The following is a 42,394-nucleotide window of genomic DNA, read 5'->3' as shown; positions in this document are numbered from 1 at the left end:
GCGAGATCAGAGCCTCAAGCCCCGCCGCATCGCGCACACTGGTTTCCCGCCCTGCCATAGCCCTGACCTTTTTTCTGTATACGTCACGAAATAGTCACCGTTGGACCGCTTGTCAGCATGTCATAGTGATTTAGAGTCGTTTCAACATGTCATAGTGACTTGGAGTGATTTAAGAAAGACTCTGTAATTATACCAGCGGCGAGGTGAATCGATGACGATGATTAAACCAGAGGTACCGTCCGATCCAAAGGCAATGGTCGCCGAGGCCGAGAAAGCCTTGGCCGATATTGCCAGGATCAGGGACGGCATCGGCACCGTCATCTTCGGCCAGGAGAGCGTCGTCGAGCGCACGCTTGTCGCGCTTCTAGCGGGCGGACACGCCTTGCTCGTCGGTGTCCCCGGACTTGCCAAGACGAAGTTGGTTGAGACGCTCGGAACTGTGCTTGGACTGGATGATCGCCGCATCCAGTTCACCCCGGACCTCATGCCCTCCGATATTCTCGGTTCCGAGATCATGGAACAGGACGACAACGGCAAGCGCTACTTCCGCTATGTGAAGGGTCCGATCTTCGCCCAGCTGTTGATGGCCGACGAAATCAACCGCGCCTCGCCGCGCACTCAGTCTGCCCTTCTCCAGGCGATGCAGGAATATCACGTGACCGTCGCCGGCGAACGCCACGACCTGCCACGCCCGTTCCATGTGCTCGCGACACAAAATCCGCTGGAACAGGAAGGCACCTATCCATTGCCGGAAGCGCAGCTCGACCGGTTTCTCATGCAGATAGATATTCTCTATCCGGAACTTGAGGCTGAGCGCCGGGTGCTCCTTGAAACGACGGGCACCTCCGAAGCTGCAGCAGACCGGGTGATCGATGCGACGCGTCTCCTCGAAATGCAGCAATTGATCCGCCGCATGCCGGTTCCGGAAGGGGTGGTCGATGCCATTTTGAAACTTGTTCGCTCGGCAAGGCCCGGCGCCGACAATGACATCGCCAAGAAGTTCATCTCCTGGGGTCCCGGACCCCGTGCCAGCCAGGCTCTAATGCTCTGCGCCCGCGCCCGCGCTCTGTACGATGGACGCCTCGCGCCTTCGGTCGACGATGTCAAGGCGCTCGCCGAACCCGTCCTGCAACACCGCATGGCCCTGACCTTCGCTGCCCGCGCCGATGGCATGAACGTGCGCGATGTGATCGCAAATGTGACCAAGGTTGCCCTCTGATGGCAGCAATAGGCACGCAAGTCCGGCGAACCGAGACAGGCGATGCGCTCGCGCGCGCCCGTCAACGCGCCGCGTTGCTGCCTGACCTCCTCGTCGAGGTTCACCGCATCCTGAATACGGTCAATACCGGCTGGCACGGTCGCCGCAAGAGCGGCGTTGGCGAGAGCTTCTGGCAATTTCGACCCTATACGGAAGGTGAGGCCGTCTCGCGCATCGATTGGCGCAGGTCCGCCCGCGACGATCGCACCTACATTCGTGATCAGGAATGGGAAGCGGCCCATACCGTTTGGCTCTGGGCCGATCCCTCCCAATCGATGCTCTTCAAGTCCGAGCAAGCGCAGGTTTCAAAGGAATCACGTGCGCTCGTCATGGTGCTTGCCTTGGCGGAACTTCTCTCACGCAGCGGCGAACGGATCGGCTATCCCGACATCGCCGATCCGTCCTCGGCCCGAAATGGCGCGGAACGTCTCGCAACCTTGCTCTCCCACGCGGCAAATCTGCCGGCCAAGCCCGATCTCGACAGGGTGCGCCGGTTCTCGGACGTGGTGCTCGTCAGCGACTTCCTGGAGCCGGTCGAGGAGACGCTCGATACGTTGCAGAAACTCGCCCATGTCGGCGCGCGCGCCCACCTGATCGAGATCTACGATCCCGCCGAGGAAGATTTTCCCTATAGGCGGCGTACGGAATTTGTCGATCCCGAGACCGGCGCCTCCATGACCTTCGGCCGCGCTCAGGACTATGCGGATGATTACCGCAATCTGTTCTATGCACGCCGCGAGACCTTGAGCACCTATTGTAAGCGCATCGGCTGGAGCTACACCGTCAATCGTACGGATCGGCTGGCTTCCGAAGCCCTCGTGACCGTTCACATGAACATGACCGCCAAAATCGGCTACCAGGGCGGGGGTGCCTCGTGAACGCGCTTCCCCTTGCATTCGGCGCGCCCGCCATTCTGGCGGGATTGATTGCCCTTCCGGTTATCTGGTGGTTGCTTCGGGTTACACCGCCACGACCGGTGCGCGAAATCTTTCCGCCTTTGCGGATTCTGGCGCAGCTCCTGAAGAAAGAGGAAACGCCGAACAAAAGCCCATGGTGGCTGACGCTAATGCGGCTGCTTCTGGCAACATTTGTAATCCTCGCCCTGTCGGAGCCGGTGTGGAACCCCCGTCCCGAAACACTGACCGGCAAGGATCCGATCGCCATCGTCCTCGACAATGGCTGGTCTGCAAACGAGGAGTGGTCCGCGCGCAAGGAGACGGCAGAACGCCTTATCGCCGATGCCGCGAACTCCGGCGCGCTGATCTACATTCTCGGGACGGCCGAGAAAGCGAACACGGATATTGGCCCGTTCGACGCGACGACGGCCCTGGAGCGCGTGCGGGCACTGAACGTGAGGCCGATCCCGGTCGATCGAGCAGGCGCCTTCGCCCGGCTGAAAGCGACGCTTGCAGATGTTGCTGGAACCCGCCTCGCCTACCTCAATGATGGGATTGATACACCCTCGGCGGATGCGGCATTGAAATCGCTGCAAGATACTAAGATTGCATCGATGATCTGGTACCAGCCCTCGATCAGTGCGCTCGCGGCCATCCGCCAGGCCGAAAACAGCGCGAATGGTCTCACCGTCCATGCCGTTCGCCCGAGCAACGACCGGGGACCAGGCGCAATCACGATCGGCGCGTTTGATGAAAAGGGTCGCCGTATCGCCGAAACTGGCCTGGTGTTTTCCGCTGGAGAGGCAACGGGGCAGGCGGTTATCAATGCGCCTTATGAACTGCGCAACGACTTTCATACGCTGCGCATAGACGGTACCGCACAAGCCGGTGCGACGTTTCTCATCGACGACAACAATAAGCGGCGGCGCGTTGCCCTACTTTCTGGATCGGATGCGGACCTTTCCCAGCCGCTGCTCTCGCCACTTTATTACATCTCAAGAGCACTTGAACCGTTCGCCGATCTTCTTCGTCCACGTAACGCCGAACTCGTGCGCGCAGTGCCGGAGTTGCTCGAGCAAAAGCCGTCCGTGGTCATCATGGCGGATATCGGCAAGTTGCCTGCCGATACCGAGCGCCTTCTCTCCGATTGGGTCAACAATGGCGGCACGCTGATCCGCTTCGCCGGACCGCGGCTTGCCGGCAGCGACGATGATCCGCTCCTGCCCGTCATATTGCGCAAAGGCGAGCGCTCGCTCGGCGGCGCACTTTCATGGAAAGAGTCGCAGCCGGTCGCGGCATTTCCCGACAATGGTCCCTTCGCCGGTCTTCCCACACCGCAGGACGTGACCGTTACGCGCCAGGTTCTCGCCGAACCATCCTCGGACCTTTATGACAAGAGCTGGGCCAATCTCGCGGACGGAACGCCGCTCGTAACAGGCGAAACGCGCAAACGCGGACAATTGGTTCTCTTTCACGTTACTCCCGAGGCGACGTGGTCGAACCTGCCGATCAGCGGCAGCTTCGTCGATATGCTGCATCGTCTTGTTGTCCTTTCGCGTAGTGCAGGACCTGCAACGAACTCGAATGGCGCCAGCGCCTCGCGGGCTTTGCCACCCTACCTGATATTGAATGCCGACGGCGCGCTCATGCCACCGTCCGGCGACGCCAAGCCGTTGATCACCAAGGCTGGTGAGACGCCGCAAGTGAGTTTCGACAATCCGCCCGGCTTTTATGGCGTCGAGGACGCGATGTCGGCGCTCAATCTTTTCCGACCCGATGGGGAAATCAGGCCGTTGGCAAGACCCGACATGACATTCCCGGTGACAACTGCGCGCTATGCGGTCGACGAGTCGCTGCCCCTGCGCGGTCCACTGTTTGGGCTTGCAGCCTTGTTGCTGATTGCGGATGCCCTTGCCGTCCTCTGGTTTGGCGGCCATCTGCGCCGGCGCTACCGCACCGCTGCGGCCGCCTCCCTCGTCCTATTGCTGCTGCCTGTCCTCTTTGCGGTCTCCCCCTCTCCTGCCCACGCCCAGCAAAATGACAGCAAGCCTGGTGACCAGACCATTCTCGATGCGGTCAACGCCACCCATCTTGCCTATGTGATCACCGGAGACGGCGCGGTCGACGATATCAGCAAGGCGGGGCTTGCGGGCCTCTCGCGGGCGCTCTCCGATAGCACGGCGCTGGAGCCGGGTGAGCCAATCGGCGTCAATCCCGCCACGGATGAACTCGCTTTCTTCCCGTTGATCTACTGGCCGATCGATGCGGCCGCGAAAATGCCCTCGTCCGAGGCCATCGCCAAGATCGACGCCTACATGCAGCAAGGCGGAACAGTGCTCTTCGACACGCGCGACCAGGATGCTGCGGCGGTGAGCTTTGAGAACGCATCAACCCCGTCGAACCAACGCCTGCGCGACATATTGGCCGGCCTCAATATTCCCCCGCTAGAGCCGGTGCCAAGCGATCACGTCCTGACCAAGTCCTTCTATATTCTGCAGGATTTCCCAGGCCGCTATCGCGGCAGTCCCCTTTGGGTGCAAGCGTCGCTTTCCACCGAGGCAAGGGCCGACCGGCCTGTCCGCGCTGGCGATGGCGTCACGCCCATCATGATCACCGGCAATGATCTGGCCGGAGCCTGGGCCATCGACGCGAGTGGCTCTCCCATGTTTCCCACCGTCCCCAACGATCCCATGCAGCGCACCTATGCTTTCCGCACCGGGATCAATATCGTCATGTACATGCTGACCGGCAACTACAAGTCCGACCAGGTGCATGTGCCGGACCTGCTTGAGCGTTTGGGGAACTAGTCATGTACCTTTCGCTCGATTTCCAGCCACTTCTTTCGACCACGTTGCTGGCTTTGCTGCTCGTGCCGCTGCTGGCGCTCACCGTGGCGGGCCTCTATTTTCGCCAGCGTGGCAGCGTGCTGCGCCTTGTTGCTCTCGCAGCGTTTGCCATGGCGCTCCTAAATCCGATTGTCGTCAACGAAGAGCGGGAACCGCTGAAGAGCGTGGTCGCGGTGATTGCCGACCGCAGCCAAAGTCAGGACCTTGGCAGCCGCGCGGCGGATACGAGCGCAGCACTCAAGGAGGTGCAGACTGCCCTCGCGCGCTTGCCGCAATTCGAAGTCCGGACGGTCGAGACCGGCCGTCCCAGCGAAAACGATGATGCAACGTCAACGCGCCTTTTCGGCGCCTTGAACGGCGCTCTGCGCGATGTTCCGCCGTCACGCGTCGGCGGCGCGATTATGATCACGGACGGCCAGATCCATGATATTCCCCCCAATCCGGCGGGTCTCGGCTTCAATGCACCCGTTCATGGCCTGATCACCGGCGTCCCCAACGAGATCGACCGCCGCATCCAGTTCGTGCGCGCCCCGCGTTTCGGACTGACCGGAAAACCGCAGGAGATGGCCTACAAGGTTACGGCTTCCGGCGAAGCGCAGGGCGGACGAGCGCGTGTTCACGTACGCGTCAATGGCGAGGAAACCGCCAGCGAGGACGCGATCATCGGCGAGGAAATGCCGCTCGAGGTGACCCTCTCCCGCGCAGGCATCAACATTGTCGAGATCACCGTCGATTCCGTTCCGGGCGAACTCACGGGCGTCAACAATCGTGCCGTCGCCATGGTGGACGGCATCCGGGAAAACCTGCGGGTACTCCTGATTTCTGGCGAACCCCACAATGGCGAGCGGACCTGGCGTAACCTCTTGAAGTCGGACGCTTCCGTCGATCTCGTTCACTTCACAATTTTGCGTCCGCCTGAAAAGCAGGATTCGACACCGCTACCCGAACTGGCGCTGATCGCCTTTCCGACGCGCGAACTCTTCGTCGACAAGATCGATCAGTTCGACCTGATCATCTTCGATCGTTATCAGCATCGCGATGTGATGTCGTTGCTCTACTACGACTACATTAACGACTATGTGCAAAAGGGCGGAGCCCTGCTCATTGCCGCGGGGCCCGAATTTGCCGGCCAGATGTCTATCGCGAATACACCGCTTCTTTCGGTGCTTCCCGCCACGCCAACCGGCAATATTGAGGAAAAGGCCTTCTATCCGCGTTTGAGCGACCAGGGCAAGCGCCATCCGGTTACCCGTGGCCTTGAAGGCAGTACCCAGGAACCGCCCGCCTGGAGTCGGTGGTTCCGCGTGATCGACGTCAATCCGCCGGAAGGTTCGGTTATCATGAATGCCGGCGACAGGCCGCTGCTTGTTTTAAACCGTATCGGCGAAGGCCGCGTCGGCATGTTCCTTTCCGATCAGGGCTGGCTCTGGGCGCGCGGCTTTGAGGGCGGTGGTCCGCACGCCGCCCTCTATCGCCGGATTGCCCATTGGCTGATGAAGGAGCCCGACCTCGAGGAGGAAGCGCTGACGGCGGCCGGCAACGGCCGCAACCTTGAAATTCATCGTCAGACGATGAAGAAGACGGCTGAACCCGCCAACATCATCACGCCGTCCGGCAAGACCAGATCGGTGCCTCTTACCGAGACCGAGCCCGGTATCTTCACGGCGTCTTTGCCGACGGACGAGATCGGGCTGTATCAGGTTGCCAATGGTGACCTTACGACGCTCGCCCATGTCGGCCCCGTCGACGCACCGGAATTTACCGACAACGTCTCGACGCAAGCCAAGCTTGATCCGCTTGCTCGCGAAACCGGCGGTAGCACTCGTCGCCTTCGCGCGGCCCCCGATCAGAGCAGCATAGAGGTGCCCAACATCGTTGCTTCGCGCGGCACGGCAAGCGCCAGCGGCGACAATTGGATCGGCTTGCGCCAGACGAATGAGACGGTGCTGAAAAGCGTGACCCGCCTGCCGCTTTTCTCGGGGTTCCTCGGCCTTGCCGCGATGATGCTGGTCCTCGGCGGGATGTGGTACCGCGAAGGCCGATAGAAATTATTCCGCTGCACCTGCCATCGCTGCATGGAAGACCTTGCCTTCGACATTCTGCAGAGCCCGCGGCGAGAGCTCGCACGCAAGGAACCGCGCCGGATCAACCGACGCTGGCATTTCTATCTGGTGTCCCGAAATGGGGCGGAAGCCGAAGGGTGCATAGTAGGGCTCGTCGCCGACAAGGATCACGAGTTTGTGCCCGGCAACGCGAGCTGCTTCCATGCTTGTGCGCATGAGTGCGGCCCCGATGCCTTGTTTCTTCCATGCCGGCCGAACCGCGAGCGGGCCGAGAAGCATTGCCGGCGTCGTACCGATGAGGATCGGCGTCAGCCGAACCGAGGCAACCACGTGTTCGCCATTCATGGCAACGAAGGAAAGATTGCGATCATGCGGCCCGCCTTCCCGAATCCTGTAGGCCGCGCGGGTGAAACGGCCCGGCCCGAAAGCTTCCTTGTTGATGTCTTCGATTGCATCATCATGCACCGGTTCTTCCGGCGCGTAGGTCACGACATGGTTCAGCATGTTGGATTTCTTTGAAGAGAGTGATTGTTTGCCTCGGCTAGCATCGCCATTGGCCAGTACAGGAACGTCCGCCGCTTGAAGCGCCGGTTCAGGTTTCATCGTCGGATGACCAAAAGTCCTGTCACAAATCTCTCCTTTTTCGTTCGCCTAACATCAATCGGCCCCGACGTAAACCAAAATTTCGAGGGCGAAGGTCGAAAGAGTTACGCTCTGTTCACCAGGTGGGGGCTGGATTATGGACCAGGCCAAGCCAGTTATGAGAAACAAGGCCCGACGATAAAGTCGGGTCGCCGCGGCGTTTCGTCCGGCCAATGGAGATTCGAGACTATGGGTTTGTTAATCGACGGTGTATGGCAGGACCAGTGGTATAGCACCAAGGAGAGCGGCGGACGCTTCGTCCGCAGTGAATCGCAATTTCGCAATTGGGTAACCGCCGACGGAAGCGCTGGCCCATCGGGCAGCGGCGGCTTCAAGGCGGAGCCGGGGCGCTATCACCTCTACGTATCCTACGCTTGCCCATGGGCCCACCGCACGCTGATCTTTCGCGCTTTGAAGAAGCTCGAGGACGTTATCTCGGTCTCGGTCGTGGATCATTTCATGGGCGCCGACGGCTGGACTTTTCTTGAACGGGACGGCGCCACGGGCGATCATCTCTTCGGCTCCGATTATCTGCATCAGATCTACACGCGCGCCGATCCGAACTATTCAGGCAGGGTCACGGTTCCGGTCCTCTGGGACAAGCAGTTGAATACAATCGTTTCCAATGAATCGTCCGAGATCATTCGCATGCTCAATTCCGCATTCGACGCCTTTGGCGATTCCTCGCTGGATTTCTACCCTGAAGCAGCGCGCCCGGAAATCGATGCCGTCAATGCGCTGGTCTATCCAAACATCAACAATGGCGTCTATCGCGCTGGCTTCGCCACCACGCAGGAAGCCTATGAAGAAGCCTATAACCAGCTTTTCACCGCACTCGACCAGATCGAGGCGAAACTGTCCGCACAGCGCTATCTTGTTGGTGATCAAATCACCGAAGCTGACTGGCGCCTGTTCACAACGCTTCTGCGCTTTGATCCGGTCTATGTGGGGCATTTCAAATGCAACCGCCAGCGGATCGCCGATTATCCCAACCTTTCTAACTATACACGTGAGCTTTACCAGGTGCCGGGCGTCGCTCCGACAGTGAATCTCCTGCATATCAAGGCCCACTATTACGGTAGCCATTGGACGATCAACCCCACCGGCATTATTCCCGTCGGTCCAGCCATCGATTACACCACGCCGCACGATCGCGGCGGGCTGAATGCGACCGGCCTGGAATAGTCAAGCCCCTGCTACCAGGCAGTCGGAACCTCCGCACCGTCCAGTATCTCGGCAAGACGCAACCGGGTCGAAGGCGTCGTGTCCGTGGGCAGATCGTCGAGCCTGAAGAATTTTGCCTCGGCGATCTCCCGGTTGGGCTTGAACGGCGCGGTCTGGCGAAATGACCGGCAGACATAGAGCGCAACATGGTCGCGTTTGGAGGCGTGAGCGTTGTGATAGATCGCAAAGAGTTCGGGACGACCGGTCAGTTCGATGTTGCCCTCTTCCATGAGTTCCTTGGCGAGCGTCTCCTCCATCGTATGGCCTGTTTCGACGCCGCCGCCTGGAAACTGCCAGCCGTGAACATAGGTATGGCGGATAAGGAAGACGGTCCCCGCCTTTTCATCGATGACGACGCCCCGCGCCCCGAGCGTCATCGGGCGTCGCACCAGGAAATAGGCATGGAACAGGCGATGGCGCCAAATTGAACGCTTGTCGGTCATTCTTTCCTTCTTCGGGTGGAACGGTCCCACCTTGGGACTGTTCTATTAGCGAGCGACAGCGCTGGCGACAAACGTTCTAGCACTGGATTTAGCCTTCATACTCTCCTAAAGCTGAAAAATGTTCCGCATTGCCCACATCTCAGACATTCATTTGTCGCCACTTCCCGCACCCAACTTGCGGGAACTGATTTCCAAGCGCATCACCGGCTACATCAATTGGCGTTCAAACCGCAAGGGAACGATGACCGGCAGCACACTCGATGTGCTGGTTGCCGATATTATGGAACAGAAGCCCGATCACATTGCGGTTACCGGCGATCTCGTCAACCTGGCGCTTGACGAAGAATTGGAGACGGCACAACGCTGGCTCAAGTCCCTTGGCGATCCCGCCAATGTTTCGGTCGTTCCAGGCAATCACGATGCATACGTACCGGGCGCGCTAAAAAAAGCGCGGCGCCTCTGGGAACCGTGGATGCGCGGCGATATTGAGGCCGCCGAGAACAGGCCGGTCGAATTTCCCTATTTGCGGGTTCGCGGCGATGTGGCGCTGATCGGCGTTTCCTCCGCCCGGGCGACCGCCCCATTCATGGCGACGGGCGACATACGCGATCGCCAGGCGCGCAGGCTCGGCGAGATCCTGGATGAGACCGGCAAGCGCGGGCTCTTTCGCGTCATAATGATCCATCACCCCCCCGTACGCGGCGCGGCTCCAGCCCATAAGCGGCTGCTCGGCATCGGCCTCTTCCAGCGAACGGTGTCTCAATTTGGCGCGGAGCTTGTCCTACACGGCCATACGCATCTCGCAACCCGCCATGCGATCAATGGACCCGATTGGGAAATCCCGGTGGTGTGTGTCCCGGCGGCGAGCCAAGGCTTCGAAGTCGGTCAGCACAAGCCTCCGGCGGCGTTCAACCTGTTCTCAATTGCAAAAACCAATGCGGGCTGGGACTGCAACATGGTCGAACGCGGGATCGTCGACGCTCAAATGACGATCCGCACCATTCGCGAGCACAATCTCAGGGTCGGTAGGGTTTTCGCTACGAGTTAAGCTCAAAACAGCGGCGCGAGCTTCTCCCAGAAAAGGGCGAGCATCCCTCCCGCACCGATGAATGCACCGATCGCAAAACAGACGACCGTTGTCGCCATATCGTATAGCCCCGAACGGCTCTGCGCGTGGGTAGCTGAATTCGCGGCCGGTTGCAGGCTTGCAGCGTTTTGACTCTCTGCGGTACCTGTCGGGCGGAGCGCTATCCGCTCGCCCTCCATCAAGCGCTGTCTTTCGACGATACGTTCAGCAATATAGGTAGTCACTGCTTCCGAAACAGGTTTCACGTCGGGTGATTCCGCGAGCACGATGCGGCCAAGACGCGTGTCGCGAACAAAGCGATAGGTCCGCCGGTCGCGGCCCATCATCACGTGGGCGGTAGCGTCAATCCATAGCCTCGGCTGCAAACCCTTGGAAATCGCAAAATCCCACTGGGGGTCGTCCGCCGGCACTTCATCGAAGACCGGCTTCAGGTCCTGCGCCAGAATTTCGATCCGCGCGAGATCGGCCTCCTTCATGTCTATAATGACATCGCCACGATCCGCAGCAGCGACCTGGGCCCCGCGGATCGCCTCGGCAAGCGTTCGCTTGTCGTCGGCTGGCGTGATCTTCTCTCTCATTTCATTCATCGGCTTTTCCGGCAAGGAGGCGGTTTTACCAATCTTTAACGATAAGTCGCAGCCATTGCACCAAAAACGCGATTGGGCGCACCTTCGATACCCGCAATGTGTGAAGGGCCCTCAGGGCCCTTCAGTTCATTTTCCGATGATGCGGTTGGCCGCCGAAATGATCCCTTCGAGCGACGCAGTCACGATGTTCTTGTTGATGCCCGCCCCGAACAGCTTGCCACCGGGATGCTCGATTTCCATGTAGCTGATGGCGGCAGCATCCGAGCCATGCTGCAGCGAGTGTTCGGAATAGTTCACTACAGACAGCGTAATTCCGAGATAGTGGGAAAGCGCATCGATGAAGCCGTCCACCGGCCCCGTCCCGCGCCCTTCGATGCGCTTGGTCTCACCGCGATCGGTGATTTCGGCCGAGAGGATTCGCATGCCCTTACGCTCAGTGTCCGGATAGGTGTGGTGATCGACGAATTTCAGTCGCGCGTCGGGCTGTTCGACGTAGAGTTGCTGGAAGCGCTCGTAGATCCGCTTCGATGGCATCTCCTTGCCCTCCTCGTCGGTAATATGCTGGATATCCTCGCGGAACTCCACTTGCATTCCGCGCGGCAGGTTGAGGCCATAGTCGGCCTGCAGAATATAGGCGATACCGCCCTTTCCCGACTGGGAATTGATGCGAATGATGGCTTCGTAGCTGCGGCCAACGTCCTGCGGGTCGATCGGCAGATATGGTACTTCCCACAAGGTCTTGTTGGCCTGTTTGATGGCCTTCATGCCCTTGTTGATCGCATCCTGGTGCGACCCGGAGAACGCCGTGTAGACCAATTCGCCAACGTAGGGATGCCGCTCGGGAATCATCAATTGGTTGGAATACTCGTAGACTTCCTTCATGCGGTTGATGTCTGAGCAGTCGATCTCGGGATCGACGCCCTGCGTGAACATGTTCAAGGCAAGTGTGACGATATCGACGTTGCCCGTACGTTCGCCATTGCCGAACAGCGTCCCCTCGACGCGGTCAGCGCCAGCCATCAACCCAAGTTCCGTCGCGGCAATGCCAGTGCCCCGATCGTTGTGCGGATGCAGCGAGATGATCAGGTTCTCGCGGTTGTCGAGCTGGCGGCACATCCACTCGATCCGGTCGGCATAAATGTTCGGCGTCGACATTTCGACTGTCGAAGGCAGGTTGATGATCAGTTTATTGTCCGGCGTCGGCCTGACGATCTCGGTGACCGCATTGCAAATCTCGAGCGCTACTTCGAGCTCGGTTCCGGTAAAACTCTCGGGGGAATATTCGAAACGGTAGCCACCTCCGGCTCTCGCGGCCATGTCGGTGATCATTTTCGCTGCATCCGTCGCGATCGACTTGATGCCATCGACGTCCTTGTCGAACACGACGCGCCGCTGCAATTCGCTGGTCGAGTTATAGAAATGGACGATGGGCTTATGCGCGCCCTCCAGGGACTCGAACGTACGCGTGATAAGTTCGGGGCGGCACTGGACCAGTACCTGCAACGAGACATCGTCTGAGGCGTTTCCTTCCTCGACGCACCAACGGGCAAAATCGAAATCCGTCTGCGATGCGGAAGGAAAGCCGATCTCGATTTCCTTGAAGCCCATGTCGAGCAGCAGCGCGAACATGCGTACCTTGCGGTCATGGCCCATAGGGTCGACCAGCGCCTGGTTGCCGTCGCGCAGGTCGACAGAGCACCAGATCGGTGCCTTATCGATGCGCTTTGACGGCCACTGCCTGTCCTTCAGCTCGACGAATGGATAGGCTTCGTACTTTTTGCCGGCATTCGGCATGCCGGCGGTCTGTTTCCTCGGAGCGATCATATCGGTCATTGTGCTTCTCGTTTCCGGCCGGATACGCGGAGTTTTCAAGCGATCTCGGCACTTTCTTAAGCGTTGCGTCGGACTTGTAAAGGGTAAGGAGCAGAAGCCTGGCGGCAATTTCGACCGCCGGACGCTCCTCTCAACGAGCCCGGCGGTCGCCGATAAGGCCGAGAAGAAGCGGAAGGAGGAAGGCGCGATTCGTCAGGCCCGCAAAAGCGGACGAGGCAATGGACTCGTGGGTCGGGCGCGTTCTCATGGCCCAGACAAATAAACGACTGTCTGGGCGGATGCAAGGATGAGTTTAAGGCGGGTCAGTTCTTTTTGAGCTGGGCGGTCATGCCGGACAGCCATTCGCTGACGACCTTCACGTCTTCCTTGCCAAGGCCATGGTCCGACTTGATCGTACGGGCTTCGACCCGGGCGCCATGCGACCGCAACATGTCTTCAAGCGCTGGCGCGTAAGGCGCGTAAAGTTGATCGGTCACGCCTGAAACCGTCAATACGCGAGCATTGGCCAGATTTGCCTCCGTCGATTCGGTGAGAACAGGCATCGAGCGGAGCAATACTGCCTGCTTCACGAGGTCCGGGTAGAGCATCATCACGGCGTTAACGAGATTGGCGCCGTTGGAGTAGCCGAGGAACGTGGTGCGCTTGGGGTCGATCTTGTATTGCAGCGCTGCCTGCTTGAAAAAATCGGCAAATGCCTTCGCCTCGGAACGGATGTCCTTCTGGTCGAAGCTGATCGGGGTCAGCCGGCGATACCAGCGGTTCGAACCATCCTGCACCACGCGGCCGCGGACGGCGAGAAGCAGTGCATTCGGCGCTATCTTCGCTCCGAACGAAACGAGGCTCGTCTCGTCCTGGCCCGATCCGTGCAGAAGCACCAGCGTATCGCCATTCGGCGCGTCCGGGCGATAGAAGCGGTATTTGAATGCGAGATCGTTATGGAGCGCGCCGTCGCTTTGGGGAATTATCTCACCCTTGATCGCTTTGTTCAAAATACTGGCCCCACCTGTAGTGAGCGTGTTGACGGGCGTAGCCTTGAGCTGCATCTGCGGCGCGGCCTTACTTTTCTGGGAGCAGGCATCGACAGCAATATTTTTATCGATATCGGGGGTTGGATCAACCGTATTCGAACGAACCTCGGCCTTGCCTGTCTGCGGTTTGTCACAATCAGCGATGCCAATCGCGTGCGCCGATTGGGCCGCAGCGGCAAATGAGAGGCCTGCGATAAGTGCGAAGAGAAAAGGTTTACCCATAAGTTAATCCTAGAAGTTAAAGGTTAACTAAGATTGTAAACAGCCGCGGTCATCCGCTCGGCGCTGCCATGCCTATTGGCGCTCGATTCTCAGAAACTGGAATTGATGCGTGCCGCCAATTAATGTCCCCTGACGTACGCCCCCAGCGTCGCATCAAGATGAAGTTCGCATTGCTGGGCAAATCTCTCGCCCAAGCACCTGCTCTATGTCAACATAATTGTAACGAAATCATGACGAACTGAAACAGTTCGTTACATTTTGTTGCACACATACATCGAAATTTAGCCCTTTTGGGCCATCAGGCCCTTCAGCTTGACGTGCTGGAGCAACATCACGGTCTTCGCGTCGACGATCTCATGACGCTCGACGGAAGCCAGTGCGTCATCGAGGGTCATCTCCAGAATTTCGATGTCTTCACCTTCGCCTTCGTGCCCGCCGCCTTCGGAAATGCGATCTGAAGCATCGTAGACCGCGACGAAAAACACCAGCCGCTCGGTCACGCTCCCGGGGCTAATGAACACGTCAAAGACACGCTCGATGTCGCGCAGGCGATAGCCGAGCTCCTCTTCGGTTTCCTTGCGCGCCGTCGTTTCGGCATCATTGTCATCAAGGAGGCCCGCACAGGCTTCGATCAGCATCGGATCGTGCCCGGTCACATAGGCCGGCAGCCGAAATTGCCGGGTAAGTAGTACCGTTCCGCGCGACGGATCGTAGGGCAGCACGACTGCCCCGTTGCCCCGGTCGTAGACCTCGCGCTTGTGCTCTTCGAGCCTGCCATCACGTCGCACCATGTCATAGGTGTATTTTTTCAGCTTGCCCCAATTGTCCGAGAGCAGTTCTACCGACTTCATGCGCAAGGGGCCGTCACTCAATGGAAGCACTCCTTTAGTGGCTAGCGAGGTTAGGCAAATGGAACGGCGGCGGTGCCGATCGGCAACTTTGCTTCGTCCTCAGGTTCGACATGAATGACCACACTGGCCTCGGGGATTTGCGCCATCAACGCATTCTCGATCCGGTCACAAATCACATGGGCGTCGCCGACGCTCATCTTGGCGTCGACCACGAGATGGAACTCGATGAACGTTACCCGGCCTGCGACGCGTGTCTTCAAGTCATGAACTTCGAGAGCGCCGCCAGCATTCGCCGAAATTATGTCGCGGATGTGAATCGTCTCCTCGGTGGCGACGCCGACATCCATGAGGCCTTGCACCGAGTTGCCAATGACGTTCCAACCCTGGAAAAGTATGTTGACGGCGACGATGACGGCAAGGATAGGATCGAGGATGGTCCAGCCAGTGAGAATTGCACCGACAAGTCCGGTGAACACGCCCACCGATGTCACGACATCGGTCATCAGGTGCTTGCCATCGGCAAGAAGCGCCGGCGATTTTGCCAGGCGTCCGCGATTGATCAGGACGGTTGCCCATATGGCGTTGAGCACCGACGCGCCGCCGTTGATGGCGAGACCAAGCCAGGGCTGATCGAGCGTCCTTGGTGTCTGCCAGACGAACCAGACCTCACGGAGGATTAAAAGTGCGGCGACAATGATCAACGCGCCTTCGAGCACGGCCGAAAAGTACTCGGCCTTGTGATGCCCATAAGGATGATTCTGATCGGCCGGAATATGGCTGACACGGATCGCCCACCACGCGGCCACTGCGGCCACGACATTAACGATGGATTCGAGCGCATCCGAATAAAGGGCAACGGAGCCGGTGACGTAGTAGGCGCCGTACTTAAGCGCAAGAACCGTGCAACCGACGATGATCGACCAGAATGCCAGCCGCTGAACTGTAGTCTCTTGGCTCATTCTCAAGATGCTCGTTGCTTCGCTGCTCATGTCAGGCAGCGCGTTCCTTGGCACGTCGCGGCAAGTGAGCGACGACGTTTTCGATCATGCGCATACCAGCATTGTGTCCGAGTGTCATGATGGATTCCGGATGGAACTGCACCGCCGCGATCGGTTCGCTCTTATGTTCGAATGCCATGATGACGCCATCCTCCGTCTCCGCCGTAACGATGAATTCATCGGGGAGACGTACTGGATCGGCGAAGATCGAGTGATAGCGCCCAACCGTCACTTCCTTCGGCAGGCCGGAGAACACCTTGCCCTGCTTGGTGATGCGAATACGCGAAGGCTTGCCGTGCATTGGAACGTGGAGTTGCCGCAGCGACCCGCCATACGCCTCGGCAAGGGCCTGAAGGCCGAGACAGACGCCGAAAATCGGCAGATCGCGCTTGCGCGCCCTCTTGATCGTGGCCTTGCAGTCGAAATCCTCGGGTGTGCCCGGTCCCGGTGACAGGACGATCAAATCAGGCTTGATCCGGTCGAAGATTTCATCCGGCACTGGCGTGCGGACCGTGGTTACGGTAGCCCCGGTCTGGCGGAAATAATTCGCCAGCGTGTGGACGAAAGAATCCTCGTGATCGACGAGAAGTATCTGCAGGCCCTCGCCGACACGCGCGACGGCACGCTCCTCGGTGAGGACATTGCTCTTGTGAGCATCCCGCACGGCGGCGATCATCGCTGACGCCTTGAGTTCGGTCTCGGCCTCCTCCTCTTCCGGGATCGAATCGAAAAGCAGGGTTGCGCCGGCGCGAACCTGCGCAATGCCATCCTTGATGCGAATGGTACGCAGCGTCAGGCCCGTATTCATGTCACCATTGAAATTGACCATGCCGATGGCGCCGCCATACCAGGCGCGCGGGCTACGCTCATTTTCTTCGATGAAACGCATCGCCCAGAGTTTCGGCGCGCCGGTAACAGTGACGGCCCAAGCATGCGAGAGGAACCCGTCGAAGGCGTCCATGTCTTCGCGCAGACGCCCCTCGATGTGATCGACGGTGTGGATCAGTCGCGAGTACATCTCGATCTGGCGACGACCGATGACGCGGACCGACCCCGGCTCGCACACACGGCTCTTGTCGTTACGATCGACATCCGAACACATGGTCAACTCGGACTCATCCTTCTTCGAGTTGAGAAGCTTGATGATCTGTTCAGAGTCGGCGATTGCGTCCTCGCCTCGCTTGATCGTGCCCGATATCGGGCACGTCTCGATGCGACGGCCAACGACACGCACGAACATTTCCGGCGAAGCCCCAACGAGATACTCGTTGTCGCCGAGATTGATGTAGAATGAATAGGGCGATGGGTTAATGGCCTTCAGCCGGCGCGAAATTACAGACGGTGCCGTTTCGCAACGTTCGTAGAATGTCTGGCCCGGGACCACCTCGAAAAGGTCACCGCGTTTGAAGCTTTCCTTGGCTTTCTTCACCAACTGGGCATAGTCGCCCGGATTGTGATCGCCGCGGCCCGGAATCTTGTCGGTGGGCTTGAACGGCATTGCCTCCGTTTCGCGTGGCAGGCCTTCAGTCGACAAGCCGTTGAAAGCATACTCGTAACGGTCGAGCCACGCCTTGGCCGCATGATGATCGACAACCAGTATTTCATCCGGGAGGTAAAGCACGATATCGCGCTGGTCGTCGGGTCGTTTCAGCTTGAATTGTACGGGATCGAACTGGAAGGCAAGATCGTAGCCGAAGGCGCCGTAAAGCCCAAGGCTTGCATCGTCCTCGGTGAAGAACAGATGAACAATTGCGCGCAGCACGGTAAAGACCGATGGAACGCGGGAGCGCTCCTCTTCCGTAAATGGCCGGCTCGGCAGCGCGATCTCCAGGTCAATTTTCGTCGCACTCGTTGCAACGGTAGAGACTTCCTCCAGCGAGGCAACGGTTTGACGAATGGGAACGAGAAGGACTTCCCCGCGCTTGTTCAGTGCTTCGATGGTCATATGGCGCCCATTCGACGTGATGACCACCGGTGGATCGACAATAGCCGTATCCCAGCGCGTATAGCGCCCCGGATATTCATAGTTGGACGAGAAGACAGCACCGCGGCGCTCATCCAACGCATCCACGTAGCTGTCGATGGCGCTGGCATAGGCCGTTCCAATGCGCAAACGGGAAATCGTTATTCCGCCTTTGGTGTCGAAGATTTCGACGTCGCCCTCAATTCTATGCATCTTCTTCTCCGTCTCGTTGCATCTGGCCTTGGGGGCTTCTGGCGATAAATAAAAAGGCCGCCCGGAAAACCCGTTGCGGCCCTGTTCCCTTTACGCATGCAAAAGGCTGTGCGGCCGCTAGAAGCGGAGCCACCACCAACCAGTTTTGTTAACGCGCGTATTCATGTGCTGATTGTTAGCGGCAGCCGAGGCGGCTTGCAACAGCAAAAACGCGCCGTCTCTCGCCGATTGTCAGAAGAGCCCCTCGATCAGTCCGTCTTCGTTGAGATGAATCCGTTCGGCGGAAGGCGATTTCGGCAGTCCCGGCATGGTCATGATCTCACCGCAGATCGCCACGATGAAGCCGGCCCCGGCGGCCAGGCGTACTTCGCGCACATGCACGACATGATTGACGGGAGCACCACGCAGGTGCGGATTGGTCGAGAAGGAGTATTGGGTCTTGGCCATGCACACCGGCAGGTTGCCATATCCGGCCTCCTCCCATTGTTTGAGTTGCTCGCGCACGCTCGAATCCGCATCGGCCTCGGCGCCTCGGTAGATCCGTTTGACAATAGTTTCGATCTTTTCGAATAGCGGCAGTTCATCCTCATAGAGCGGGGAGAACTGCCCTGAGCCGCTCTCCGCGAGGGTAACGACCTTGTGCGCGAGTTCCTCGATGCCGGCCGAGCCCTCAGCCCAGTGCCTGCAAAGGATCGCTTCGGCGCCATGCGCAGCGACAAATGCCTTGAGCGCGTCAATCTCGCCTTGCGTATCGGCAGTGAAATGGTTGATGGCAACAACGACGGGAACGCCGAATTGTCTGACGTTTTCCATATGTCGCCCGAGATTGGCGCACCCAGCCTTGACCGCGGCAACATTTTCCCGGCCAAGATCTTCCTTGGCTATGCCCCCATGCATTTTCATTGCCCGAACGGTCGCGACAATAACGGCCGCTGCGGGTTTCAATCCGGCCTTGCGACACTTGATGTCGAAAAACTTCTCCGCACCGAGATCGGCGCCAAAACCTGCCTCGGTCACGACGTAATCGGCAAGTTTCAGCGCCGTCGTGGTCGCGACGACCGAGTTGCAGCCATGCGCGATGTTGGCAAACGGGCCGCCATGGACGAAGGCGGGGTTGTTCTCCAGGGTCTGCACCAGATTGGGCTGCATTGCGTCCTTGAGAAGCACCGCCATCGCCTTGTCGGCCTTGAGGTCCCGGGCATAGACGGGCGTCTTGTTGAAGCGGTAGCCAATGATGATCTCGCCAAACCGTTGCTCGAGATCAGCGAGGTCGGTGGCAAGGCAAAGGACGGCCATGACCTCCGAAGCGACTGTGATATCGAAGCCCGACTCGCGCGGAAAGCCGTTGGCGACCCCGCCGAGCGATGAGGTAATATCGCGCAAGGCTCGGTCATTCATGTCCATTACTCGCCGCCAGGTAATGCGGCGCGTATCGAGATTGAGCTCGTTGCCCCAGTAGACATGATTGTCGATCATCGCCGCGAGCAGATTATGTGCGGCAGTCACTGCGTGAAAATCACCGGTAAAATGCAGGTTTATGTCTTCCATAGGAATAACCTGCGCATAGCCGCCGCCGGCGGCACCGCCCTTGGTGCCAAAACAAGGGCCGAGCGAAGCCTCGCGAATGCAGACGATGGCCTTCTTGCCGACCCGGTTCAAACCGTCGCCGAGCCCGACCGTCGTCGTAGTCTTGCCTTCGCCGGCTGGCGTTGGGCTGACGGCGGTTACGAGGATGAGCTTGCCATTCTTGCCGTCGCGTTTTGAGTGGATGAACTCGGCCGAAAGCTTCGCCTTGTCATAGCCGTAAGGAGCGAGATGCTCGGGTGGAATGCCGACCTTCGCGCCGATCTCCAGGATGGGCTTTTTCGCCGCAGTTCGTGCAATCTCAATATCGGATTTGACGACCGTCATCGCATTCCCCCCATATTGCTACCAATCAAATAGCATTCCGGGACGAAAATGGGGATAGTCAGATAGGACTATCCCCTGTTGCGATGTCGTGGCCGTTTCCTATTCGCCCATTGCGATCAGGCTGGCATTACCACCAGCGGCAGCCGTATTGACCGAAACCACCTGTTCGAGGGCAAAGCGCGCAAGGTAAGCCGGACCGCCTGCCTTCGGGCCGGTACCGGAAAGTCCGGAGCCGCCGAAGGGCTGCGTGCCGACGACGGCGCCGATCGTGTTGCGGTTGACATAGACGTTGCCGATGTCGAGCCGGTCCACAACCTTGTTGACAGTCGCTTCGATACGGGTGTGCAAACCGAACGTGAGTCCGTAGCCGGTCGATGCGATCTGATCGATAACTTTATCGAGATCCTTAGCCTTCCAGCGAACCACGTGCAGGACGGGGCCGAAGACCTCGCGCTCCAGCGCTTCCGGGCGGTCGAGTTCGACAATATGCGGGGCGAAGAACAGACCTTCATTCGGTGCCTCGCCGGCATAGTGCACTTTCTGGCTCTTGCGCATCGCCGAGATATGATCGCGCAGCATGTCACGCTGGGCATCATCGATGATGGGCCCGATATCCGTGGAGGGCAATGAGGGATCGCCCACGGTGAGCTCCTTCGCAGCGCCTTCGATCATTTCAAGCATATTGTCGGCGATGTCCTCCTGGAGATAAAGGATTCGCAGCGCCGAGCACCGCTGGCCGGCCGAACGGAAGGCCGACATCACCACATCGTCGGTTACCTGCTCGGACAGCGCCGTCGCGTCGACGATCATGGCATTGAGGCCGCCCGTTTCGGCGATCAAAGGAACGATCGGCCCCTTCTTCGCAGCAAGGGCACGGTTGATGGCCCAGGCCGTATCGGTCGAGCCCGTAAACGCAACGCCTGCAATTTCGGCATGCGAAGTCAATGCCGCCCCGACCGAACCATCGCCGGGCACATAAAGCACCGCATCTTTCGGCACCCCGGCTTCGTGCAGAATCCGAACCGCCTCATAGGCAACGAGTGGGGTCTGCTCGGCTGGCTTGGCAACGACCGTATTGCCGGCAGCAAGCGCCGCCGTTACCTGTCCAAGGAAGATCGCCAAGGGGAAATTCCAGGGACTGATGCAAACGAATGCACCCCGACCGCGATGGCGGAGCTTGTTGTCTTCCCCGGTCGGCCCGGGCATGACCTTGTCAGCGCCGAATTGACGGCGCGCCTCGGCGGCATAGTAGCGGCAGAAATCGACCGCCTCTCTAATTTCGGCAATACCATCATCGACCGTCTTGCCCGCTTCGCGCGAGAGAAGATCGAGCAGGTGATCCCGATTGCCTTCAAGAAGGTCGGCAGCTTTTTCGAGCGTCTTCGCGCGCGCATCGACCGAAACCCGCGACCATGCTGAGAAGCCCTTGCGGGCAATCGCAACCGCTTTTCCGGCCTCATCTGCCGTAGCGAATACGACGGAGCCAACCTTGGATCCATTGACCGGCGAGATCACTTCCTGTGGTTTGCCCGAGGGCTTCACGGCATCGAGCAAAGGGACGGCGTTTACAGTCCGCGACGCCTTGGCTATGCCGCCGAGCAGCGCCGCCAGTTCCGTGCGCGCCCCAAGTTCGACGCCGGCGGAATTGGCGCGCTTGCCATAGATCTTCGATGGCAGCGGGATGTTTGGATGCCTGTAGCCCCGGCCGTCGTTCAGTTTCTCTGCGGGACGGACGAGCAGATCAGCAATCGGAATGTCATTGTCGCCCACAACCGAGACGAATGAGGAGTTCGCTCCGTTCTCCAAAAGGCGGCGCACCAGATAGGCGAGAAGATCGCGGTAGCCACCGACTGGAGCATAAATACGGCAGGCGATCTTGTCGCCCTTCTCCGTGATTTGCTTGTAGAGGCTTTCGCCCATGCCATGCAGGCGCTGGAATTCGAAACCGGTCTTGTCGTCACCGGCCATTTCCAGGATCATTGCTACTGTCAGTGCATTGTGGGTTGCAAATTGCGGAAAGAGCCGCGGCCGCGCCGCGAGCATACGCTTGGCGCAGGCGAGGTAAGACGCGTCCGTCGCAGGTTTGCGCGTAAACACCGGATAGTCGGCCAGCCCGCGCTCTTGTGCACGCTTGACCTCAGTGTCCCAGTAAGCGCCCTTCACCAGCCGCACCATCATCTTGCGGCCATGCCGGGCCGCGAGCCGATCGACATGCTCGATCACGTCGAGAGCCCGCTTCTGATAGGCCTGGATAGCGAGCCCAAAACCGTCCCAACCATCAAGTGAGGGATCGCCGAAAACCCGGTCGATGACGTCGAGCGAAAGCTCGAGCCGATCGGCTTCTTCGGCATCGACGGTGAAATTGAGATCATAGGATTTCGCCTTTTGCGCCAGCGCGAGCAGGTCTGGCACAAGTTCGGCCATGACTTGGTCGTGATGGGTGGCGAGATAGCGCGGATGCAAGGCGGAAAGCTTGACCGAAATGCCCATGCGGTCAGGGAGCTTCTTGTTGCCGGTCGCACGGCCGATGGCCTCAATCGCATCCGAATAGGACTTGAAATAGCCGCGGGCATCCTTGCGGGTGCGGGCACCCTCGCCCAGCATGTCGAAAGAATGACGATACCCCTTGGCCTCGTTCGTGCTGGCGCGCTTGAGGGCGTCCTTGATGGTTTCGCCGAGAACAAAATGATGACCGAGATAGCGCATGGCCTGCTTGGTGGCGGTGCGTACCGTCGGAAGGCCGATCCGCTTGACCAGTGACGAAATCACGCCTTCCGGCGTCTCGCCCGGCCTGATGACCTTGGCCGAGAGACCAAGCGCCCAGGCGGAGGCCGAGACGAACCACGTATCGCCACTCGGCTCATGCTCCGACCAATGGCCCTGCTTGAGCTTGTCTTCGATGAGCTTGTCCTGCGTAGCCGCATCGGGCACGCGCAGCAGCGCTTCGGCAAGCACCATCAGCGCCAAGCCCTCGCGCGTCGACAGGCCGTATTCGCGCAGGAAATCCTCAACGCCGCCAATCCCCTTCGCCTCCTTGCGGATCGTCGCGATATATTTGCTGGCGCGTGCATCGATACGGCGGTTCACGTCCTCAGGAAGCGCGATCGTCTTCAGAAGGTTGGCGACGAGTTCCTGATCGTCGACGGCGTAAGGCGCGGAAAAAACATTGGTCGCAGGCGTTTGAACGGTCATCAGGATCCCCTTATTGATTTTTCCCATATAATCTATTCTACTTGGTTATTCTCACCAATGAGCGTGAGTGATTTGATGAAAAAAACCAAGAATGGGGTATATTTTAGTGATGAAGAATCTGGATAGCCTGGATCGCAGGATCCTGCGCGAGCTGCAGAAGGACGGCCGCTTGTCCAACACCGAACTTTCCGAGCGCATCAGCCTCTCGCAAACCGCCACGACAGAGCGGGTCAAGCGCCTTACCCGCGACGGATATATCCTCGGCTACACGGCGAAATTGTCGCCCAAAAAGCTTGACCGCGCAATGCTGGTCTTTGTGGAAATCAAGCTCGACCGCACGACCCCGGACGTATTTGCCACCTTCGCTGCCGCGACGCGCAGGAATCCCGATGTGATGGAGTGCCACATGGTCGCCGGCGGCTTCGACTACTTGATCAAGGCGCGGGTCGCCGACATGGAGCACTACCGGCGTTTCCTCTCGGACGCCCTTCTCTCGCTCCCAGGGGTGCGCGAAACGCACACCTATGCCGTCATGGAAGAGGTGAAGGAATCGTCAGCCCTACCCGTCTGAGCCGTCAACGAGCTACGTCATGCTACTGCTGCAGCTACTGCTGCAGCTATTGCTGCAGCACCTGCTTGATGTCGATAAGGTTCGACCGCACGCGCAGGATATAAAAGCCCATCGTGGTCAGATGGTTCGGCAGAAGCCAACCGCCTTCACTGCCGTTGGCGATGATCCATGGCTTGATATTGAGCGCCGAGCGTAGCTGGCCATCCATACCATCCCAGAGCTGGGTCAGGTGCTTTTCCTGCAGCACCTGATTGAAATCGACCTGCGCCGCGTTCATCAGCCCGTAATAGGCATAGAGCTGGCCGTAGGCGAACCAGAAGCGGTCGTCGGCGCGGAAGTCGAACCAGCCGTAATTGTTGTTTTCCGACCTGTCCTTGAGAATGGCCGAGGTCCCGCCGATGTCATTGGCGATCCGGTCGATGAACTGGATGAGATTGTCGGCGCGCGCGTCGAAGATGGCGTTGCAGTTCTCAAGCTTGGCATTAAACGTGCGCAGGTCGCGGACGGCCGAGCGATAGTAGCTCGGCGTCGGGGTCTTGGGCCCGAACGGGTTCAGGCCGAAATACCATGAATCCTCGGCGAACTGCAGGTTGCCGCGCGCCTTCTGCAGGTCGGCATCGATCTGCGAGGTGCCACGCACGCGGCCGAGCGTATCGACTAGCTCGACGGCGGTGCGCCGCACCGCATTGTTGATGCCGCGCTGGAACGACGCCTTGTTGTCCATGAACGGTGTATCGTCCCAATCCTTGCCGAAGAGGCCGAGCTTGTAGAGCAGCATGGAGGATATCCAGCCATTCTGGTTGACGTTGAAATCGGCAAGATCCGCCGTGACCTCGACAATGGCCGAACGCGCGCAGGTCTTGGCTCCAGTCGCGGCAGCCTGCGCCACGGGCTCGCCCGCCGGTACGTTGCGGCTCTTGAAATCGTAGACGTTCACATAGTCGGGATTGAAATTGGTCCAAACCTGCGTGTTGTAGAAGAAGTATGCGTAGAGGCCGGCCCAGACCAGCACCAGAAGCCCGAGGACGGCTTTGAGGACGAGGCCACGCCGGCCATACCAGCTGCCGATCCACATGAACGGCCAGAGGATGATGCCGATCAGGAAACCGATCCCGCGCCCGATATAGTAAAACAAACGGCTGAAAAAATTGATCACGGGCTCGAGCATCCTGTTTCCTCGTTACTGTTCAAGTCCATAGAGCCGTTTGTGCAGCCCCTGCCTGCTTTCTCACATAAGCTGTTTCGAGAGTGTGGACAATGTCGCACTGCGAATAAGCCGAGGCGGCTAGCGCCGTCCACCGGATTACCCCAAACCGTACATCTTCTTCCGCAACCCTTCCTTGTCCTTGAGATACTTCGACTTGAGGATGTCGACGACATGCTCCTGATAGGCTGGTTTCCAGGTCTCGTAATCGGCATAGAAACCCGGCTTGTTGAACACGTAGCGCGAGAGGAAATCCCAAGGGACGAAATCACTGATCAGTTGGTTGACCAGCCACGCGTCGGGGTGGCGCGGTGCCGCGCGCACGACGAGAAAACGGCGCTTCGGCTCGATCTCGGCCAGGTTGAGCTGTCCGGTCTGCCCGATCTCGCGCTTGGCGGCATTGAGAAAGGGCCAGGTCCCCTCGTGATTGATCGAGGCGGCGTTGGCATGGATCCAGGTCTGCAGCCAGATATGATCGATATTACGCAGGTCTCGATCAGGCTCGAACGTCTGAATGAGGTGGCGGATGATCATTTCGCCACGATTTTCCAGATATCCGGATTGTTCGATCCAGGAGGCACGCGGCAGTTCAACGCGTGAGGTGGCTGCGAGAAACTGGAAAACCTGTTCGGCATCCTGAATGGAAATGTAGTTGACCTGCCAGGGGCGCGAGCGACGAAAGCCGGGCGCCGAAGGATCGCCAATCACGGTCGTCGTATTTTCATCGACGAAAACGTAGGTGCCGCCAAAGTGGCTGGTCCAATAGGCGCGATGGCGGAAGATTACCTTGTCGGGCACCAACGAATTCTCACGGATGTCGCCGGTGACCTTGGCAAGTTCCACCATGCGATTGATCAGCCCATCGTCCCGCCAGGCATCCGGTTCGCTTTGCAGGCGGTCGACAAGCAGCCGCAGTTCGGCCGCCTGCCCCATGACGTTCTGCGCCGAGAGCACGCGGAATTCGACCTGATTGATCGACAAGAGGTCCTCGATGTCATTGACGACGGACACAGAGTCTTCGATCTCGCCGTAGAGCACATCCTTGATCGTCAACGCATTGATGGCGCGGGCGTTGCTGGAAAAGAATTCGTACATCAGTTGCGATGTATTGGAAAACTGCGTGTGGACCACAGGCAGGTCCGCCTGCGCCGGGGTCAGAATGATGAAGCGGCGATTGACGCCGTTGGGATCGAGATAGGATAGGTCCTTCAATTCTTCGGCAATTTCCGGCGAGAAGCCGGTCCGATCGATATTGAACTGCTTGAGCTCCGTCCCGCTGTATCCGAACGCCGTGAGCGCCCGATTATAGCGCTCGATCAAATGCGGCTGGTCGATCGTCAGCAGGCGGCCGTAGATCAGTTCGTTTTCGTAGAGCAGTTCCATCAGACGTCCCACTGCCCGTTGGCCTTCAGCGATTCAACTTCTCGCACCGCCCGTTCCCGCAACCGCGCATCGCGAACCAATTTGTCGACAGCAGCATCGTCCGACTTGTCGGCGTAGCGGAATTCGGAATCCGCATATCGGTTCGTTTCCTGCAGCACCATTTCCATGGTGAAAGGCTTGCGCAATTCCTCGATCATGGCCTTCTTGTCGTCATAGCCCTTGTGCATGAAGGTCTCAGGCTTTTCGAACCATTCATCCGGCAATTCGACATCCATCGCCCGCATCTTGATGGCATCGGTCACGTTCTTGATGGCCCGGCCGGTAAACCGTGGCTCGCGTTCCTTGATCATATGGAGATAGGTGCCGACGTCTGCGAGCGTCTTCGGCTCGCCGTTCTCCGCGATGAAGCGATCATAGACCCCGCGCAGTCCGTCTTCCTGCGGTTTCGACAATTGATCGTAGGCGCTCTCGACCGCCCGCTCGATCTGTTGCGCTGCGAAAAGCTTATGGTCGCCCAACGGAATTTTGTGATTCTTGCCGGCGAGCAGCGCAAAAATGTCGATGTAGTCGTCGCGTGACTGCGGACCATCCACCAGCCATCGCGCCCCAGCGCGCTGGCGCAGCGCATCATCGACGTTCTCGGGATAGTTGGAGAACATACCGAACGCACAATTGCCGCGCACGACAGTCGAGGCTCCAGAGAAGGCTTCCATCAGGACGCCGGTGATCTCGTGCTGGCCGGAAGACGCCCGGTCGTCCGAACGCTTTGCGGCCACCTGATCGATGTCATCGATCGTACCGAAACCGATGACGCGCGGATTGAGCACATTCGTTACGAACTGCTTGCAGTTCTGACCGGACTTACCCTGGTAGGACGAGATCTGGTCGACGCCGAAATTCTCGTAGTGGAACGGGTAGCCGGCGACCTGGCAATAATCATTGACGAGGCCGGCGATCATTTGGATCAGTGTCGTCTTGCCAGTCCCGGGTGCGCCATCGCCGATGAAAGTGAAAAGAAATCCGCCAAGCTCGACAAAGGGGTTAAGCTGGCGATCGAAATCATAGGCCATCAACATCTTCGAGAGTTTCAGCGCCTGGAATTTGGCGATGTGATTGCCGACAACCTCATTCGGCTTCTTGAAGGTCATCACCAGGGGTGTACGCTTCTTTGACGGCGCCACATCGAAGCCGTCCAGCGTGAAATCGTCGCTGTCGAGCCGCAGATGCGTATCCTCGAAAGAGCCGAGGCCATCGAAGCGCGCTCTGCGGCGCAGCAGACCTTCTATTGAAAGGGCAGCCAGCGCCTTTGCCCGTCCCAGCATCGCCTGTTCGTCGCTGGCGCCGGCGATCGCCCGGTCCAGTCCTGCGACGACAGATTTCAACGCGTCCTGCGCCGTGTCGAAGTTGAAGTCGGGCTCGGCAACATCGTTGGCGGGTTCTGCATCCGATTCAATAAATTGTGCGAGATAGGCCGAAAGGGAGAAAGCGGCTACGTAAGCTGCAGCTGACAAAAGCCGCTTGAAATGCCCCGCGTCTTCGCCTTGGAGCGGCGCAAACGCATTGCGCGCCGCAAGGCTCTCAAGATCACTTTGACGCCCGAATATATCGGCAACCGCAAGTGCGACTGCCACACCGCGGCGTGCCCGAAACAACAGGTTATGCTGTGCTATCGATAGCATCTGGTCGTCCGGGCGCTCCAGATGGATGGTCTTTGCCAATTCCACTTCGCGCGTCTTGCGCAAGGCCCCGGTCGAAATCGTTGGAACGAAGCGCCGGCCGGTGCCGGCGATTTCGGTGCCGGATTTCGCATCGCCCGCTTCGAGCGAGACGAAACGCGTCACCATTGCCTGCGCCACCGCGAGATGTCGGGCAATATCCTGTTCGCCAATGGTCGTCAGTCCTATGTCCATCACCGTCTCCCTTCAGACGCCGCTTATTACCTGACCGTTGGACAGAATATGCGTCTGAAACCCCGTGAAGATACGCGATGCCTCGCCCGCAGCGTAAAGCGCCTGATAGGCCTCATGTGGCACCAGTGCATGCTGTTCGTAATGGCTTACGCCCTGACGTGTGGCTTCAAGATCATCCGTGTTGATGTGAAATTCCTCGCGCGCTGGCTCCGAAGACCATAGCCCGCGTTTGCCGGGCTTCTCGGCCACGGAAAACACCTCTTGCAATGTCCAGGTGAGGAGCCACGCATCCTCAGGCCTGCGTACGCTTCCGAGCACATCGGCGACCTTCTGATTGTGCTCCGTAATCCCCGCAGTGTAGAACGGGCCGAGTACAAACCGGCGTAGTTGTTTGGGGTGGAGTTCCGGAAAATCCTCGTCAAGGCTCGTTGCGATTGTCACCGGCGACAGCGAATAGGCCGAATTCTTTGCAGCAAAGTCGTCGAAGCGGCGCGCCAGGTTCGGATTGAGCAACCCGCCAACCGGCAGCGGTATCTTTACCGCTGTGCTCAGCTTGCCGTCCTTGCCTACCAGCGTTTCCACCATATCCTCCGAGGAATCTTCGATGACGGCCATATAGACGAGGGGGAGATTGGAAGCCCCGTCAAACACGCCCCAATGCACGACGTAGAACGGCCGGTTTGTCTTCGGATTGACCGAAACACGGATGGTCTCGGGTAAAAGGAACGGGGAGAAGACCTCGCCTCTTTCGACCGTCTCGAGATAGATGCGCTCCGCCATCGAGCGCTGCAGGTCATGGGGAAAGTCGCGATTGCGCAGTATGAAATCAGCCATCTCCCCGCGTAACGCCTCCGCTGGAGGAATGGCGGCGAGCCGGGCCTTTGCGTCCTTCTTGTCGTTCTCGAGCTCAAGAACATTCTGGAAAACCGGGAAGCCACTGTCGGCCCGCGATATGCGAAACCGTTCGGCAAATCCGACCCGGTTGCGCCAGCAGTCGAACGAGGCACCGAGCCGCTGCAGATACTGTGCCACGGTCTGGGCAACAAGATCATGCTTGTACAGCGGGGAGTCCTGTTGGTTTAAGAAGATGCCGAGCCCATCGAGCGCAGAGCGGATGGCGCCGAAATAGCGCTCAGCCGCCCCGATCTCCGCTTTGTCGTTCATCGACTAGCTCTTCACGTAGTCGGCGGTGTTGTGTTTCTTCAGAACCTCGGAAAACCGCCACGAGAACGCGTCGTCCGCCAATTTCTTGCGGCGCTGTATATCCTGCGAACTCACCATGTTCTTTTCATGCATTTCGAGTAGATCGCCAATATGTTTCTGGGCCGCAGCGCCGACCCCGGCCATCGTCTCTTCGGCCGCCGTGTCGACCTTGCTGCCGAGGGTGTTGATCTTGTGGGCGACATCCTGCTGCGCCGCCGTCTTCAGGGAGTCTTCGAGCGCCTTGTAAAGGACGATGCGCTGCTCGGTATCGATCGACAATTTGTTGATCAGCGTGCTCTGCGCAGCGATCTGATTGTTGAGCGAATCGACGAATGTCTGAAACATCGACGTATAGCGTTCGAGCGTCTGGCTTTCGGCCAGCAGCTCCTGCTCCTTGGCCTGGCGCTCATTATATTCGGTCGCAAGCTTCGAGCGTTCACCTTCAAGGGCGGCGCGTGCGCCCTGGTCGGTGGAAGCGGCAATGCGGTTTTCGATATCGAGCAGCTGCGGGTTCAATTCCTCGATACGCTTTTGGGTGGCTTCGAGATTGGCGATCGTCGTCTTGCGCCGTTCGATAACGGAGGCGAGGCTTGTCTCGGACGTCTTGTAGCGCTGGTCGAGTACACCTTTCTGTTCCTTCAGTATGCCGACGATGCGGTCGGATTTTGCCAGAAGTTCCTGTAGGTTGCCGGAGAGCGACATGTTGCGGACGCGATCGGAGCGCATGCGCTGCATCTTCTGCTTCGAGAAAACGCCAATGAATTTTTCCCAGCCGGAATAGCCTTTCATGCTTTCAAATTCGGACCCGAACACATTGGTGGCGTCTTCGAGGCCGATGATGAGTTCGGCGATATTGCCCTCCATCACCTTCTGCTGACGCAACACATCCTCGATGCAGGCATTTTCGATATCGAAATCGGACGCGCCGATCTTTTCATCTGCCTTGGCGAACTTGTCGAGAACGGCGCTGGACTGATCGATCTTGGTCCGCATATCGTTGACCATGGACCGCGTCTTTTCGATTTCGGCATCGAAGCTCTGCAAATTCGCCATCAGCATATTCCCCTTGTTTCCCAATAATAATTTCCGCCGCGCGAAGCGAATATAGACACGCCACCTTGCGAAAAAAAGCCTACCAAGGAATAACGGCCTCCCAAACACACCCTATCCCTCTGGTATTCTGGCCGCCAGCCTTGCTATAGAACGACGGGTAGAGCGGAATGGCGCGGTAACAACATGGGTTCGACTTCCAAGACCACTCTGAAAACGGTGTTTCGCATCGACTTTCCCAACCGGGAAAGGCTCGGTCGCGGCAAGGTGCAACTGCTTGAGCTTATCGCTACAACCGGTTCGATCTCGGCTGCCGGCCGGTCGATGGATATGTCCTACCGTCGAGCCTGGCTGTTGGTCAGCGAAATGAACAGCATGTTCGCAAGTCCGGTCGTCGACTCGCAACGCGGCGGCAAGCAGGGCGGCGGCGCGACGGTCACACCATTCGGCCAGGAACTCCTAAGACATTTTCATGCCATGGAGGCGAAGATCGCATCCGCCGTCGCGGACGACATCGATTGGCTCGAGGCCAACCGCAGCAAGACCCCAAACGCATTCGAGAATCAATAGGGTTCCAGCGCTACCGTCTTTATGACGGCGAAAACCGGGAGCCCCTGTTTCAGCCCGAGCCTTTCACACGACAGCCGGGTAATGCGCGCAAGAAGCGTCGTGCCATCGCATTCGATGTGGATGTCGGCCGCGCCGGCATCGTCGAGAGTGATGCCCTCGACCGTTCCTTCTATGATGTTGAGCGCGCTAAGGTTTTCAGGATGGGTGGTCGATACCATCACATCCTTGGCCAGGATATGAACGCGAACGGCCCGGCCCTCTGCAATCTCTGCGCCCGATACATAGAGGCGGTAAGTTTTGAAGCCGATAGTCGCAAGGCGGTGAACAGCGTCGTAATTCAGGACTTTGCCCTCGACAATTGCGCCGGCTTCGCGCTTTGAGGCTGCGATCGAGACGGACGTCGCGTTGAGAACCTCCGTCGCAGCGCCCGCCATCGCAACCTTGCCTTCGCTAAGCAGCACAACCCGGTCGGCCAGGCGGGCGACTTCCGCCACCGAATGGCTGACATAGATGATCGGAATATTCATCTCGTCGCGCAAGGCTTCGAGATAGGGCAGGATTTCCGCTTTGCGCGTGTCATCCAGCGCAGCGAGCGGCTCATCCATAAGCAGCAGGCGCGGTGACGACAAAAGCGCTCGACCAATTGCCACGCGCTGCTTTTCGCCCCCCGAGAGTTTGCCGGGCCTGCGGTCGAGAAGCGCGCCGATACCAAGAAGGTCGACTATTTTCGTCAGATTGTCGGCGCGATCCTGCTTAGGCGTAAACCAGCGGCCATAATTCAGGTTCTGCAACACCGACAGATGCGGAAAGAGCCGGCCCTCCTGAAACACCGTGGCGAAGCGGCGCTTGTGCTTCGGCACAAAGATACCTCGCTCGGTATCAATGAGAACATCGCCGTCAAACACGATCAGTCCCTGATCGGGACGCGAAAGTCCGGCAATGATGCGGATGACCGACGTCTTGCCCGAACCCGAGCGCCCGAACAAGGCGGTGACGCCACTCTCCGAGACGAAATGCGCATCAAGATCGAACGCGCCGAGCCGCTGTTTCGCCTGGAACTGCAGCATCATTCGAATTCCACGCGGCGCCCGACAAGGTAGGCCATGAACTCCGACGCCATCAAGGCGGCCATGGATATCACAACGGAGATCATCGTCAGGCGGAAAGCAGCGGCATCGCCGCCCGGCACCTGCGTGAACGTATAAATCGCCGCAGACAACGTTTGCGTTTCGCCGGGGATATTGGAAACGAATGTAATCGTGGCGCCGAATTCACCCATGGCCTTGGCGAAGGAAAGGATCATGCCGGCAATGATCCCGGGCAGGATCAGCGGCAGCGTTACAGTGAGGAATACCCAAGCCGGGCTAGCACCAAGCGTAGCCGCCGCATCCTCCAGACGCCGGTCGATCGCCTCGACGGAAAGGCGGATGCTGCGCACCATAAGTGGGAATCCCATGACCCCGCAGGCCAGCGCCGCGCCGGTCCAGCGAAAGGAAAGGACGATGCCGAGATAATCCGCAAGAAATCCGCCAATTGGGCCCCGCCGGCCAAACAGGATCAAGAGTATGAAGCCGGTAACGACCGGCGGCAGGATCAGTGGTAGGTGGACGAGCCCGTTGAGGACCGATTTGCCCCAGAACTTTCCGCGAGCCAGAAGAATCCCGACAAAAATGCCGGGTATGAGGCTTGCAAGCATAGCGACCGAAGCAATCCGCAAGGTAAGGTGAACGGCGGTCCACTCCTCATTGCTCAGTGCTAACCAATCCAATGCATGCCCTCGCCCGTTGCGCCGATGTGAACGGCTGTCCGAGCGCAAAGTCCGGACAGCCGCCCCATCTTACTTCAATACGGTAAACCCTTGCTTTTCAAAAAATGGCACGGCCTTTTCCGATTTGATGTAGTCAAGCAATGACACGGCGTCGGGATTCTTGCTTTCGGCCAGAAGGGCGATGGGATAGATGATCGGCTTATGGCTGTCCTCGGGGAAAGTGCCGACGATCTTGACTTCCTTGTCGGCCGCGGCATCGGTCTGATAGACGATGCCATAGGGCGCCTCGCCGCGCGAGACCAGCAGAAGTGCAGCGCGCACGCTTTCGGCGCCGGCGACCTTCTTCTCTACGGAAGACCAGACGCCAAGCTTTTCAAGCGCCTCTTTGCCGTACTTGCCGGCGGGAACGGAATCGACCGCGCCCATTGCCAGCCGGCCATCGCCCAGAAGCTTTGCAAGGTCAAAGCCCTTCTTGATTTCGACGGGTTCGCCCTTGTCCTTACCAGCGACGAGAACGATGCGATTGCCAAGAAGGTTCTTGCGTGAATCTGCCTTGATCAGGTTCTTCTTGGCGACGTAGTCCATCCAGTCGAGATCGGCCGAAACGAAAATATCGGCCGGCGCTCCAGATTCGATCTGCTTGGCGAGGGCCGAGCTGGCCGCATACGAAATCGCTGTCTCCTTGCCCGACTCCTTCATCCAGGCTGCAGCAATATCATCGAGGGCATTCTTCAGGCTCGCCGCGGCAAATACCGTGACTTTCTCTTGTGCTTGTGCCGGAGCGATCGGCAATGCCATGCCGAGCCATGCCGCCGCGCATGTGGCCACTGCCATTTTCATCCATTGCCGACGTTGAATGCCCATTTTTAACCCTCCAGTTCAGGCGTTCGAGATATTTTTCTGATTATATCGACGGATACCATATAGCCAGTGTTATATTTCTGGAAACATATTGCTTGACGGACATAGGAGTGACTCATGAAAAGAATGCTGCTTTTGACGTTGCTTTTCTTGAGCTTTGCGTTCGCCGCCCGGGCGGGGTCCTTCACCGACGCGGCCGGACGCATCGTCGAGATTCCCGATCGGATTGAACGAATCATGGCGGCGGGACCGCCCGCATCCGTGCTTGTCTATGTATTGACGCCGCAGAAACTCGCAGGCTGGGTGCATCGCCCCTCGGATGAGGAGAGCCAGTATCTTCTTCCTTCGGCACGATCACTGCCCGAGTTGGGGAGGCTGACCGGAAAGGGCGACGCGATCCAGTCCGATGCCGTGGCGAAAGCCAAGCCGGACCTCATTGTCGACGTCGGAGATGTCAGGGAGGAATATGCTTCGCTTGCAACACGCATCCAGACCGAAACGGGTGTGCCCTATCTTCTTCTTGACGGCAGCCTCACCAATACGCCCCAGCTCTTCGAGACACTCAGGAAACTGTCAGGAGCACCGGAACGTGGCATGGAACTTGCCGAATATGCACAAGCGCACCTCGACAAGTTGAAGGCAGGGCTTGCCCAAGTTCCCAACGAAAAGCGGTCCCGGGTCTACTACGGGCGTGAGGCTGACGGCATGCAGACCGGGCTTGCCGGCTCAATCAATGTCGAACTTTTTGATGCCCTCGGCGCCGTCAATGTAGCGGCGGCCAAAGGCGCAGGCAGCTTAACCAAAGTGACGCCGGAGGAAGTCATCAAGTGGGATCCCAGCGTGATTATCGCAGCGGACGCCAAATTCGCGGCGCAGGTGCGATCGGACCCCGCATGGAGTGGCGTTGCCGCCGTCAAGAACGCTCGCGTTTTCGTTCAGCCCGCCCTACCATTCGGCTGGTTCGACGGGCCTCCTGGAGTAAATCGCCGGATGGGAATGATCTGGCTGGAACCTCTTCTTTACCCGGAGGTGTTTCAGACCGATCTGCGTAAGGAAACGCGGGACTTCTACAAGCATCTATCAGATGGATCTCAACGACGCGCAGCTCGATAGACTCATAAGGGACAAACGCTAGGAGGCGAGGATGGTTCGGGAAAATGAAATTCGGACCAATGAAGTGGCAGTCAAGGCGCCCGATCCCATGGACGCCGCTCTGACTTTCATCGGCAGGATTTCGACTCCATGGGCATCGCGGCTCACATGTCCCCGCCAGGGCCGGCATGACGGGCCGCTTTGTACCATTGAAGTTTTCGAGCCCTGGGTTGCAGCGCTCGAAGGCGTCGCCGCATTCGAGCGGCTCGAGATACTCTATTGGCTTGACCGGTCCCGCCGCGATCTGGTGCTACAGAGCCCCGCCAACAATGGCGCGGTCCGTGGCACATTTTCGTTGCGCTCGCCAGTCCGGCCAAATCCTATCGGCACAGCCATCGTCAAACTCGAGCAGGCGACCGGCCCGATCCTGTCAGTCCGCGGTCTCGACTGTCTCGACGGTACTCCGCTTCTCGATATCAAGCCCGACAGGACATTGTTCAAGCCGATTGCACCGCTGCAACCCGGCGATTTCGAGACCGATCCCGCCGCAACCGCAACCTATTGTCAGAAGCGTTAGTCGATGGCGACCATCACGACCGAGCCGCCGACATCGATTCGGACATGGGCCGTGGTCGCGCCCTTGGTGACTTCGACCACTTTACCTTTCAGCCGGTTGCGCGCGCTGATTTTCATGCGGTCCTCCGTTCATTTGCGCCGGTGGCGCTTGGTGATGCACTGACCATATCCTTCAGCATCTGTGCTGGCTACGGACGATTGGCTGTTCAGAACGCCTTGAAGCCGCTCGGCGGGATGCGTCCTGTCTCTTCCTCCCAATGCTTCCGGCACAGCGAGACATACAGGGTTTTTTCGATTGCCACCTGATCGCCCTCGGTCATGGCATGCCCTTCGGGATCGCGCCGGACGACCATCGTCGCCTTGGCGCCACAATGGCAGATCGTGCGAATTTCCCGCAAGCTGTCCGCGATGGCGAGCAGTTCCGACGAGCCCGGAAAAAGCTTGCCTTGAAAATCGGTGCGAAGGCCGAAGCACATGACGGGGACGTTGAGCCGGTCTGCCACTCGCGCAAGCTGCCATACCTGGTCCTTGGTCAGGAATTGCGCCTCGTCGACAAATACGCAACTGATGGGGCTCGCCTTGTGCGCCGTTGCGATTCGCTCGAACAGCTTGTCGTTTTCGCGATAAAGCTCCGCATCGGCGCTGACACCGAGCCGCGATGTGATTTTGCCAGCACCGTTTTCGGCATAGTGAGCGGCGGTAAACAGCATCGTGCGCATGCCACGCTCCTGATAATTATAGGAAGCTTGGAGCAACAGCGTTGATTTGCCGGCATTCATCGCCGAGTAGCTGAAATAGAGTTTTGCCATGGCCTGCTTTACTAGGAATGAGTGGCTGCATGCATCCCTCACACAAGCTTGTCCGCAACTTTTGTCGGATTTTTAACAACTGTCGCTATTTGACCGGATTTATGCGCGCCTATGCTTGAATGCCTGCCAATTTGGTGCTTGGTTCTTGCATGTATCAACCGGGAATAACCCGGAGAGGGAGAACTACCCATGAACGTACTATCCAAACTCACTGTTTCTCTGGCTCTTGTTTTGTCTGCTGGCACCGCTTTTGCCGCCGAGCCGGAATCTTGCAAGGCCGTTCGTTTCGCCGACGTAGGCTGGACCGACATTACCGCAACGACCGCTGCGACGAGCGAAGTTCTCAAGGCGCTGGGTTACTCCACCGACACGAAAGTGCTCTCCGTTCCGGTCACTTACGCATCGCTCGGGAAGAAGGACATGGACATTTTCCTCGGTAACTGGATGCCGACCATGGCTGCGGACATCAAGCCGTACCTCGAAAACAAGACCGTCGAGGATCTTGGGCCCAACCTTACCGGCGCGAAATACACACTCGCCGTACCGCAATATCTCTACGATGAAGGTTTGAAGGATTTCAAGGATATCGCCAAGTTCAAGGATAAGCTGGGCGGCAAGATCTATGGCATTGAACCGGGCAATGACGGCAATCGCCTCATTCTCGGCATGATCTCCAAGGACCAGTTCGGGCTCAAGGATTTCGAGCTCGCCGAATCGTCCGAGCAGGGCATGCTGGCGCAGGTTGCCAAGGATTCGAAGAGCAAGAAGCCGATCGTATTCCTCGGCTGGGAGCCTCATCCGATGAACACGAACTTCAAGCTTGCCTATCTTTCTGGCGGCGATGAAGTGTTCGGTCCGGACTTCGGCGGCGCGGTTGTCCATACGAACGTCCGAGCCGGCTATACGACCGAATGCCCGAATGTCGGCAAGCTGCTGACCAACCTCAAGTTCAATCTCGAGATGGAAAATCAGATCATGGGCAAGATCCTCGACGATGGCGAGGATGCACCCAAGGCTGCATCGGAATGGCTGAAGGCCAATCCGGCAATTCTCGATACCTGGCTGGCTGGCGTCACGACCGTCGACGGCAAGGAAGGCTTGCCCGCCGTCAAATCGGCTCTGGGACTCTAACAGACGATCCCGACGGGGGAGCGCCTGTAACAACGAAGAGAATTTCAGCCACCCGGCGCATCCGCCGGATGGCTCCTTTCATCCATTCGTTTCGCGACAGAGGGATACTTCCGCTTGGACTGGTTAACACAAGACAAGATTCCGGTTGGCAGGACGGCGAAGCAGATCGTCGATTGGCTGACGAATAATTTCGCCTGGTTTTTCGATGGTCTCGCCCTGCTTATGCAGGGTTTCATCGATGCGCTGATGTTCGTTCTGAAGTATCCGCACCCGCTGATCATGATCATAATCTTCTCGGCGATCGCCTACGCGTTGCGGCGGTCAATCGGCGTTACCATCCTGACCGCGCTTGGCTTCCTCTTCATTCTCAACCAGGGATACTGGCAGGAAACAATGGAGACGCTGACGCTCGTTCTTTCATCCTGCATTCTATGCATGGGTATTGGCGTGCCGATCGGCATCATCGCGGCCCACCGTCCCAAATTCTATGCGGCGATCCGCCCGATCCTCGACCTCATGCAGACGCTGCCAACCTTCGTCTATCTCATTCCGGCAATCGTTTTTTTCGGTATCGGCATGGTGCCCGGCCTGCTCGCAACCGCCATTTTCGTGCTGCCCGCGCCGATACGCCTGACCCATCTCGGCGTCTCGTCGACTCCGATGCATCTGATCGAGGCTGGCGAGGCCTTCGGCGCATCGTCGCGCCAGCTGCTCTGGAAGATCGAACTGCCCTATGCGATGCCGCAGATTCTCGCGGGGCTCACGCAGACTATCATGCTCTCGCTGTCGATGGTGGTCATCGCCGCTCTCGTCGGCGCCGATGGCCTTGGCGTGCCGGTCGTGCGCGCCCTCAACTCGGTCAACACCGCCCTTGGCTTTGAAGCAGGGCTTGTCATCGTGGTCGTCGCCATCGTGCTTGACCGCATCTTCCGTCCCGGCAAGGAGGCAGGGGAATGACCGCGATTACTCTCGACAATGTCTGCATTGTTTTCGGTAAAAAGACCGACGGTTCGCTGGCGCTGGCGGATGAAGGCAAGAGCCGTTCCGATATTCAGACCGAAACCGGCCATGTACTGGGCGTGCACAATTGCTCGATCACCATTGCCGAGGGCGAAATCGTCGTGCTCATGGGCCTCTCGGGCTCAGGTAAATCGACACTTCTGCGAGCAATCAACCGCCTTAATCCGATCTCGCGCGGGTCGGTCGTCGTTCACAATGGCGGGCGCTCGATCGATGTCGGCAAGGCCGACAAGGCGACGTTGCGCGACTTGCGCAAGCATCTCGTTTCGATGGTATTCCAGCAGTTCGGCCTCCTGCCCTGGCGGACGGTCGAGGAGAATGTGGGCTTCGGGCTCGAACTTTCCGGCATACCCAAGGAGGAGCGGGCCAAGGCTGTCCAACAACAGCTTGAACTGGTCAACCTCAAGGACTGGGCCAAGCGCAAGGTCGGCGAGCTTTCCGGCGGCATGCAGCAGCGCGTCGGCCTTGCTCGTGCCTTCGCCACCGGTGCCCCTATCCTGCTCATGGACGAACCGTTCTCCGCACTCGACCCGCTGATCCGCACCAGGCTCCAGGATGAGCTTCTGAGCCTGCAGGGCCGTCTGAAGAAAACCATCGTCTTTGTCAGCCACGATCTCGATGAGGCGATGAAGATCGGCAACCGCATCGCGATCATGGAAGGCGGACGTATTATTCAATGTGGCACGGCGCAGGATATCCTGCTCAACCCTGCCAACGACTATGTGGCCGATTTCGTCGCCAACATGAATCCGCTTGGGGTGCTGACGGCGGCGGACATCATGGTGCCGCTCGACCGGTCGCGGTCTGCCGACCGGCCCTTTGCCGCAACGGCGCGCCCGGAAACGCCGGTAAGGGAAATCATGCAGGCCGTTGCCAAAAACAGCGGCGATGTAGGTGTCGTCGACAAGGGCGCCATACTCGGCATGATTTCGGCCGACGATATCGTCCGCGGCTTGCTACGGCACCAGAAGCACTGAAGTTTAAAAAAGCTACTCGTCGGTTTGGTCGTCATCGCCTGGTTTGCCGGCCGGCTGCCAGGAATGCGGCGAGACCTTCTTCTGCGTGTTGGAGTCTGTGAAGATCCACCACCCCGCATCGGTCTCGTCCCACTCACCGCCGGTTGCTTTCAGGCGTTCCAGCGAACGATATTGGCCGATAGATTCGTTTTCTTGGCCATCTTCGTCGGTCCAGAAAACCGTGACCTTGCTTCCATCCTTCGGCGCTGTCGAAATCGGCTGCTTACCCGCCATCCGTATTGCTCCCTGCTGTCTCATGGTGTGCAGTTATTAGTCACCATGAGGCCGGCATCGATTGCAAGCGGTTACGCTATTTTCTACGCATTTGCCGCGACGTGGCGGTCAGGCGGCTGCATTCTTCCTGGCGAGGCGCGCGCGGATGCTTTCGACATCGGCTTTCGGCGTCGCCGCAAACAGCGTCTTAGTGTAGCTGTGCTGCGGATTGGAGAAAACCTCGTCGCGCGTGCCATATTCGACAACCTCGCCGTAGTACATCACCATCACCTCGTCGGCGATGTAGCGCACCACCGAAAGATCGTGGCTGATGAAGACATAGGTGAGGTTGAACTCGTCCTGAAGATCTGCGAGCAGGTTCAGCACCTGGGCCTGCACTGAAAGGTCGAGTGCCGACACCGGCTCGTCGAGCACCAAAAGGCTTGGGCTCAGCATCAGGGCGCGCGCAATGGCAATGCGCTGGCGCTGGCCACCAGAGAACATGTGTGGGTAGCGGTTGTAGTGCTCCGGGCCAAGGCCGACCTTGACCAGCATCTGCATGGCAAGGTCGCGCCGTTCGGCCGCCGTCTTGTTCGTGTTCAAAAGCAGCGGTTCGCCGAGCACTTCGCCGATTTTCTGGCGCGGGTTGAGCGAGCCGTACGGATTCTGGAAAATGATCTGCACCTTGCGACGCAGTTCCGCCGTCACGGTATCCTTGGCGATATTGATGGGCTTGCCCTCAATGAGGAGTTCGCCTGAAGTCTGCGGATCGATCAACGTCAGAATGCGTCCGAGCGTTGACTTGCCGCAGCCGCTCTCGCCGACGATGGCAAGGGTCTTGCCCCGTTCGAGCGTAAAGCTGACTCCCTTGACCGCGCGGACGCTCTTGGCCTTGCCAAACATGCCGCCGCCGACGTGATAGTCACGGATGATATTGCGGCCTTCGAGCACGACCTCGCTCATGATGCCACTCCTGCATTGGCCGCTTCGTTCTTCATGAAATCCGCAACGGTCGACAGGCGGTCGCCTGTGGCATTCTCGGGTAGAGCCGAGAGAAGTGCACGCGTATAGGGGTTCTTGGGCGATTCAAAGAGGGTGAGCACATCTGCCTCCTCCATCTTACGGCCCTTATATTGGACGATGACGCGATCGGCAGTTTCCGCCACCACGCCCATGTCGTGCGTGATCATGATCAGCCCCATGCCGTGCTTCGCCTGAAGGCCGACGAGCAAATCGAGGATCTGCTTCTGAATTGTCACGTCGAGCGCGGTGGTCGGCTCGTCGGCTATCAGCAGCTTGGGATTGCAGGCAATCGCAATGGCAATCATGACGCGCTGGCACTGCCCGCCCGACATCTGATGCGGGAACGAATTCAGGCGTTCTTCCGGGGTGGGAATGCCGACCTGCTGCAGCAATTCGATTGCCCGCTTGCGCCGCGCCTTGGCATCCATTTTCATGTGGACGCGCAGCACTTCTTCAAGCTGGAAGCCGACCGTAAAGCACGGATTGAGGCTGGCGATCGGCTCCTGGAAAATCATGGCCACGTCGCGGCCGACAATTTCGCGCCGTTGCTTGGTCGACATGGTCAGAAGGTCGTGTCTGTCAAAGGTCATGCTGTCGGCGGTTACCGTGGCGGTCTTGGGCAGAAGGCCCATGACCGCGAGCATGGCCACCGATTTGCCGGAACCGGATTCTCCGACGATCGCCAGGACCTCGCGCGCATCAACCGAAAGGTCGATGCCCTGCACTGCCATGAAGAGGCCGGTGCTGGTGTCGAAGCCGACCGAAAGGTTCTTGATTTCGAGAAGTGCCATGCTCAGCTCCTCTTCAGTTTCGGATCGAGAGCATCGCGCAGCCCATCGCCAACGAGATTGATGGCGAGAACGGTGATGAGGATTGCAAGGCCTGGGAACGTCACAACCCACCAGGCGCGGAGGATGAATTCGCGCGCCTCGGCAAGCATCGTACCCCATTCCGGCGTCGGCGGCTGGGCACCCATGCCGAGGAAGCCCAGAGCCGCCGCATCGAGGATGGCAGCCGAAAAGGCAAGCGTTGCCTGAACGATCAGCGGCGCGAGGCAGTTCGGCAGGATGGTCAGGAACATCAGCCGCCGCGTCCCGGCCCCTGCCACTTTCGAGGCGATGACATAGTCCTTGGTGCGCTCCGTCATCACCGCCGCACGCGTCAGGCGGACGAAATGCGGCAGATTGACAAGCGAGATCGCGATCATCGCGTTGAGCAGCCCCGGCCCGAGAACAGCGACAAGCACGAGGGCCAGAAGCAGCGATGGGAAGGCCAGGATGATGTCCATCACGCGCATGATGATCGTATCGGTGCGGCCGCGGAAATAGCCTGCGATCAGACCGACAAGCACGCCGGAGACAACCGAAAGACTGACGACGACAACGCCAATAAACAGCGAGAAGCGCGCGCCATAGATCAGGCGGGACAGGATATCGCGGCCGACGGCATCGGTTCCGAGGAAATAGGTGAACCTGCCGCCTTCGACCCAGGCCGGCGGCAAAAGCAGGACCTCGCGGTTTTGAATGCTCGGACTATGCGGCGCCGCAAACATTGCAAAAACGGCCAGGAAAAGAATGATCAGGAATACCGCAAGGCCAATCACCGCGCCCTTGTTGCGCGAGAAATAGAACCAGAACTCGGCGAGACCGGTCGGCGGCGTGATGGTTTTGAGTTCGACAACAGTCATCGGACCCTCCTAGTACCGGATACGCGGATTGATGAACCCGTAGAGCACAT

36 protein-coding genes and 1 pseudogene are annotated in these 42,394 nt (G+C 58.8%); 13 read left to right on the top strand and 24 right to left on the bottom strand.

All coding sequences use genetic code 11. The annotated features are described in order from the left end of the window. The first annotated feature begins 211 nt into the window (after positions 1-211). The 4 genes from AAAB35_RS09780 to AAAB35_RS09765 are packed head-to-tail and all read left to right on the top strand — an operon-like array spanning position 212 to position 7,045. Complete coding sequence (locus AAAB35_RS09780) at positions 212-1,219, top strand: MoxR family ATPase (RefSeq protein WP_340668091.1); 1,008 nt, start codon at positions 212-214, stop codon at positions 1,217-1,219. Further along, the gene (locus tag AAAB35_RS09775) at positions 1,219-2,136 is read left to right on the top strand and encodes a DUF58 domain-containing protein (protein WP_340668090.1); all 918 of its coding nucleotides are present in this window, start codon (positions 1,219-1,221) and stop codon (positions 2,134-2,136) included. The genes AAAB35_RS09780 and AAAB35_RS09775 overlap by 1 nt, the downstream gene beginning before the upstream one ends. Further along, positions 2,133-4,961: a DUF4159 domain-containing protein gene (locus tag AAAB35_RS09770; protein ID WP_340668089.1), complete on the top strand. Its 2,829-nt coding sequence runs from the start codon at positions 2,133-2,135 to the stop codon at positions 4,959-4,961. The genes AAAB35_RS09775 and AAAB35_RS09770 overlap by 4 nt, the downstream gene beginning before the upstream one ends. 2 nt (positions 4,962-4,963) lie before the next feature. Beyond that, complete coding sequence (locus tag AAAB35_RS09765; RefSeq protein ID WP_340668088.1) at positions 4,964-7,045, top strand: hypothetical protein; 2,082 nt, start codon at positions 4,964-4,966, stop codon at positions 7,043-7,045. Positions 7,046-7,048: 3 nt separating this feature from the next. Here the strand turns inward: AAAB35_RS09765 and AAAB35_RS09760 are convergent, their stop codons facing one another. Next, positions 7,049-7,567, bottom strand: coding sequence for an N-acetyltransferase (locus AAAB35_RS09760; RefSeq protein WP_340668087.1), 519 nt, complete (start codon positions 7,565-7,567; stop codon positions 7,049-7,051). 327 nt (positions 7,568-7,894) lie between these two features. Between AAAB35_RS09760 and AAAB35_RS09755 the strand changes: the two genes are divergently transcribed. Beyond that, the gene (locus tag AAAB35_RS09755) at positions 7,895-8,890 is read left to right on the top strand and encodes a glutathione S-transferase family protein (protein WP_340668086.1); all 996 of its coding nucleotides are present in this window, start codon (positions 7,895-7,897) and stop codon (positions 8,888-8,890) included. 11 nt (positions 8,891-8,901) lie between these two features. On the opposite strand, the gene AAAB35_RS09750 is transcribed toward AAAB35_RS09755, so the two are convergent. Continuing rightward, on the bottom strand, positions 8,902-9,372 hold the full coding sequence (locus tag AAAB35_RS09750) for an NUDIX domain-containing protein (RefSeq protein WP_340668085.1): 471 nt from the start codon (positions 9,370-9,372) through the stop codon (positions 8,902-8,904). A gap of 118 nt (positions 9,373-9,490) precedes the next feature. On the opposite strand from AAAB35_RS09750, the gene AAAB35_RS09745 reads away from it, so the two are divergent. Then, a complete protein-coding gene (locus AAAB35_RS09745; protein WP_340668084.1) occupies positions 9,491-10,420 on the top strand; it encodes a metallophosphoesterase in 930 nt (309 codons plus the stop codon). Between the two features lie 2 nt (positions 10,421-10,422). On the opposite strand, the gene AAAB35_RS09740 is transcribed toward AAAB35_RS09745, so the two are convergent. The 8 genes from AAAB35_RS09740 to putA form a co-directional block, all read right to left on the bottom strand. After that, positions 10,423-11,046 carry a hypothetical protein gene (locus AAAB35_RS09740; RefSeq protein WP_340668083.1) on the bottom strand — a complete coding sequence of 208 codons (624 nt, stop codon included), beginning with the start codon at positions 11,044-11,046 and terminating at the stop codon, positions 10,423-10,425. A 126-nt stretch (positions 11,047-11,172) separates the two neighbouring features. Next, positions 11,173-12,879, bottom strand: a complete 1,707-nt coding sequence (gene leuA, locus AAAB35_RS09735; protein WP_340668082.1) for a 2-isopropylmalate synthase — start codon at positions 12,877-12,879, stop codon at positions 11,173-11,175. Positions 12,880-13,181: 302 nt separating this feature from the next. Next, on the bottom strand, positions 13,182-14,129 hold the full coding sequence (locus tag AAAB35_RS09730; RefSeq protein ID WP_340668081.1) for an alpha/beta hydrolase: 948 nt from the start codon (positions 14,127-14,129) through the stop codon (positions 13,182-13,184). Positions 14,130-14,410: 281 nt separating this feature from the next. Next, entirely contained in the window at positions 14,411-15,001 is a 591-nt protein-coding gene (locus AAAB35_RS09725) for an NUDIX domain-containing protein (protein ID WP_340668080.1), read from the bottom strand. A 29-nt stretch (positions 15,002-15,030) separates the two neighbouring features. After that, positions 15,031-15,939: a cation diffusion facilitator family transporter gene (locus tag AAAB35_RS09720; RefSeq protein WP_340668079.1), complete on the bottom strand. Its 909-nt coding sequence runs from the start codon at positions 15,937-15,939 to the stop codon at positions 15,031-15,033. Positions 15,940-15,970: 31 nt separating this feature from the next. Further along, positions 15,971-18,154, bottom strand: a complete 2,184-nt coding sequence (locus AAAB35_RS09715; RefSeq protein ID WP_340668078.1) for an anthranilate synthase — start codon at positions 18,152-18,154, stop codon at positions 15,971-15,973. A gap of 231 nt (positions 18,155-18,385) precedes the next feature. Further along, the gene (locus AAAB35_RS09710) at positions 18,386-20,065 is read right to left on the bottom strand and encodes a formate--tetrahydrofolate ligase (RefSeq protein WP_340668077.1); all 1,680 of its coding nucleotides are present in this window, start codon (positions 20,063-20,065) and stop codon (positions 18,386-18,388) included. Positions 20,066-20,164: 99 nt separating this feature from the next. Next, a complete protein-coding gene (gene putA / locus AAAB35_RS09705) occupies positions 20,165-23,257 on the bottom strand; it encodes a bifunctional proline dehydrogenase/L-glutamate gamma-semialdehyde dehydrogenase PutA (protein WP_340668076.1) in 3,093 nt (1,030 codons plus the stop codon). Between the two features lie 109 nt (positions 23,258-23,366). On the opposite strand from putA, the gene AAAB35_RS09700 reads away from it, so the two are divergent. Next, positions 23,367-23,828, top strand: coding sequence for an Lrp/AsnC ligand binding domain-containing protein (locus tag AAAB35_RS09700; RefSeq protein WP_027233468.1), 462 nt, complete (start codon positions 23,367-23,369; stop codon positions 23,826-23,828). 46 nt (positions 23,829-23,874) lie between these two features. On the opposite strand, the gene AAAB35_RS09695 is transcribed toward AAAB35_RS09700, so the two are convergent. The 5 genes from AAAB35_RS09695 to AAAB35_RS09675 form a co-directional block, all read right to left on the bottom strand. Next, positions 23,875-24,996, bottom strand: coding sequence for a DUF2333 family protein (locus AAAB35_RS09695; protein WP_340668075.1), 1,122 nt, complete (start codon positions 24,994-24,996; stop codon positions 23,875-23,877). A 135-nt stretch (positions 24,997-25,131) separates the two neighbouring features. After that, positions 25,132-26,415 (bottom strand): DUF6638 family protein, encoded by a 1,284-nt coding sequence (locus AAAB35_RS09690; protein ID WP_340668074.1) that lies wholly within the window; start codon positions 26,413-26,415, stop codon positions 25,132-25,134. After that, positions 26,415-28,325, bottom strand: a complete 1,911-nt coding sequence (locus AAAB35_RS09685) for an AAA family ATPase (RefSeq protein WP_340668073.1) — start codon at positions 28,323-28,325, stop codon at positions 26,415-26,417. Before AAAB35_RS09685 ends, AAAB35_RS09690 begins: the two co-directional genes overlap by 1 nt. 12 nt (positions 28,326-28,337) lie before the next feature. Continuing rightward, complete coding sequence (locus tag AAAB35_RS09680; RefSeq protein WP_340668072.1) at positions 28,338-29,489, bottom strand: hypothetical protein; 1,152 nt, start codon at positions 29,487-29,489, stop codon at positions 28,338-28,340. 3 nt (positions 29,490-29,492) lie between these two features. Continuing rightward, positions 29,493-30,581: a hypothetical protein gene (locus tag AAAB35_RS09675; protein ID WP_340668071.1), complete on the bottom strand. Its 1,089-nt coding sequence runs from the start codon at positions 30,579-30,581 to the stop codon at positions 29,493-29,495. A gap of 183 nt (positions 30,582-30,764) precedes the next feature. On the opposite strand from AAAB35_RS09675, the gene AAAB35_RS09670 reads away from it, so the two are divergent. Continuing rightward, complete coding sequence (locus AAAB35_RS09670; RefSeq protein ID WP_340668070.1) at positions 30,765-31,148, top strand: winged helix-turn-helix domain-containing protein; 384 nt, start codon at positions 30,765-30,767, stop codon at positions 31,146-31,148. Here AAAB35_RS09670 and modC read toward each other — a convergent pair. From modC to modA, 3 genes are all read right to left on the bottom strand, one after another. Next, a complete protein-coding gene (modC, locus tag AAAB35_RS09665) occupies positions 31,142-32,218 on the bottom strand; it encodes a molybdenum ABC transporter ATP-binding protein (protein ID WP_340668069.1) in 1,077 nt (358 codons plus the stop codon). The two genes, AAAB35_RS09670 and modC, sit on opposite strands and share 7 nt — an antisense overlap. After that, positions 32,215-32,916 (bottom strand): molybdate ABC transporter permease subunit, encoded by a 702-nt coding sequence (gene modB / locus AAAB35_RS09660; RefSeq protein ID WP_340668068.1) that lies wholly within the window; start codon positions 32,914-32,916, stop codon positions 32,215-32,217. Before modB ends, modC begins: the two co-directional genes overlap by 4 nt. A gap of 69 nt (positions 32,917-32,985) precedes the next feature. After that, positions 32,986-33,774, bottom strand: coding sequence for a molybdate ABC transporter substrate-binding protein (gene modA / locus AAAB35_RS09655; protein WP_340668092.1), 789 nt, complete (start codon positions 33,772-33,774; stop codon positions 32,986-32,988). A gap of 120 nt (positions 33,775-33,894) precedes the next feature. On the opposite strand from modA, the gene AAAB35_RS09650 reads away from it, so the two are divergent. Beyond that, the gene (locus AAAB35_RS09650) at positions 33,895-34,890 is read left to right on the top strand and encodes an ABC transporter substrate-binding protein (protein WP_340668067.1); all 996 of its coding nucleotides are present in this window, start codon (positions 33,895-33,897) and stop codon (positions 34,888-34,890) included. A gap of 31 nt (positions 34,891-34,921) precedes the next feature. Then, positions 34,922-35,446, top strand: a complete 525-nt coding sequence (gene tsaA, locus AAAB35_RS09645; protein ID WP_340668066.1) for a tRNA (N6-threonylcarbamoyladenosine(37)-N6)-methyltransferase TrmO — start codon at positions 34,922-34,924, stop codon at positions 35,444-35,446. A gap of 2 nt (positions 35,447-35,448) precedes the next feature. Here tsaA and AAAB35_RS09640 read toward each other — a convergent pair. Then, positions 35,449-35,562: pseudogene (locus tag AAAB35_RS09640) on the bottom strand (TOBE domain-containing protein); the annotation flags it as partial. 89 nt (positions 35,563-35,651) lie between these two features. Beyond that, positions 35,652-36,254 (bottom strand): thymidine kinase, encoded by a 603-nt coding sequence (locus tag AAAB35_RS09635; RefSeq protein ID WP_340668065.1) that lies wholly within the window; start codon positions 36,252-36,254, stop codon positions 35,652-35,654. Between the two features lie 189 nt (positions 36,255-36,443). Between AAAB35_RS09635 and AAAB35_RS09630 the strand changes: the two genes are divergently transcribed. The 3 genes from AAAB35_RS09630 (at position 36,444) to choV (ending at position 39,382) form a co-directional block, all read left to right on the top strand. After that, on the top strand, positions 36,444-37,385 hold the full coding sequence (locus AAAB35_RS09630; protein WP_340668064.1) for a choline ABC transporter substrate-binding protein: 942 nt from the start codon (positions 36,444-36,446) through the stop codon (positions 37,383-37,385). Positions 37,386-37,499: 114 nt separating this feature from the next. Continuing rightward, the gene (gene choW / locus AAAB35_RS09625; protein WP_340668063.1) at positions 37,500-38,342 is read left to right on the top strand and encodes a choline ABC transporter permease subunit; all 843 of its coding nucleotides are present in this window, start codon (positions 37,500-37,502) and stop codon (positions 38,340-38,342) included. Then, entirely contained in the window at positions 38,339-39,382 is a 1,044-nt protein-coding gene (gene choV / locus AAAB35_RS09620; RefSeq protein ID WP_340668062.1) for a choline ABC transporter ATP-binding protein, read from the top strand. The genes choW and choV overlap by 4 nt, the downstream gene beginning before the upstream one ends. A gap of 12 nt (positions 39,383-39,394) precedes the next feature. Here the strand turns inward: choV and AAAB35_RS09615 are convergent, their stop codons facing one another. The 4 genes from AAAB35_RS09615 to AAAB35_RS09600 form a co-directional block, all read right to left on the bottom strand. Further along, entirely contained in the window at positions 39,395-39,655 is a 261-nt protein-coding gene (locus AAAB35_RS09615; protein WP_340668061.1) for a hypothetical protein, read from the bottom strand. 108 nt (positions 39,656-39,763) lie between these two features. Further along, complete coding sequence (locus tag AAAB35_RS09610) at positions 39,764-40,597, bottom strand: dipeptide ABC transporter ATP-binding protein (protein ID WP_340668060.1); 834 nt, start codon at positions 40,595-40,597, stop codon at positions 39,764-39,766. Beyond that, positions 40,594-41,448, bottom strand: a complete 855-nt coding sequence (locus AAAB35_RS09605) for an ABC transporter ATP-binding protein (RefSeq protein WP_340668059.1) — start codon at positions 41,446-41,448, stop codon at positions 40,594-40,596. Before AAAB35_RS09605 ends, AAAB35_RS09610 begins: the two co-directional genes overlap by 4 nt. 2 nt (positions 41,449-41,450) lie before the next feature. Then, entirely contained in the window at positions 41,451-42,344 is an 894-nt protein-coding gene (locus tag AAAB35_RS09600) for an ABC transporter permease subunit (RefSeq protein ID WP_340668058.1), read from the bottom strand. Positions 42,345-42,394 lie beyond the last annotated feature (50 nt).

Source organism: Phyllobacterium sp. (assembly GCF_037994425.1).
Classification (GTDB): domain Bacteria; phylum Pseudomonadota; class Alphaproteobacteria; order Rhizobiales; family Rhizobiaceae; genus Phyllobacterium.
The sequence above is the reverse complement of the archived record's forward strand: the minus strand, read 5'-3'. Positions and strand labels throughout refer to the sequence as shown.

Bases quoted from the DNA above. Each gene is read 5' to 3' on its own strand.
- AAAB35_RS09680 (WP_340668072.1), bottom strand. From the start codon at position 29,489: ATGAACGACAAAGCGGAGATCGGGGCGGCTGAGCGCTATTTCGGCGCC.
- AAAB35_RS09765 (WP_340668088.1), top strand. From the start codon at position 4,964: ATGTACCTTTCGCTCGATTTCCAGCCACTTCTTTCGACCACGTTGCTG.
- choV (WP_340668062.1), top strand. From the start codon at position 38,339: ATGACCGCGATTACTCTCGACAATGTCTGCATTGTTTTCGGTAAAAAG.
- AAAB35_RS09675 (WP_340668071.1), bottom strand. From the start codon at position 30,581: ATGGCGAATTTGCAGAGCTTCGATGCCGAAATCGAAAAGACGCGGTCC.
- modC (WP_340668069.1), bottom strand. From the start codon at position 32,218: ATGATGCTGCAGTTCCAGGCGAAACAGCGGCTCGGCGCGTTCGATCTT.
- AAAB35_RS09750 (WP_340668085.1), bottom strand. From the start codon at position 9,372: ATGACCGACAAGCGTTCAATTTGGCGCCATCGCCTGTTCCATGCCTAT.
- tsaA (WP_340668066.1), top strand. From the start codon at position 34,922: ATGGTTCGGGAAAATGAAATTCGGACCAATGAAGTGGCAGTCAAGGCG.
- AAAB35_RS09695 (WP_340668075.1), bottom strand. From the start codon at position 24,996: ATGCTCGAGCCCGTGATCAATTTTTTCAGCCGTTTGTTTTACTATATC.
- AAAB35_RS09600 (WP_340668058.1), bottom strand. From the start codon at position 42,344: ATGACTGTTGTCGAACTCAAAACCATCACGCCGCCGACCGGTCTCGCC.
- putA (WP_340668076.1), bottom strand. From the start codon at position 23,257: ATGACCGTTCAAACGCCTGCGACCAATGTTTTTTCCGCGCCTTACGCC.
- AAAB35_RS09780 (WP_340668091.1), top strand. From the start codon at position 212: ATGACGATGATTAAACCAGAGGTACCGTCCGATCCAAAGGCAATGGTC.
- AAAB35_RS09720 (WP_340668079.1), bottom strand. From the start codon at position 15,939: ATGAGCCAAGAGACTACAGTTCAGCGGCTGGCATTCTGGTCGATCATC.
- AAAB35_RS09755 (WP_340668086.1), top strand. From the start codon at position 7,895: ATGGGTTTGTTAATCGACGGTGTATGGCAGGACCAGTGGTATAGCACC.
- AAAB35_RS09775 (WP_340668090.1), top strand. From the start codon at position 1,219: ATGGCAGCAATAGGCACGCAAGTCCGGCGAACCGAGACAGGCGATGCG.
- AAAB35_RS09710 (WP_340668077.1), bottom strand. From the start codon at position 20,065: ATGACGGTCGTCAAATCCGATATTGAGATTGCACGAACTGCGGCGAAA.
- AAAB35_RS09670 (WP_340668070.1), top strand. From the start codon at position 30,765: ATGGGTTCGACTTCCAAGACCACTCTGAAAACGGTGTTTCGCATCGAC.
- AAAB35_RS09730 (WP_340668081.1), bottom strand. From the start codon at position 14,129: ATGGGTAAACCTTTTCTCTTCGCACTTATCGCAGGCCTCTCATTTGCC.
- AAAB35_RS09715 (WP_340668078.1), bottom strand. From the start codon at position 18,154: ATGCATAGAATTGAGGGCGACGTCGAAATCTTCGACACCAAAGGCGGA.
- AAAB35_RS09605 (WP_340668059.1), bottom strand. From the start codon at position 41,448: ATGGCACTTCTCGAAATCAAGAACCTTTCGGTCGGCTTCGACACCAGC.
- AAAB35_RS09685 (WP_340668073.1), bottom strand. From the start codon at position 28,325: ATGGACATAGGACTGACGACCATTGGCGAACAGGATATTGCCCGACAT.
- AAAB35_RS09745 (WP_340668084.1), top strand. From the start codon at position 9,491: ATGTTCCGCATTGCCCACATCTCAGACATTCATTTGTCGCCACTTCCC.
- AAAB35_RS09610 (WP_340668060.1), bottom strand. From the start codon at position 40,597: ATGAGCGAGGTCGTGCTCGAAGGCCGCAATATCATCCGTGACTATCAC.
- AAAB35_RS09700 (WP_027233468.1), top strand. From the start codon at position 23,367: ATGAAGAATCTGGATAGCCTGGATCGCAGGATCCTGCGCGAGCTGCAG.
- AAAB35_RS09630 (WP_340668064.1), top strand. From the start codon at position 36,444: ATGAACGTACTATCCAAACTCACTGTTTCTCTGGCTCTTGTTTTGTCT.
- AAAB35_RS09690 (WP_340668074.1), bottom strand. From the start codon at position 26,415: ATGGAACTGCTCTACGAAAACGAACTGATCTACGGCCGCCTGCTGACG.
- AAAB35_RS09635 (WP_340668065.1), bottom strand. From the start codon at position 36,254: ATGGCAAAACTCTATTTCAGCTACTCGGCGATGAATGCCGGCAAATCA.
- AAAB35_RS09615 (WP_340668061.1), bottom strand. From the start codon at position 39,655: ATGGCGGGTAAGCAGCCGATTTCGACAGCGCCGAAGGATGGAAGCAAG.
- AAAB35_RS09740 (WP_340668083.1), bottom strand. From the start codon at position 11,046: ATGAATGAAATGAGAGAGAAGATCACGCCAGCCGACGACAAGCGAACG.
- AAAB35_RS09760 (WP_340668087.1), bottom strand. From the start codon at position 7,567: ATGCTGAACCATGTCGTGACCTACGCGCCGGAAGAACCGGTGCATGAT.
- AAAB35_RS09650 (WP_340668067.1), top strand. From the start codon at position 33,895: ATGAAAAGAATGCTGCTTTTGACGTTGCTTTTCTTGAGCTTTGCGTTC.
- leuA (WP_340668082.1), bottom strand. From the start codon at position 12,879: ATGACCGATATGATCGCTCCGAGGAAACAGACCGCCGGCATGCCGAAT.